Consider the following 55,538-nt stretch of genomic DNA (forward strand, 5'->3'; position numbering starts at 1 on the left):
AGCGCGTCATCATGCGCTGGCGGATCTCCCGGGTGTGCGGCGTCAGGTGCAGGTGCCGGACCAGGTCGTGGAGCGGGTCGCCGCAGATGGCCATCTCCCAGTCGATGAGCGCGAGTTGGCCGTCCTGGGGGGTCCTGACAAGGTTCCACGGGTTGAGGTCGCCGTGCAGCAGGACGGGCGTGCGGTGGGTGACACCGCGTCCGGCGAGGATCTCCCTGAGCCGGTGCGCGGTGGGCAGTCCCAGCACGGTGGCCAGCCGCTGCGACTCCTTGGGGAGCCCTTCGACGATGTCGACCAGGCGGTCGCTCAGCCAGCGGTAGAACCCGCCCGGTGCGAGCCGGGGTGCCAGGCCCTCGGCGTCGACGTCCGGGAGGGCGGCGAGCTGGTCGACCAGGTGGTCGGCTTCCGGCAGCCGCAGTCCGTCCACCGGGTGTTCGGGCCGCCGGTGCGCGGGCCCCTCGTAGGAGTGGATGGCGAAGTCGTCCGCCGGGGCGCTGGAGCCCAGCGCCAGGACCTTGGGGGCCCGGACGACCGGCGAGCCCTCCAGGGCGCGCAGGACGGCCGACTCCTCGTTGAAGCACTGTTCCCTGCGGTCGGCGGAGCGCAGGGTGCGCCGGACCACCGCGGTCGTGTCCGCGCTGCGCACATGGACGACCGTGTTGAGGTGGCCGGTGCCTTTGAACACCTGGTGGGCGGGGGCGGCGCCCTCCGCCCGCAGGGCCTCGGCCACCGCCTCCGCGGAAAAGGCCCGCGGGCCCCCCGGGCGGCTCCCCTCCCGCACCCACCGCACGGACAGCCACAGGGGGCTCTCCCGGCCGCTCCTGGCCAGCTGCCACCTGCGGAGGATCCGTGCGATCTCCGCCGGGTCCGGCACGCCACCCAGCCGCAGCGGTCCCTGTGCCGCGAGGAGCGCCCGCTGCACCGACTGTGCCGCGTCCGCGGGTGCTGTGGTCTCCCGCTCGTCGCCCAGCGACCGCGCGGCCCGCATCACGTCCGGGTAGACGGACCGGGCGCGCTCGAAATCGAGGTAGTGGCCCAGGTCCGCCGCCATCCCGTTGACCGCCTCCGGGCGGCGGCTGCGCACGGCGCGGAACCAGGCCTGCTGCACCTCGTCCAGCTGGTGCGCCGGGTAGCGCATCCGTACGAGGTGCGTGGCGAGGTCGTGCAGCGGGTCCCCGTAGCACGCGAGTTCCCAGTCCACGATGCTCAGCGGCGGCTCGCCCCGGTACGGGACGATCACGTTGTCGCGGTGCAGGTCGGTGTGCAGCAGGCTGAACGGGCGGCGCACCATCGGCGGCAACCGGTCCGCGAAGTCGGGCATCGCGTTCTCCGGAATGCCCAGCGCGGCGAAGAGTCCCCCGAACTCGGCCCAGTTGGGCCGGCGCACTTCGCGTTCGGTGAGCAGGGCGAGGTGGCGCAGGAACGCCCTGCTGTGGCCGTCGCGCGGCCAGTTGTCCGGCAGGACGGGGAGGCTCTCCCTGCGCACCTCCACCATCCGCGCCAGCAGCCCCGCCAGTGCCTCGATCAGCCGGGAGTCGACCGGCTTGCCGTTCTGGCAGATGCTGGAGAGCGGCACTCCCTCCGGATGGCTGAGGACGGCCGACCTGTCGCCCCTCGCCAGGCACTGCGGCACATCGGGCAGCACACCTCGCAGCGCGTCGAGGATCTGCGACTCGTCCTGCCAGGTACGCAGGACGACGGGAAGCGCCCCGGCCGCGCGCAGGCGCACCCGCACGGTGCTGCCCGGCGGCCGGTTCAGCAGGCCCGCCATGGGCCCGGTCAGCGGTACCTGGAAGTTCCCGTGGTGGAAGCCCGGGGTCGGCCGGCCCGTACGGACCGCGTCCGCGACGAAGGCGTCGTACACGTGCACCGGGCTCGGTTTCGGCGGGGCCGGCTTGGCTGCCACGCGCTTGGGCGCGGCAGACGTCGTTGTCCGGAGCACGACCACGGGGCGACTCTCCACAAACCGATCAGGGCGGACCACAGCGGTGTCCGAAGGGGGCCACCCTAGTTCTCCGACGCACCGGCCGGCATGCGACTGCCAAGGCCCGGGGAGGGATGTCCGTCAATGCGCTGAAAGCCGGAGCGTACGGGCGCGGACGCGTGCGCGAGCTTCCGACAGGCATACGGAAGACCCGACCGCCCTCCGCCCGCCCCGTGCACGGGGTCCGCGGCGGCCAGGACGCACCTCGCGTGAACGGCCTCGATCCCGCACCCCACCGTCCTGGGCCTCACGCCCCGCCGAGCACGCCCAGAACCCCCTCCAAGGACCCCACGACCGCTTCCGCCCCGGCCTGCCGCAGCCGGTCCGCACGTCCGGCGTCCCTGGCATAGCCGAGGAAGGAAACGCCGGCGTTCCGGGCGGCGAGCAGGTCGGACGGGGTGTCCCCGATCATCAGGGTCCCGGCGGGGTCGGCGTCCAGGGCGTCCAGGGCGCGGTTGAGGCAGTCGGGGTCCGGTTTGAGGAGGTCGAGATCGCGGGTGCGGCCGTAGATGTGGCGGTCGAACAGGGGGCGAGACCGCGTCTGGTCACGTAACGAGAGGCCGCCGCGGGCGAGTTGTTGGTGGTGATGGCGAGGGGGACGCCCCGGAACGACCACTCGCGTATCAGGTCGTCGACGTACGGGGTGGGGGACGCCGAGTCCACCGCCGTCAGCTCCTCCTCGGTGAGCGACCGTTCGAGCTCGTGGACAAGACCTGCGCCCGGGTGCGTGGATCCGGTCACCCGGAGCACCGCCTGCGGGTCCTGCCGTTCGTTCTCGTCCAGCGGTACGTCCAGGTCCCGCGCCGCCAGCCAGGCGATCAGCCGGTCCGCTATGTGGTGTGCCCGGTGCCCTGCGAAGAGGCCGCAGATCGGTCCGTCGAAGTCGAAGAGGACGCAGGTGGCGCCCGTGATCAGGCGTTCCGTCCGCGCGGCCACGGCGACGGCCTGCCCGAGGTCTGTGGTTTCTGGGGTCATGTGGAGAGTGTCAGGGGCGAACTGATGGTGTTCCAGAGCGCGTCGAACCAGTTTGCGGACTGTTCGACGAATGCCTCGTCGCGCGCCCCCGCCCGCCCCTCGAAGCCGAAGAGGACCGACTCGGTGCCCAGCGCGTCGTACATCTCCATGTTGGCCTCCTCGAACTCCTCCTCCCGCTTGGTGACCCGGTAGTACGCGAAGTGCGCCTCGACGCCGTTCAGGACGTACAGCTTCAGGGGCGGGGTGAAGGGGAGCGCCCGGAAGGCCACCGTGACGTCGATGCCGTGCGAACGGCGGAGGTTGAGGAGGTTGTGCTTGAGGACGTGCCCCTGGGCGTTGCGCTGCTCCAGCCAGCGCCGGTGGATCCGCCCCTCCTCGTCCTCCTCCACTCCCCTGGGGAAGGCCAGCTCGATGTTCCGGGCGGGCAGCAGGATGCGGGCGGTGACGGAACGGGGCGCGATGCGGTTCTCGTGGACCAGACGCAGGGGCTCGGCGAGTGCCAGCATCAGGGACTCCGCGGTGAGGCTCAGTGCGTCGATGCGCACGTGCTCGGCCGCGAACGCCTCCGTGATGCGCGGCCCCAGCGCGCTCACTGTCGGCTGGGGCAGCCCGGACGCCGCGTCGGCGCCCGCCGCCAGGGGGCTCGTTTCGGCCACCCGGGCGGGGGCGCCGCGGCCCGCGGGGGTGAGCAGGCCCTCGTCGTGGAGGATGCGCAGGGCCTGACGGATCGTGCCGCGTTCCACGCAGAACTCCTCGGCCAGCCGGGACTGCGTCGGCATGTGGTCACCGGCCTTCAGCTCGCCCTTGCGGATGCGTTCGCGCAGGGTGTCGGCGACTTCCCGGTGCGAGCGCTTTCTGGCGTTCCTCACGATGCTCTCCTGACTCACGCCACCACGCTACAACTGACAGCCACCCGAGGGGAGTTGTCGGCGGCTTGTTTGGGAGTTGTTTGAGGATCGCTGCCAAGTGGGGAGAACTTTGAATGAGTTGGCCGGTCCGCCGGCCAACGTGGTCGAGGCAGCGTCGCCTCCCGTCGAGCACCGCTGCCCCGAGGGAGGGACCCCATGCCTGCTCTGCTGCTGCTCTCCGCCGCCGTCGTCCTCGGCTTCGAGAAGTTCGTCGACTGGCACTACGGGGCCCCGGGCGCGATCGGCGTCCTGCTGATCTGCATCGGCGTCAAGGCCAGGAGCCCGGCCTGTGCCGGGGTCGGCGCGACCGTGCTCACCCTCCAGGTGATCGGGCCGGGCGTCACCTGACGGCACGGGCGCCTCACAGGCCGCCGGCCAGGGTCAGTTCCCGGCTGATCGTGTTCCAGATCGCGTCGAACCAGAGCTGCGACTGCTCCACGAACGACCCGTCCCGCCGGCCGCCCGCGTCCTGGTCGAAGGGGAAGAGCATCGACCGCGTGCCCAGCGTGTCGTACATCTCCAGCGGCTCGTGGTCGTCGAACTGCTCCTCCTGCCTGGTGATCATGTAGTACGCGAAGAGCGCTTCCGAGCCGTTGAGCAGGTACAGCTTGACGGGGGGCGTGAACGGCAGCGCCCGGAAGGTGATGTCCACGTCGATGCCGTGCGTACGGCGCAGGTTGCGGAGGTTGTGCCGCAGCACCTGCCCCTGGGCGTTGCGCTGCGAGAGCCAGCGGCTGTGCAGCCGCTCGTCGCTGCCGTCGGCCACCGGGGTGGGGAACGCCAGGTCGATGTCCCGGCTCGGCAGCAGAACCCGTACGGTCACCCGGTCCGGCCCGAGGCGGCCCTCGTGGATGAGCCGCAGCGGCTCCCCGAACGCCAGCGTCAGCGACACCGCCGTCAGGCACAGCGCGTCGATGCGCACGTGCGGGGACCTGAAGGCCTCCGTGACGCGCGACGCCAGCGCGACCATGGTCGGCTGCGGGGACGCGGCGGGCGGGGCGAGCGCGGCGGGCGCGTCGTCGGCGACCGTGGCGGGCGAACCCTTCGTCACGTTGACGAGCAGCCGTTCCTCCTGGAGGGTGCGCAGCGCCCGGCGGACCGTGCCGCGCTCCACCCCGAACTCCTCGGCCAGCCGGGCCTGTGTCGGCATCCGGTCGCCGGGGCGGAGCTGCCCGGCCCTGATTCGGGCCCGCAGCGCTTCGGCCACCTCACGGGGCGACCTTTTCGTGCCGTTCACGGCTGCGCCAGCAGTGCTCACAACCAGAACACTACAACTTCACGCCATCCAAAGGGAGTTGTCGGCAGAGCTGGTTAAAAGTTCTTGAGTCATGGGGACAACTTCAACAGAGTTGGTCACCAACTTCGCGTAGATGGTCGAACTCATCACCGACGGCTCCCAACTGGCACCGCGGCGGTTCGGCCGGCCCTCGAAGCGCGTTTGTTGGCGGCAGGCTCACCCCTCTCAGCTCAAGGAGTGATCCCCATGCCATTTCTCGCGCTCCTCGCCCTCGGCGCCTACTTCGTGGGCGAAATGATCGAAGGCCGCTTCGGACTCCTCGGCGTCGCCGCCGTCGGCTTCCTCTCCGTCGGGGTCAAGACGAAGAACACCGCCTGCCTCAGCATCGGAACCGTCGCCCTCGTCATCCTCGGCCAGTCCGCGATGCCATGACCAAAGGCCCGGCCGCCCCACGCCGCCCACGGGCCCACGACCCACGTCAGAAGACGTCCGGACACCAGGGACTGCGAGGCGCCAGGAACAGGGCGTCCACCCGGGCCGCCGCCCCGGTGTGCTCCTCGTGCACCTGACCCAGCGCCGCCAACCGCACCGCCGACCGGCCGCCCAGGTACAGCGCACCCAACTCCCTTACGTCGAGGGTCAGGTCGGCGGCATCGGAGGTGGGTACGCACTGTGCCGCACCCGTCGCGGACACCTCCAGCCGAAACCGTCCACCGGCCGGACCCAGCCGGTCCTCGACCTCCAGCACGACCGTCCCGGCCCTCTCGTACGTCCGCGCCTCCAGCGCCCGCACGACGTCCAGGACCCGCACCCACAGCCAGTCCGCCCACGTCACCGGCCGCGCCGCACGCGGGTCCGGCAGCAGGTCGGGCAGCAGGTCGTCCGGCGCGCGGTAGCCGGTGCGCACCTTCGCCACCCAGTCGATCGAGCACAGGTAGTGCCACAGGGCGCGCTCGGCCTCCGGGGTCGTCGCGATCAGGTCGTGCACCTGCACCGTGTTCAGCGGCTGCTTGGCGTCGCCCCACGTGTCGTCCGCCCGGTACTTGACCAGCCCCTCGAACTGCCCGCCGGCCGCCTCGGAGGCCCGGTAAACGGCGAAGAAGGCCGCCTTGTACGGGTCGTAGCTGTACTGGACCAGCCCGGTCTGCCGCTCCCACCAGCCCGCGCTCCGGTCCGTCGCACCCGGCTGCCCCGCCCGGAACCGCTCGTGCAGCTCCGGCCCGGCCTTCCGTACGTCCGCCGGGTCGACGAGGTCGATGCGACCGCCGCAGTCCGGCCCCGACCACCGCTTGCCGAGCCCGGTGCGGTGCACGTCGATCTCCCACTCGGCGGTCGAGGTCGCGTGCCCGAAGCCGTACCGCCCGTAGATCGGGTACTCGGCCGCGATCAGCGTCGCGACCGCCTCGCCGCGTTCCTTCGCCTCCGCGAGGTCCGCCCGGATCATCCGGCCGAGCAGCCCGCGCCGACGGTGCGTGGGCGACACGGTGACGCTGGTGACGGCGTTCGCCGTCACGAACCCCCCACCGGGGACGGTGAGTTGCTGTGCGAAGGAACGGTACGTCGCCACGCACCGCCCCGCGTCGAACGCGCCCTTCGTCCGGGCCAGGTCGGTCTGCGACCGGCGCAGCGCCACATCCGCGTCGGTGGCCTGCGCCGCCGTCAGGAAGCCGACCGCGTTGGCCCGCCCCCAGTCCTCGAACTCGGCCTCGGCGACCGGCCGTACCTCGATGTCCGTGCCGGTCCCGCTGCCGGCGTGGTCTCCCGCGTGAGCGCTCATGCGTCCACGCTAAACACGTCGCGCTCAGAATGTCGCGCGGATTTCGCCGACCCGCACCGGCCCGCCGAACAGCGGCGCCTCACCGATCCGCCTCACCAGCGCGCCCTCGATGCCGAGCATGCCCAGTGCCCTGGCCAGCACCGGTCCGAGCGCCCGCGCCGCCCCGTCGTCGATCTTGAAGGCGAGCGCCCGGCCGTCCGGCAGCGCCACCGCCTGCACCGCCTCCGCACCCATCTTCGACAGCGCGCCCGGCACCTCCCGCATCAGCCAGGTGTCCGGCCGCCGCGTCCCCGCCACGTACTCCGGGTGCGTCCGCATGGCGTCCGCGACCCGACGCTCCGGGCTGCCCTCCTCGGCGAGGACGAAGTACCGGAAGGCCCGCGCGAGGCCGGTCAGGCCGATCGCCATCAGCGGCGCCCCGCAGCCGTCCGTGCCGACCGCCGCGACCTTCTCCCCGCTGGCCCGCTCCACGCACTCCAGCGCCAGCCGCTGGAGCGGATGCGCCGGGTCCAGATAGCTGCCCGTGTCCCACCCGTTGACCTTGCAGGCCGCGATCATCGCCGTGTGCTTGCCGGAGCAGTTCATCGTGACCCGCTCGCGGACGTGACCGGCCGCCAGGTAGGCCTCGGCCTCGACCGGGTCCAGCGGCAGGTCGGGCGGCGTCTGCAGGTCGTCCTGCGCCAGTCCGTACTCGCTGAGCATCTTGCGTACGAGATCCAGGTGGAAGCCCTCGCCGGAGTGGCTCGCCGCGGCCAGTGCCAGGCGCTCGCCCGAGAGGTCCAGCCCGGCCCGCAGCAGGGCGGCTGCCTGCATCGGCTTGTTGCTGGAACGGGGGAAGACCGGCGAGGTCACGTCCCCGAGGGCCAGCTGCACGCTTCCGTCGGCCGCCAGCACGACCAGCGAGCCCCGATGGTGGCCCTCGACGAAGCCGGATCGGACGACTTCGGCGAGAACCGGGGGTATGGCGGTGGGGGCGGTGCTGGGGGTGGTCATCGTCGACTCGGCCTTCCGGACGCGGGGACCGGCCCCGCGAAACGCCCGGGATCACCGGTCGCGGCCTCGACGGAGCAGGTCAGTGGAGCAGATCGTCTACTTGTGCTTCACCTTCACGGTACCTGCGGGCGATCTCCGCGCTGCAATCGTCCGCGGTGCGCTGGAGCTGCTGACGCTGCCCGGACACCTGCTGCTCGTAGCCGATGAGCCGCCGCATTCCCGCGTGCAGCTCTTCGTCCGTCCGGGCGTCGAGGTCGGACAGTTCGACCTCCGCGAGCATGTCGGCCGCCAGCCTCCGGTACTGCTCGCTGCGCGGCGTCGACAGCGTCACGTGCCGGGCGGAGGACCGGTGGCTGGACGGGCTGTCCGCGAGGATCTCCGACAGCCGCTCCACCACCGGCGACTGCGGACCGCCCCGGCGGCCCAGCTCGGCGCGCAGGATGTCGATGCGGCCGTGCAGCAGCCGGCGTACGTAACTCAGGTCCGCCTCGTCGCGCTGCGCGTCCCTGCGCAGGGTCCGCAGCTCGGGCAGGCCCAGTGCGCCGAGGTCGGGCCGCGAGTGCGACGGGAGCACCGGCGGCACGCCCCGCGGGGTGCAGGGCGCGGGCGCCCGCACCGCGTCCCCCGACGGCCTCGGGTGTGCCAGCTGCATCGGTACGGGACCGGACCTTCGCCCGGCGCCAGAAGTGCTCATCTAATTCCGTCCCCTCGAACGGTGCGGCGCACCGCCTCGCCCCGCATCGTGCCACTCCTTCCCCTGCCGACGCAGGCACACTGCACCCGTATGGCCCTTGCGTACGGGACGCCGCCGGCGGGAGGCATGATGGTCGCCATGCGAGCTGTGGTGCAGAGAGTGGACGGCGCGAGCGTCGTCGTCGGCGGCGAGACGGTCGGCGAGATCGTGGGCGAGGGCCTGTGTGTCCTGGTCGGAGTGACACACGAGGACACTCCGGACAAGGCGGCGCAACTCGCGCGCAAGCTGTGGTCGGTGCGCATCCTGGACGGCGAGAAGTCCTGTTCCGACGTGAACGCCCCGCTCCTGGTGATCTCGCAATTCACCCTGTACGGGGACGCCCGGAAGGGCCGCCGCCCCACCTGGAACGCCGCTGCCCCCGGCGAGGTCGCCGAGCCCCTGGTGGACGAGGTCGTCGCGCAGCTGCGCGCCCTGGGCGCGACGGTACGGACGGGCAGCTTCGGCGCGGAGATGTGGGTCTCGCTGACGAACAACGGGCCCTTCACGGTCCTGCTGGACATCTGAGGGGTACGGGGGGCGGTCCCCCCGCGTACGACGGGCCCCGCGCGCCGCGCCGAGGGGCGGGCCCCGCAGTCCCCGCCCCGGCTCCGCCCCCTACGGCTCGACCACGACCTCCTGCGCCGCCGCCGTGTCCCCCGCCATCAGTTCGGCGTCCACCGCCACGTTCCGCTTGATCAGGGCCAGCGCGATGGGCCCCAGCTCGTGGTGGCGCACGGAGGTCGTCACGAAGCCGATCTGCCGGCCCTCGGGCCCGTCGGAGGCCAGCCGCACCGGCGTCCCCGTCGGTGGCAGCAGCACCTCGCTCCCGTCCAGGTGCAGGAACACGAGCCGGCGCGGCGGCTTCCCGAGGTTCTGCACGCGGGCGACGGTCTCCTGGCCCCGGTAGCACCCCTTCTGCAGGTGCACCGCGCTGCCGACCCAGCCCAGCTCGTGCGGGATGGTCCGGTGGTCGGTCTCGAACCCGAGCCGCGGCCGGTGCCCCTCGACGCGCAGCGCCTCGTACGCCAGCACGCCCGCGGCGGGCCCGTACCCGGCCGCGTACTCCTCCAGCCGGTCCCGGGCCAGGAACAGGTCCCGTCCGTGCGCGGTCTCCCGTACGACGACGTCCTCCGGCACCGGGGCGATGGATCCGGCGGGCAGCCACACCACGGCGAACTCCGGGGTCCGGTCCGCCACTTCGACCCGGTAGAAGAACTTCATGCTCTCCAGGTACGCGATCAGGTCCTGCTGCGTACCGGGCTCCACGTGGATCCAGGTGGTCTCCCCGTCGTCCACCAGGTACAGGGCGTGCTCCACGTGCCCGTTGGCGGTCAGCACCAGCGCTTCGGTGGCCCGGCCCGCGGGCAGCTCGACGACGTGCTGGGTGATCAGCAGGTGCAGCCAGCTCAGCCGGTCGGATCCGGTCACCGTGATGACGCCCCGGTGCGAGAGGTCGACGAAACCCGACCCGTCGGCCAGCGCGCGCTGCTCACGGAACAGATCGCCGTAGTGCGCGGCGACGCCTTCGTCACGGCCCTCGGCGGCGACGGCTCCGGGCAGGGAAAGGAGGGGGCTCTTCATAACAGCCCAGCCTACGACTCCGCGCCGGACTCCTTCTCGGCCGCGCAGCCCGCGCACCTGCCAAAGATCGCGAAGTGCTTCATATCGGTCTCGAACCCGAACTCGCCGCGCAGCTTCGCGATGAACTCCCCCGCGACCTCGACGTCCGCCTCGATGACGTTCGAGCAGTCCCGGCAGACCAGGTGGAGGTGGTGGTGCCGGGCCGCGAGGTGGTAGGTGGGCGCGCCGTGGCCGAGGTGCGCGTGGCTGACCAGCCCGAGCTCCTCCAGCAGCTCAAGGGTCCGGTAGACCGTGGAGATGTTGACCCCGGAGGCGGTCCTGCGCACTTCCCCGAGGATCTCGTCGGGCGTCGCGTGCTCCAGCGCGTCCACGGCTTCGAGGACGAGCTGCCGCTGCGGCGTCAGCCGGTAGCCGCGCTGCCGCAGGTCACTTTTCCAGTCGGTGCTCACCACGCCGCCCAGTGTAGGCAGCGCGGTGGGCATCCGTCCGTACTCGCGCCCGCCCGCCCGCTCAGCGGAAGAACGCGATCCCGTCGTCGGGCAGGTCCGGGAGGTTCTTGGCCATGGCCTCGACCTCTTCGGGGGTGACGGTCTTCTTGAGGTGCGCCGACATGTACGGACGCAGCTCGACCTCGGGGGTGGCCTTCTCGCCGACCCACATCAGGTCGCTCTTCACGTAGCCGTAGAGTCGCTTGCCGCCGGTGTACGGGCCGGAGGCGGCCGTGCGGGCCACCGCGTCCGTGACCAGGTCGATCTGCGGCTTCTGGTGGGCCAGCTCGCCGTACCAGATCTCGACGACGCCGGTGTCGCGGGTCATGACGACCTCGACCTTGCGGTCCTTGTCGATGCGCCAGAAGCCGGACTCGGTCTCCAGCGGCTTCACCTTGTTGCCCTCGGCGTCGAGGATCCAGGAGTGCGAGACGTACTCCAGGAAGTCACGGCCGTCGTGGCTGAAGGTGACTTCCTGGCCGAAGTTGGCCTTCTCCTCGCCGGGGAAGTCGGTGACACCCGCACCCGTCCACTTCCCGAGGAGGAAGACGAGGGGGACGAGGTCCGGGTGGAGGTCGGACGGGATCTCGATCATGAGTGGCTCAGGCGATCTGTGTGAGGGGTGGCGGCGGCCGGCTGCACGAGTGGCTAGCGCTGGCCCTGGTAGAGCTTCTTCACGGCCAGTGCGGTGAAGGCGAGGACGCCGACGCAGACCAGAACCAGCAGGGCGGAGAAGAATGCCTCAAGCACGAGGTGCTCCTTGCGATGAGCGAGGTGTGAGTTACGGGCCGGGCCCCAGCTTAGACGGCCGGGGCCCGGTGCTCTCTGTGAGGTGGGCCGGTGGGGGCGGGGCCGGGCCGGGGCGGGGCGCGCGGACACGACGGCGGGCGGGACGGGACGCGCGGGGGCGGGGCCGGGCGGGTCTAGGGTTCCACCCATGTCGAAGAAGCTCGTGATCAAGGTGACCGCCGGGGCCGACGCCCCGGAGCGGTGCTCGCAGGCGTTCACGGTGGCGGCGGTGGCCGTGGCCAGTGGGGTCGAGGTGTCGTTGTGGCTGACCGGGGAGGCGGCGTGGTTCGCGCTGCCGGGGAAGGCCGCGGAGTTCGAGCTGCCGCACGCGGCGCCGCTGCCGGACCTCATCGAGTCCGTCCAGGCGGGCGGCACCCTGACCCTGTGCACCCAGTGCGCGGTACGGCGCAACATCACCGAGGACGACGTGCTGGAGGGCGTACGGATCGCGGGGGCGCAGGTATTCGTCAGCGAGGTCATGGCGGACGACGTACGGGCGCTCGTGTACTGAGGCCGGTCCGGCCCACGGACGGGCACGAGGTCGGGGACGCGGACGGGGCAAGGCGGGCCGGGGACCCGACGGACGGGGCGTACCTGGCGCGGCGGCCCGCGGGAGCGCAAGGCAGGAGGGCCGCACCCTTCGTCACAGGTATGGCGTCCAACCCCCTGTGGGTGCGGCCCTCCGGCCGGTTCAGCGCGCGGTGCTCGCGTCACACCGCGATGGCGACCTCCGCGAGCCCGCCGGTCTGGGCAACCACCGTGCGGTCCGCCGTGCCGCCCGGGACCAGGGCGCGCAGCGTCCAGGTGCCCTCGGCGGCGTAGAAGCGGAACTGGCCGGTGGCCGAGGTGGGGACCTCGGCGGTGAACTCGCCGGTCGAGTCGAGGAGGCGGACGTAGCCCGTCACCGGCTCGCCGTTCCTGGTCACGCTGCCCTGGATGGTGGTCTCACCGGGCTTGATGGTCGAGGCGTCGGGGCCGCCGGCCTTCGCTCCACACATGTTCTGTCCTTAGGGGTTGAGGGGCCGGACTACTTGTTGGCGCCGAGCTCGATCGGAACGCCGACCAGGGAGCCGTACTCGGTCCACGAGCCGTCGTAGTTCTTGACGTTCTCGACGCCGAGCAGCTCGTGCAGGACGAACCAGGTCAGGGCCGAGCGCTCGCCGATGCGGCAGTACGCGATGGTGTCCTTGGCGAGGTCGACCTGCTCGGCCTCGTAGAGGGCCTTGAGCTCTTCGTCGGACTTGAACGTGCCGTCGTCGTTGGCGTTCTTCGACCACGGGATGTTGCGGGCGCTCGGCACGTGGCCGGGGCGCTGCGACTGCTCCTGCGGGAGGTGCGCGGGGGCGAGCAGCTTGCCGCTGAACTCGTCGGGCGAGCGGACGTCGACCAGGTTCTGGGTGTTGATCGCCTTGACGACGTCGTCGCGGTAGGCGCGGATCGACTCGTCCTGCGGCTGGGCCTTGTACGTGGTGGCCGGGCGGGAGGGGACCTCGGCGACCAGGTCGCGGGAGTCGAGCTCCCACTTCTTGCGGCCGCCGTCCAGGAGGCGCACGTCGCCGTGCCCGTACAGCTTGAAGTACCAGAAGGCGTAGGAGGCGAACCAGTTGTTGTTGCCGCCGTAGAGGACGACGGTGGTGTCGTTGCCGATGCCCTTCTCCGACAGGAGCTTCTCGAAGCCGGCCTGGTCGATGAAGTCGCGGCGGACCGGGTCCTGGAGGTCCTTGGTCCAGTCGATCCGGATGGCGTTGCGGATGTGGTTCTTCTCGTACGCGGAGGTGTCCTCGTCGACCTCGACGACGGCCACCTTCGGGTCGTCCAGGTGGGCCTCGACCCAGTCTGCGTCTACCAGTACGTCGCTGCGGCTCATGGTGTGGTTCTCCTCCGGGGCAGTTGCGGGGGGGTGTGCGCATGTGTCCGGGTACGACTGCGGGGCCGTACGTACGGCGGCACGAAGAGCGTGAGGGGGGCGGCAAGTCGCCCCAGGGAAGCGGGGGTTCGGGCGGTCGCGCCCAGCGGGTCCCGCTCAGACCGCGCGGCGACAGAGCATGGCGGCGACGCGGCACAGGTCTACTGCCCGCCGCTTCGTGAGGTCCGCCTGTCGCTGCTGCATGGGACCGATCGTAGGGAGGTACAGGCGGCCGTGTCACCGGCGTGTCGCATGTTGAGACGTGATCGTCCGAAGGGTGGGACGGAAGAAGGGGCCGGGATGTCCTTCCCGGCCCCTCGCCCCGCTCGTGCGGTTACCAGTCCTGCGGACTGGACCCTTCCGTCTCGCTATCCGGCCAGCTCCACGTTCGCGCCGGTGACGGCGACCTCCATGCCCGTCTCGACCGGGGTGATCTTGTCGAGCTTGAGGCCGTTCGGCAGGCCACCGATGGGGCGCTCGAAGTCGATCTTCTTGCGGATCATTCCTTCGAGGCCGGGGATGCCCTGTCCGGGCACGCTGTCGGCGCGCACCGCGACCACCCTGCCGCCGTCCTTGAGGCTGACGCTGGACAGGACGCTCTGCGTGATCTCGCGGCCGAGGACCGAGGCGGTGCCGGTGACCTTGACCTTGCCATTGCCGCCGTAGGCGAGCTTGACGTCCTTGTCGCCCGCGGCGCGCGTCAGGTCGTCGTACGAGATGACGGCGGTTCCGGCGGCACGGGTGGCGGTGGCGGAGGAGAAGTTGTTGGTGAGGATCACGTCGTACAGCTCGGCGTTGATCTTGCCGACCGTCAGGCTGCGGCCCTCGGCCTCCGTCTGCAGACCGTCCATGGTGACGTCGACCCGGTCGAGTTCCTTGGCGAGGACCTGGGTGAGGAAGGGGAAGCCCTTGATGTCGATCTGTGGTTCCGTCGAAAGCCCCTGGCTCGCACGGACCTTGGTGGCCACCTCGGACTCGGCGTAGTTCACCGCGAGGCGGTCCACGGCGACGAAGATGCCGCCGAGGACGACACCCAGGATCAGAAGGATGCGAAGTGCGCGCATTGTTGGTGTTTCCCCCACCCGCGTTCGTTGGCCCCCGTACTGACAGTGAGCCTAACCGGTGGGGTTCACACGTAACCCGTGATGCGCGAGTGACTCAGGCGAAGGCCCGGCCCAGCAGGTAGACGGCCGGGGCCGCCAGGGCCAGCGGCAGCGCGACGCCTGCCGTCATGTGCACGAAGCGCGACGGGTAGTCGTACGCGGCCACCCGCAGCCCGACCAGCGCGCACACGCCCGCCCCGAGGCCGATGACAGCCCCGCCGGAACCGAGCCCGTTGACCCCGCCGACCGCGATGCCGGCGCCGGCGGCGGCGAGCAGCGCGACGACGACCGAGGCGACGGTGGGCAGCGGCAGCGCACGGGCGAACACCGCGGCGGCCACCGCGACCCCGCCGACCGCCAGGGCCTTCGGGTCGGCGGCGAGGTGCCCGGAGGCGACGACGGTGAGGGCGGCGGTGGTGACGCCCGCGGTCAGCGCGTACATCCGCTCGTCGGCGGACATCCGGTTGCGCAGGTGCAGGACGAGGGTGAGCAGGACCCATACGCCGAGCGTGCCGAGGAGCGCGGTGGGCGCGTTCAGGGCGTCCACGGACAGGATCGCCGCGTCCGCGACCACGCCGCCGAGGAACGCGAGCGCGATGCCCTGCCGGGCGGGCCACATCCCGTTCAGCCGGAACCAGCCCGCCGCCATGACCGCCTGGAGCAGCACCACCGGCACGACCACCGCGAACTGTCCGAGGCCCGCGGCGACCGCCAGCAGTCCGCCGAGGACGGCGGTCAGCAGCGCGGGCTGCATCCCCGGGTCGATGATCGGCGACCGGCCCTCGGCGCGCGCCCGCTGGGCGTCCGTGATGCGCGCGTTGCCGCGGGTGGCGGGCGGGCTGTACCGGGGGCCGGGGGGCGTGTCGTACGAGGCGGAGGCGTGCTCCGGGGCGTGATCGGAGACGCGGGGGTGCGCGGCGGTGGGGGCGGAGCCGTAGGCGGGCTCCGGCTCCGGTGCGTGGGCGTTCGGGGGCACGGCCTGCATGGGGACCTCGGGCGGAAGCGGGTACGACCCGGAAGGGCCGGCGGGGCCCGGCGTCAGGGTGTGGGGCGGGGGGTTCTGGGGCGCGGAGTTCTCAGGCACCGGGTCGGGACCCCGGAAGTTCTGGGGCGGGAGGTAGGCGGTGTCGGCAGCGGCAGCCTGGTGGGACTGGTGTCCCTGTGGGGGCTGGTGGCTGTGCGGTGACCGGTGGGGCTGGTAGTGCTGGTGCGGCTCGCGGGACTGCGGGGACTGCTGGGCACGGTGGGATCCGGACCGGTCCGCTCCGGGGGTTCCGTGTTGTCCGTGTGCTCCATGGTTCTCAGGGGCTCCTCTGTGGGAACCGGAAGCGCCGGAGGCCTGGTGCGGCTCGTAGGACTGCGGGGCCTGGTGGAGCTGCGGGTTCCGGTAGGCCTGCGGGTCCTGGTGGGCCGGCTGGGGCTGCGGGGCTCGATGCGATCCAGAGGCTCCGGGGGCCTGGGGAGACTCGTATCCCTGCTGTGCCTGCTGTGCCTGCTGTGCCTGCTGTGCCTGCTGTGCCTGCTGTGCCTGCTGTGGATTCTGAGGCCGGAGCGACTGGTGGACCGGCTGGTACTGCGTGTCCCAGGTCAGACCGTGCCAGCTCTGCGTGGCGTACGGGTCCTGGGAGGCCTGCGCGTGGTCCTGGGCCTGCCCCTGGCCCGTCCCATGGCCGTCCTGTCCCGTCCCGGGAGCGGCCTGTCCCGTCCCGGGAGCGTCGTGGGAGACGGCGGGGTCGGGGAACTGCTGCTGCGGGTGGGCCTGTTCACCGTACGGGGGCTGCTCCCCGTACCCCTGCGACGGCTGCCGCCCGTACGGGTACTGCTGGTCGTCAGCGCTCATGGTCTTCGGTCACCCTCCTGCGAACGGCGGGAGCACCTCGACCGTGCCGCCCTCGGCCAGCCGTACCGTCCCGTGGTCACGAGTCCCGACGGGGTCGCCGTCGATCAGGAACGAGCACCGCTGGAGCACCCGCACCAGCTCCCCGGGGTGCTGGGCGCGGACCGCGTCCAGTGCCTCGGCGAGCGTCTCGGCCGAGTACGGCTCCTCGCCGGTACCGGCGGCGGCCTTGGCCGCAGCCCAAAAGCGGATGGTGCCCGCTGCCATGGCGGCGCTCCTTTCGTCCGGTCCGTCGCCCCCTGGCCCGGCGCGTCGTGTGCGTCCGGTCCTTCGCTGGCGTCCGGCCCGTTTTACGGCCTCGTCAGCTGTCCATGATGGGCCATCCGGCCGACCGCCCCGGTCGACCAGTGCCCGATGCGCGCGAGGAGACCGGCGTCCGCCGCGTTCTCCGCGTGCCCCATCCCGGCCTCGATCCACAGTTCCGCACCGGGTGCGGCAGCGGCGAGCGACCTCGGGTGGTCCAGGGGGAAGTACGGGTCCCGGTCGCCGTGCACCAGCAGCAGCGGGGCCGGTGCGACGTACGGAGCCGCCTCCACCGGCGAAAGGGGTACGGGGTCCCACGCCCGGTGGTGAATCCGGGTACGGAGTCCGGCCCTCCCCACCAGGCGCCCCGCGGGACGCGTCACCACCCAGTGGAGACGCCGCATCGGAGCGGTTCCGCGGTAGAACCACCGGGCCGGGGCACTGACCGCCACCACCGCGTCCGCCCCCGCCCCCGCACCGGCACCGGCGCCGGCACCCGCACGGGCGACGGCGCCCACGCTCCCGTCCGCGTCACGCCCGCCGTCCTCGTCCGCCGCTCCACCGGCTCCCGCGCCACCGCACGCTTCCGTGCGCCCCCTCTGCTCCGCCCCCGGCCACTCCCCGTACGAAGGTCCGTACAGCGCCCCGTGCCGGAGCACCACCGATCCACCCATCGAGAACCCCACGGTGACCACGGACGAGTGCCCCAACTCCCGTCCCCAGCGCACCGCTGCCGCCAGGTCGAGCACCTCCCGGTCACCGACCGTGGACCGCCCGCCGGACCGGCCGTGCCCCCGGAACGAGAACGTGATCACGGCTCCGTACTGCGAGAACACCCGTGCCGCCCGCCGTACGGCGGGCCGCTCCAGGGCGCCGGAGAATCCGTGCGCGACGACGAGAACGGGGCGGCCCGAAGGATCTTCACCGGGGGACGTTCCCGGCTCGTACAGCGCCTCGATCCGCACCGAATCGTCCGTACGGAGCGTGGTGCGCCGGGCCCCCGGAGTGACCAAGGAAACAGAAGCGGTGCCTGCCATGTGGGCTATTCTGCTCGGCGAAGGACTCGGGCAGCGTTGCCCCCGGGTCCTTTTGTGCTTTCCGGGCGACCTAAAAGGCTGGGAAAGAACAGGGCAAGAGAGCCGGAAACGAGGCAGGTCGGACCCCAGGGCGCGGGGGTCGTCCGCCTATAACCGGCCGAGGGCGACAAGCAGTACGAAGCAGTGCCGCAAACGCCCCCGGGCCTCCGGAAGGAGCCAGGGGGACCCCCTCCCGCAGGGACCGAGGAGGAACCGACGTTATGGGCGAGCGAACCGTGCATCCACCGCATACGACGAGTACGACGACCGGTACGACGCGTGCGAGTCGTACGACTCCTACGACGACTCGTACGACGACGACCATGAACATCCGAGCAGGTGAAGCGCGATGAGCTCTCTGCTGCTCCTCACCAATGCCCTCCAGCCGTCGACGGAGGTGCTGCCCGCTCTCGGCCTGCTGCTGCACACCGTGCGGGTGGCTCCCGCCGAGGGCCCCGCCCTGGTGGACACCCCGGGCGCCGACACGATCCTCATCGACGGCCGCCGCGACCTTCCGCAGGTCAGGTCGCTGTGCCAGCTGCTGCGTTCCACCGGGCCCGGCTGCCCGCTGATCCTCGTCGTCACGGAGGGCGGTCTTGCCGCCGTGACCGCGGACTGGGGCGTCGACGACGTGCTCCTGGACACGGCGGGCCCCGCCGAGGTCGAGGCGCGGCTGCGGCTCGCGATGGGCCGCCAGAACATGGTCGCCGACGACGTACCCACCGAGATCCGCAACGGCGACCTGTCGGTCGACGAGGCGACGTACAGCGCGAAGCTCAAGGGGCGGGTCCTGGACCTCACCTTCAAGGAGTTCGAGCTGCTGAAGTACCTGGCGCAGCACCCCGGCCGGGTCTTCACGCGGGCGCAGCTCCTCCAGGAGGTGTGGGGCTACGACTACTTCGGCGGTACGCGGACGGTCGACGTCCATGTACGGCGGCTGCGCGCGAAGCTCGGCGTCGAGAACGAGGCACTGATCGGGACGGTACGGAACGTGGGCTACCGCTTCGTGGTGCCGGAGAAGGTCGAGCAGGCCGCCGAGGAGGCGAAGGCGGCGGGAGCGTCGGCGCGGGAGGTCGAGAAGGCGCGGGCGCGGGCTTCCGCCTCGGTAGCCCGTACGGCCGAATCGCCCGTACGCGAGTAAGTCGGCGCAAGTCGGCTCGATCCATGGGACGACCGGCCTGTGACCTGGTCGATCCGCGTAGACTCCTGCGCGTGGCCAAGGTGACGCGGGACGATGTGGCGCGACTGGCGGGTACTTCTACCGCCGTCGTCAGTTACGTCATCAACAACGGACCCCGGCCGGTCGCCCCGGCCACGCGCGAGCGTGTCCTCGCCGCGATCAAGGAACTGGGCTACCGCCCGGACCGGGTCGCGCAGGCCATGGCGTCCCGGCGGACCGATCTCATAGGCATGATCGTCCCCGATGCCCGGCAGCCGTTCTTCGCGGAGATGACGCACGCCGTCGAGCAGGCCGCCGCCGAGCGCGGGAAAATGGTGCTCGTCGGCAACTCCGACTACCGCAACGAACGCGAGATCCACTACCTGCGGGCCTTCCTCGGCATGCGTGTGTCCGGGCTCATCCTGGTCAGCCAGGGCATGAGCGAGAGCGCGGCGGCGGAGATCGACGCGTGGGACGCACGGGTGGTGCTGCTCCACGAGCGTCCGGAGGCCATCGACGACGTCGCGGTCGTGACGGACGACGTGGGCGGCGCGCAGCTCGCGACGCGACACCTGCTGGAGCACGGGCACGAGTACGTGGTGTGCCTCGGCGGCGTCGAGTCCACCCCGTCCGTGGGCGACCCGGTGGCCGACCACATCGAGGGCTGGCGGCGGGCCATGCAGGAATCCGGGCGCTCGACGGAGGGCCGGCTGGTACAGGCGCCCTACGACAGGTACGCGGCGTACGAGGTGGCGCTCGGGCTGCTGGCCGGGCCCGACCGCCCGCCCGCGATCTTCTGCTCGACGGACGACCAGGCGATCGGGGTGCTGCGGGCGGCCCGTGAGCTGCGCATCGACGTGCCGGGGGAGCTGGCGGTGGCCGGCTTCGACAACGTCAAGGAGGCGGCACTGACGGACCCGCCGCTGACGACGATCTCCTCGGACCGGCCGGCGATGGCACGGGCGGCGGTGGACCTCGTCCTCGACGACGGACTGCGGGTGGCCGGGTCGCGACGGGAACGGGTCAAGCAGTTCCCCTCGGCGCTGATCATCCGCAGATCCTGCGGCTGCGGCTGACGCACGGCGAATCGTGGCCGCCGGGGCGGGGTTCTTCCGTGCGGGTGCGTGGGGCTCACCCGCACAGTTCCCCGCGCCCCTAACGGGGCACTCCCCCCGGCAGCCCCGGCAGCCCCCCTTGGGCGGCGGGGCCGCACGCCCTCCCCCCCGGTAGCCCGCTTGGGCGGCGGGGCCGCCCCCGGGGGCGGAACGGGCGGGCAAGGGGGCGGCCCCCCACCGGACGGTGCACCCCTCGCCCTACGCCCCGCCACGCCCGCGCACCCACACCCGCCCACGCACCGGCACCAGCACCGGCACCGGCACCGGCACACCCAACCCCGCCCCTTACACCGGGCATACAGGAATCTGCCGCCCTTCTTAACTCCCCCTCAGACAGTTCTCATGCAGCCCGCCCAAGCTCATGAACATGACGACGACACCCCCGCCCCCGCACCCCGAGTCCACCCCCACCGCCCCCTACGCCGGCTTCCCCCCGCCCCCGTCGCACGCCCCCACCGTGCACCGCCGTCGTGCCGGGCGGCCCGTCGCGCTGCTCGCGGCGGTGGCGCTCGTCGCCGCGACGGCCGGTGGCGGCGCCGCGTACCTGACCGAGCGGTACACCGGCGACGGCAGCGGCGCCAACAGCGCCGCCGCCCCCGGCAGCAACGTCTCGCAGTCCAGCATGGGCACCGTCTCCGGCATCGCCCAGGCCGTCGGCCCCGCCATCGTCGAGATCAGCGCGACCTCGTCCGCCGGCGCCTCCACCGGCTCCGGCGTGATCCTGACCGCCGACGGTGAGGTCATCACGAACAACCACGTCGTCGCGGGAGCCGACACCGTCAAGGTGAAGCTGTCCTCCGGCAAGACCTACACCGCGAAGGTCGTCGGCACCGACCCCGACAAGGACCTCGCCCTGCTCAAGCTCCAGGACGCGAGCAAGCTCCCCACCGCCAAGCTGGGCAGCAGCAAGGACGTCAAGGTCGGCGACCAGGTCGTCGCGATCGGCTCTCCCGAGGGCCTCTCCGGTACGGTCACCAGCGGCATCGTCTCCGCCCTCGACCGCGACGTGACGGTCTCCAAGGAGCAGGACAAGGGACGGTCCGGCAGCCGGCAGCAGGGCGGCGGCTGGCCCTTCGAGTTCGGCGGCGAGAGCTTCAACGGCGACACCGGCCAGTCCAAGACGACGTACAAGGCCATCCAGACCGACGCCTCCCTCAACCCCGGCAACTCCGGCGGCGCGCTGATCAACATGCGCGGCGAGATCATCGGCATCAACTCCGCCATGTACGCCCCGAGTTCCGGCAATGGCGGCGGCGCCGGCAGCGTCGGGCTCGGCTTCGCGATCCCCTCCGACACGGTGAAGGCCGACCTGGACAGCCTGCGCAAGGGCGGTACCGGCGACGACACCTCCGGCCAGGGGCAGGACAGCGACGGCAGCACCGACAGCCGCGACCCCTTCTCCGGCTTCGGCGTGTAAAGCTGGGATCGCCCCCGCCACCCCGACCGGAGACGGTTCCGGAGAAGACCAGGACACCAGGACCTCATGACCCCCGCGAGCTCCCCCACGCCCCCCGCCGAGGACCGTCCCGCCACCGAACGCATCCTCGTCGTCGACGACGAACCCGCGGTACGGGAAGCCCTCCAGCGCAGCCTCGCCTTCGAGGGGTACGCAACGGAGGTCGCCGCCGACGGCATCGAGGCCCTGGAGAAGACGTCCTCGTACGCACCCGACCTGATCGTCCTGGACATCCAGATGCCCCGCATGGACGGCCTGACCGCGGCCCGCCGCCTGCGCCACGGCGGTGACACGACGCCCATCCTGATGCTGACCGCGCGCGACACGGTCGGCGACCGGGTGTCCGGGCTCGACGCGGGCGCCGACGACTACCTCGTGAAGCCCTTCGAACTCGACGAACTCTTCGCCCGCGTCCGGGCGTTGCTCCGCCGCAGCTCGTACGCGGCGGCAGCGGGCCTGCCGCCCACCCCCGGCGACGTCCTGATCTTCGCGGACCTGCGCATGGACATGGTGACCCGTGAGGTCACCAGGGGCGGGCGTCAAGTGGACCTCACCCGAACCGAGTTCACCCTGCTGGAGATGTTCCTCTCGCACCCCCGTCAGGTCCTCACCAGGGAGCAGATCCTCAAGTCCGTCTGGGGCTTCGACTTCGAGCCGTCGTCCAACTCGCTGGACGTGTACGTGATGTACCTGCGCCGCAAGACGGAAGCGGGCGGCGAACCGCGCCTGGTGCACACCGTGCGGGGCGTCGGGTACGTCCTGCGGTCCGACCAGTGACCGGGCGGGCGGACGGGGCCGCCGCGAACGGGCCGGGGTCCGTACCGCCGGGTGGGCCACTGGGCCGGTTCCGGCGGTTGCCGTTGCGTTCACGGCTGGCGCTGCTGGTGACCACGGCGGTGGCCCTCGCCGTCGCCGCAGCGTCGGTGACGTGCTGGTTCGTGACGCGGGACACCCTGGTGAACTCGCTGGACACGGCGCTGAGCAGCAACCACCCCCAGGACAGCGACGTCGTCCGGCAGATCGACATCGACGCGGTCGCGGGCCAGGCGCGGTGCGTGCGCCAGATTCCCGGCCGCGACAACCCCGACCTGTTCGACCAGACCATCCAGATCGTCGCCAAGAACGGCACGAAGTGCGTCATCTGGGGGCGGCAGTCCGTCGACGTCCGCGCGGAGGACATCGCCGTCGCCGAGCGCCAGACCACCGACGCCTTCCACAACACGGTCGCCGCCAACGGCAAGAAGTACCGGGTCTACACGTACCCGCTGCGGGGCTACCCCCAGCTGTCGCTCGCCGTCTCCGTGGCCCGCCCCCTCGGCGAGGTGGACAGCACCCTTGACGACCTCGCCCTGATCCTCGCCTTCGTCGCCGGTATCGGTGTCCTCCTCGCGGGCGGCGCCGGCCTCTGGGTCGCCCGCAGCGGGCTGCGCCCCGTGGACCGGCTGACCGGCGCCGTCGAGCACGTGGCCCGCACCGAGGACCTGAGCCTGCGCATTCCCGTCGAGGGCGACGACGAGATCGCCCGGCTCTCCGCCTCCTTCAACGCCATGACCGCCGCACTCGCCTCCTCCCGCGACCTCCAGTCGCAGCTGATCGCCGACGCGGGCCACGAACTGCGCACCCCGCTCACCTCCCTCCGTACCAACATCGAGCTCCTCTCCCGCAGCGAGGACACCGGGCGCGCCCTCCCTCCCGCCGACCGCAAGGCCCTCCTCACCTCGGTCAAGGCACAAATGACGGAACTCGCCGCCCTCATCGGTGACTTGCAGGAACTGGCCAGGCCGGAGGCCGCTCCGGGACACTCCTCGCCCAAGGTCGTCGGCCTGCACGACCTCACCCGCACCGCGCTCGACCGCGCCCGCCTGCGCGGCCCCGAGCTCACCTTCACCACGTCGCTGGCGCCCTGGTACGTACGGGCCGAACCGGCCGCCCTGGAGCGCGCCCTCGTCAACGTCCTCGACAACGCGGTCAAGTTCAGCGCGCCGGGCGGCACCGTGGACGTCCGCCTCCATCTCGGGACGCTCACCGTCCGCGACCACGGACCCGGCATCCCGCCCGCCGATCTCCCCCACGTCTTCGAACGCTTCTGGCGCTCGCCCTCCGCCCGCGCCCTCCCCGGCTCCGGCCTCGGACTGTCGATCGTCGCCCGCACGGTCCGCGAGGCGGGAGGCGACGTCGCACTCCGTCCCCCGGAGGACGGAGGCCCCGGCACGGAAGCGGTGATCCGCCTGCCGGGCGCGCCGACACCTCCGCCGTCGGAGGTTCCGTGAGCTGAGGGGGCACGCGTCGGAGCCGCCCCTGCCGGGAACCGGCCGACGGCCCGGACGCACCGGTTCACCCGCCGCGCCGGTCTACCTGCCGCGCCCCCTACGACGCGAGCGGCGGCGGCCCGGGGTGGCACCCACGTCGGTCCCGCCCCGCCGCAGCCGCATCTCCCGTCGGATACGGGCGGCCTTGCCGCGTACGGCCCTCGGGGACGGCCCGCATGCGGGGTCCGAACAGCCGGGACGCCCGCACCCGCCGTGCTCCCCGGTCGCACACCGCACCGGCGCCGTGCTCCGGCAGGGCCGGCACAGCCCGCCCGGCAGCTCCTCGGGCCGCCCCGCCGCGCCGCAGCCGACGCACTCCGTCATGGCCACGCCGAGGGGAACGGGCGGGAGTTCGGGCGGCAGCTTGGAGAGCAGGCGCGACTGTACGAAGCCGAAGGGGTGGGTGATGCGCGCAGGCAGCAACAGCGTCAGCGCGTACACGAGTTGCGTCTCGCTCGCTCCGCGCCGGAACCACTCCCCCGCCGTCTCCGCCAGTGCGTAACACTCGCCCTCCGACAGCGCCAGCTGCGGCTCGCGCCGCCCGAGCCGGGCCAGCGCACGGAAGCCTCGCCCCTCGTGCCCGCCCCCACCCTGGGGCTCGCCCGGCTCGGGGTCCGCGTACCCGGACGAGGGCACGCTGTCGGTGAAGACGTCGTGCCACCAGGCAGCGGGCCTGGGCGTACGGCTGAAATAGGACTCGGTGACGTACCGGACGTTGCCCTGGTCGTCCATGAGGCCCGTGCGGCGGCGGCGCAAGTGGCCTGCTTCGGTGAGGCGGTTGAGGGCGGTGCCGATGGCGCACTGGCCGTAGTCGGCCATTTCGCGGGCGAGGGTCTTGATGCTGATGTCGGCACCCTCGGGGAGCCGGTCGATGTACTGGGCGATGGCCGCTTCACGCCTGGGCAGGTGTGCGAAATCGCCCTTGCAGCGCGGTTGTTGGTCGGGGGCCGCGCGCTTGCCGAAGCCGGGGGAGGCCATGGGGTGGGCGGGGGCATGGGGGGTACGACTAAGCTGGCCAACAGCCATGAGATCGGGCCTAACGATCGAAGTGGCGAGGCCTCTGCGTGGTGCTGCTAACACCCGCAGGGGCCGCTTCGTTGTGACGGACCGTACATGGTCGCCACGCACTGCCGCCACTCGGTCACGAAAAGTCACCCCCGGTGCTGAGGCGCTGAGTTGGCAGCGGCGCGACGTTCACGCGCGAGGATGCGTCCGCGCGAAGGGCGGGTGGGTGGGTAGGTTCCCACCGGCCTCTTCCGAGTAAAGACCGCTCGATTCTCAGACCTCGAAGCTCAAGCGCTCCATGCCTGTTCAAGTGCCTTTGGGTTGAGCGGACCTCGACGCTTCCGGGGTCGGGTGGAGGGTCGGCAGCAGCGCCCGGCAGGCCGGGCAGCGGCTCGTACCGTCCGTCCACAGGACGATCTTCTGGCACGTGGGGCACAGGATCGCAGAGCCCCCGTCCTCGGCGCTCAACTCTGTTCCGCCGTCCGGCTGTGCTCCAGCAGAGAGCGCTGATGCCTCCGCACGTCGGCCTCAAGGGCCAGGAGCAGATTGAGCCTCCGGGCCAGGTGGAGACAGTCCACGGCGCTCAGCCGGCCGAGGTCGAGCGGGACCCCCGGTTCGTCGAGGCACAGGGTGAGGTGTGGGAGGAGGGTGCCTGCCTTCACCATGGCGGCGAAGAGTTCGTTGAAGGCGATGGTGGCGGTCTGGTTCTGCCTCTCCACAGCGGTGTCGCGTGGGGGTGTGGTGGGGATTCGGGGCTCGATGTTCATGCCTCTGCTTCCAGCTCGCGCAGTGGAACTGCGTTGTTCTTCCTCCAGGTTGGCGACGTTTGGTTACGATCGGTAGGAGTTCGCTACCGGAGCGCAATCGAGGTACTGGGCATATGCCAAGGGCGCGAGAGCCAGACCCCAGCGAGAACATCGAGCAGTACATCGGCAACGTGGTCCAGGAAGCGCGGCTGGCCAGGGCACGGGCCAGGATCCCGGGCGAGGACTGGTCGCAGACGTTCCTCGCGAAACGGGTCTTCACCAGTCAGTCCCGGATTTCGGAGGTGGAGACGGGAGACGCGCCGCCGGACACGGAGCTGGCGCGGAAGCTGGAAGCCGTGCTGGAGCTGCGCCGTGATCAACTGGTGAATCTGGTCCGGATTCTGGAGCAGGCCACGTACGTGGGTTATGCGAAACCATTCCTGCGCAGACAGCAGGAAGCGGTGATGATCCATGCCTGCGGTCACATCGTCCCTGGCCTCCTCCAGACAGCGGACTACACGCGCGAGTTGATCCTGACGGCGAATGCAGGAAGCCTTGAACAGGTCGACCGCACGATTGAGCAGCGAAGGTCGCGCCAGGCGGTATGGGAACGTGAGGACCCACCGTGGATGTCTCTCATCCTTGCCGAATCAGCCCTGTACGGGGCCACCGAGCCACAGCTCGCTCGGCTCGTGGAGGCCCATGAATCCCCCAATATCAACTTGCGTGTGCTTCCGAGCCGAGCGGGACACATCGTGGGAACCATGTCGATCCTCACCCTCCCCAACGGCACCCGAGGCGCATACACCGAGGGCTTCAACACCGGCTCATACAGCGAGGAAGTGGCCCAGGTCCTTTGGTACCAAAAGGTCTATGATCGCCTCGCCGCCCGCGCGTTGGCGGTCGAGGAATCAGCAACGGCAATCCAAAAAGCCCTGAAGAGGTTCCATTGAGTAACGAGACCCTGAACTGGCGCAAGTCCTCCCACAGCGGTCCGGTCGCTGACGACTGCGTCGAGGTCGCCGACAACATCCCCGGCCTTACCCACCTCCGCGACACCAAGCTCGCCGACACCGGCCCCGTCATCAGCGTCACCGACCACGCCTGGAACACGTTCCTGTCCCTGCTCAAATAGCGCCGCGCTCGCCCGTGGGTGAATTCGTCGACGTGAAGATCACCTTCACGAACGACGGTAGCGATCGCCTCAACGTGTTGTTCGAGCCGGCCGGCATGGAGCACGACATTCCACCGGGCGACCACATCGTGGTGGACTGGCCGGTTCCCGAGAACGAAGCCCTTGAGGGGAGTATCGACCACACGCCGCCCGGCCTCGTCCTCATGCCGCCGTCCTACCTGCCGTTGCCGTCCTGGGACTCCGCAGGCAAGGAGCTCGACGTCTGAGGCGCGGCCCTCCCCGTGATCCACCCGTAGTCCGAAACGTCCCTGGCCCCCCGGGGTGGACGCGCAGCGAACCACGCTCTCCCGACCTGGCGACGACCCGGCCCGGAGCCGCAAGAAGAGCCGGACCGGCCGTTCGAGGCCCCCACACGTCAACGAGACGATGCGTCTTGCGGAAGGCATCGGCGTGCGTTAACGTCATCGTGACGAGACGATACGTCTCGCCTCGCGGTCGCCGTCCACGAAAGGGCTCCACTTGACCCCAGCAGCATGCGTCACCTCTCAGTCGCAGCTCGCCGCCCTCGACCTCACCAAGCGCTATGCCGACCAACTGGTTCTGGATCGCGCCTCCTTCACCGTCCGCCCCGGCGAGAAGGTCGGCGTCGTCGGCGAGAACGGGTCCGGCAAGTCCACCCTCCTCCGCCTCCTCGCCGGGGAGGAGCAGCCCGACAACGGCACCCTCACCGTCGTCGCTCCCGGCGGCACAGCTCACCTCTCACAGACCCTCGACCTGCCTGGTACCGCCACCGTCGGCGACGCGGTCGACCTCGCGCTGGCGGAGCTGCGGGACCTGCAGCGGCGTATCTCCCGCGCCGAGGCGCGGCTCACCGAAGGCGATCTCGACGAGTACGGTGCGCTGCTCACCGCCTACGAGGCGCGCGGCGGCGCCGATGCCGACCGGCTCGTCGACATCACCCTGCGCGAGCTGGGCGAAGTCGAGGCGCTGGAGCGGAACCGGCCGCTCGGCACGCTCTCCGGCGGACAGCGCTCCCGGCTCGCCCTGGCCGCCGCCCTGGCCTCCGGCGCGGAGCTGCTCCTGCTGGACGAGCCCACCAACGACCTTGACGACGTCGCGGTCCGCTGGCTGGAGGACCGGCTGCGGGCACACCCCGGAACCGTCGTCGCCGTGACGCACGACCGGGCGTTCCTGGAGCGGGTCACCTCGACCGTCCTGGAAGTGGACGGCGACACGCACACCGTGCACCGGTACGGGGACGGCTACGGGGGATTCCTCGTGTCGAAGGCCGCCGCACGAACACGGTGGGCCCGCGAACACGCGGAGTGGAAAGAGGAGTTGGCGAGGCACGCCGCTCTGGCCGAGTCGAACGGCGGGGCCATGGCGGCGATCCCCCGCAAACTCCCGCGCGGCTTCAGCGGCGCCGGGGCATTCCGCGCCCGCTCCCGTACGCACGGTGCGGCGGTCCGCGTCCGCAACGCCCGCGAACAGGTGCAACGGCTGACCGCGCACCCCGTACCGCCGCCGCCGGAACCGCTGCGGTTCACCGCGCGGATCACGTCGGAAGCGGCGGAGGCTGTGGAGCTGAGCGACGTACATGTGGCGGGGCGGCTGCACCTGCCCGGCACGGTGACGCTGGAGCCGGGGGCTCGACTGCTCCTCACCGGGCCGAACGGTGCGGGCAAGTCAACGCTGATGGACGTCCTGGCCGGGCGGATCGCGCCCGACACCGGGGACGTCGTCCGCCCCGCCCGTATCGGGCACCTTCGCCAGGACACCCCGCCCGGGGACAGCCGTACCGTCCGCAGCGCGCTGGGCGAGGAACGCGTACAGCTTCTGCTGGAACACGGGCTGCTGCGGGGCGCGGACGTGAACCGACGACTCGCCGCCCTCTCCGTCGGGCAGCGGCGCAAACTGGCTCGCCGGGCCCGTCGACCTGCTCCTCCTCGACGAGCCGACGAACCACTTCTCCCCCGCCCTGGTGGAGGAGCTGGAGGCGGCCCTCGCGACGTACCCCGGCACGTTGGTCGTCGCGTCGCACGACCGTCTGCTGCGGGAGCGGTTCGCGGGCGGCGAGCGGTTGGAGCTGGCCGGGTGAGCCCGGCCCACCACCCCGCACGCGTCAGGGGCGGCACCCGGGAGATCCCGGGCACCGCCCCTCGGTAACCGCTCAAATCCGCCGCCGTACCTCCGCCGCGAACTGCTCCGCACCGCCCTTCGCCAGCCGATCGAGCAGCCCGAGCAGGGTGTCCCGCAGGTAGTTCGGGTAGAGGACACAGGTGTCGAGAACGATGCGCTGCACGATGATCCCTGTGGTCAGTTGTCGTACAGCCCGGATTCCTCGGTCAGTTCAACAAGTCTGTCCAGGCCGCTGCGCCTCTCGGACCGACGTAGGTCCCGGTAGGCGAGCACATCGGAAAGCAGCACGCGACGGTGACGTCCGGGGCGACTGAACGGGAGCTTCCCCTCGTCGAGGATCTTCACGAAGGTTGGACGGCTGACCCCGAGGAGGTCCGCCGCCTCCTGAGTGGTCAGTGTCGTGTTCACGGGGGCGACGGTGACCGCCTTGCCCTCGGACAGCGCGCGGACGGCGGCGAGGAGGATTTCGTACACCTCGACGGGCAGGGTGTGCGCCGTACCGTCCGGGCCGCGCAACACCGCCGGCTCGGCCGCATGCGGCGTGCGGTCGAGAAACGCGCGCAGCTCCGCAATCTCCGCCCGGTGCTCGGGCATGAGTGTCCTGTCCTCTGCTGTGCTGTGCATGACGGCTCTCCCTTGTACAGGGTCTCAAGAGTACTCGGAAACGAAAGAAACGAAAGGACTCGCCATCCGGGCACCCGGGCAGAGGGCGGTGAACGGCGAAGGGGCGGCACCCGGGAGATCCCGGGCACCGCCCCTGACGCGTCGACGTGCCGACGTACTACTTCACGATCGTGATCCGGTCCGCCGCCGGCGGGGCGAGCGGGTTGGTGGGGCTGGAGTTCGCGGCCAGGTAGGCGTTGAAGACGTCCAGGTCGGAGGCCGCGTTGAGCTTGTTCTTGCCGAGGGCGAGGGCGGGGAAGTTGTCGCCGCCGCCGGCCAGGAACTCGTTCATGGCGACGCGGTAGGTCCTGACCGGGTCGATCGCCTCACCGTTGAGCCTGATGGTGGCGGCGTCGACGCGGTCCGCGCCGCTCTTGGTGAGGTCGAGGGTGTAGGTGAGGCCCCTGGAGATCTGGAGGATCTTCGGGGACTCCTCGTTCTTGCCGCTGACCTGCTGCTTCAGTGCGGCGATGAGGTCCGCGCCGGTCAGGTCGACGACATTCATGAGGTTGGTGAAGGGCTGGACGGTGAAGGCCTCGCCGTAGGTGACGACGCCGTCCCCTTCCGTGCCGGACGCCTTGTACACGAGGTCGGAGCGGATGCCGCCCGGGTTCATGAGGGCGAGCTGGGCGCCGCCCTTGTCGGCGGGGGCCAGGCCGGTGAGCTGGGCGTCCGCGATCAGGTTGCCGAGCGGCTTCTCGTACCCCGTGGCCCCGCGGCCGTTGATGTCGGCGGAGATGTAGCCCTGCGGCCGATTGGCGATGGGCGCGGCGAGGGTGTTCCAGCGGTTGATCAGCTGCGTCATGTCCGCGGCCTTGGGCTGGTCACGGGTGACGACGTAGTTCTTCGAGGTCGCCGACTTGGCCGTCGTACGGACGATGTCCTTGGTACGGCGGTCGTAGGTGAGCGTGGTGTCCGTGTACGCCTTGCCGAAGGACGACGCGGAGGTCACCAGGCGGGGCTTGCCGGACGGGTCCGGGACGGTGCAGACGTACGCCTGGTGGGTGTGACCGGTGACCATGGCGTCGACCTTCGGGCTGATGCCCTTGGCTATCTCGACGATCGGCCCGGAGATGCCGTCGCCGGCACCGGGGCTGTCGCAGTTGTAGTTGTACGAGGAGGAGGCCGGGGCGCCGCCCTCGTGGATGAGCGCGACGATGGACTTCACGCCCAGCCGGTCGAGCTCCTTGGCGTACTTGTTGACCGTCTCGATCTCGTCGTGGAATTTCAGTCCCTTGACGCCCGCGGCAGTGACGATGCCCGGGGTGTTCTCCAGGGTCACGCCGATGAAGCCGATCCTCACGCCGTCCTTCTTCCAGACGGTGTACGGCTTCAGGAGCGGCTTGCCGGTCTTCTCCTTGGTGACGTTGGCCGCCAGGTAGGGGAACTCGGCGCCCTTGAACTTCTTCGGCTTGCCCTTGGCGTCCTTTTCGAAGCAGCCCTCGGTGGGGTGGCAGCCGCCGTTCTGTATCCGCAGGAGTTCCGCGGCGCCCTCGTCGAACTCGTGGTTGCCGACGGACGACACGTCCAGCTTCATCTTGTTGAGCGCTTCGACGGTCGGCTCGTCGTGGAAGAGCCCCGAGAGCATGGGGCTGCCGCCGATCATGTCTCCCGCGGCGGCCGTGATCGAGTACTTGTTGCCCTTGCGCGCCTCGCGGAGGCTGGTTGCCAGGTACTCGGCGCCACCGGCCGGTATCGCCTTCACCGTGCCGTCGGGCTGCGTCTCGTTGACCATGCCGGCGGAACCGGCCGGGGGTTCCAGGTTGCCGTGCAGGTCGTTGAAGGAGAGGAGCTGCACGTCGACGGTACGGCCGTGGCCGGAACCTTGGCCGCCGCCCTTGCCGTTGCCGGTCGGGCCGTTGGCTGCGGCGGGCACGGCGGCGATGAGTGCGCCGGCGGTGGTCAACCCGGCGGCGGCGACCAGAAGGCGCCGTACCGCACGGTTCGGGCGAGGGTTCGCTGACATCTGTCCCCTTGTGAGTTCAGCGTGAGGGTGAGGGCTGCGTTCGGCAGCCTAAAGTCAACGCGCGTAGCGCGACAGGGGGTAAGGGGTTACGAGGTGGTTTCCGTCGGCGGTACGTCAGGGTTTGAACAACAGTCACCCGTTTGGCTGAAGGTGGACGAATATCACGCCTGCGGCATATGTGGGGGGCAAGGCTGTGTGCGTGAACGAGAAGATCGCGGCTGAGGCCGCCGCCGTTGTCCCCGCCCAGGCTTCCGGCCTGCCGCCGGGCTTCCACGAGATGGTCGACGACCTGAAGTCGATCGTGCGGGGTGCGCATGTGCGAGCGCAGCTCAAGGTGAACACCGAGATGATCCGGATGTACTGGGAGATCGGGCGCACGATCCTGGAGAAGCAGGGCGAGGAACGCTGGGGAACGAAGGTCATCGACCGCATCGCGACGGAACTGCGGACGGAGTTTCCGGGCCAGCGGGGGTTCAGTTCACGCAACGTCAGGTACATGCAGCAGTTCGCTCGAACATGGGTCGAACAAATTGGGCAACAGCTTGTTGCCCAATTGCCCTGGGGGCACATCATCGCCCTCAGGTGAGCCACTGCGAGACCCACGCCGAGCAGGAGTTCTACGCCCGCCGCGCCATCCAGTACGGCTGGTCCCGCAGTGTCCTGGACCTCCAGATCAAGCAACGCCTGCACGAGCGCGAGGGTGCCGCCCTCAACAACTTCACGCTCACCGTCCCGGACGACTCCGACGTCCTCCTGGAGATCACCCGGGACCCGTACCTCTTCGACTTCACCAGCCTCAACGGCAACACCTCCGAGCGCAGCCTTGAGGACGCGCTCGTGGCCCGGATGGTCCTCTTCCTCACCGAACTCGGCACCGGATTCGCCTTCGTCGGCCGCCAGTACCCGCTGCGCGTCGGAAACTCGGACTTCCGGCTGGACCTGCTCTTCTACCATGTGCGGCTGCACCGCTTCGTGATCATCGAGCTCAAGACCGGCCGGGCCGAGCCCGAGCACTACGGCAAGCTGAACTTCTACCTGGCCGTTGCCGACGATCTCGTACGGAACAAGGAACTGGACGGCCCCACCATCGGCCTGCTCGTCGCGGCCAACCGTGACGGCGAGGTGGCCCGGTACGCCTTGGAGCGGAGCGGCAGTCCGATGGCCGTCGCCACCTGGACCGGCCTGGACCGAGAGGCGCAGGAATCGCTCCCGGCCGCCGACGACCTGGCCCGCGTCGCGGACGACGTGCTCCGGGACTACGCGGCGAGCTGAGCACCCGAACCACGCCTCCGTCCGCCCCTCCGCCGTACCCTCGACTCCATGACCAGCGACGCATCCCTCCCCACTCCCACCCGCCGCCTCGCGACTCTCGACGCCCTCACCGAGGAGCAGGCCGCGCGAGTGCTCGCCCTCCTCGCCGACGCGGCCCGCTCCGACGGTGTGCAGGCGGTCTCCGAGCAGGGGCGGCTCCAGTTGCGCGGCGGCCGGCGGGAGGGTGTACGGCACTTCCTGCTCACCGCCCCGGACAGCGACCCCGGCTCGGGCGCCCTCCTCGGGTACGCCCAGCTCGAAGACACGGACCCCGTCGAAGCCCCGGCCGCCGAACTCGTCGTCCACCCCGAGCAGCGGAGCAAGGGGCACGGGCGGGCGCTCGGGGAGGCCCTCCTCGCCGCGTCCGGGCGGCGCCTGCGGGTCTGGGCGCACGGCGGGAAGCCGGCCGCGCGGCACCTCGCGCAGGTGCTGGCCCTGAAGATGTTCCGCGAACTGAGGCAACTGCGACGGCCGTTGAGCCCGCTGGACATCCCCGAGCCGACGTACCCGGCGGGCGTCACGGTCCGCACCTTCGTGCCCGGCCAGGACGACGCCGCGTGGCTGGCGGTGAACGCCGCCGCGTTCGCCCACCACCCCGAGCAGGGGTCGCTGACGCAGCGGGACCTGGACGACCGGATGGGCGAGGAGTGGTTCGACCCGAAGGGCTTCTTCCTCGCGGAGTCCGAGAAGGACGGGCGGATCGTCGGATTCCACTGGACCAAGGTGCACCGCGAGGAGCAGCTCGGCGAGGTGTACGTGGTCGGGATCGCGCCGGACGCCCAGGGCGGCGGACTGGGCAAGGCGCTGACCGCGACCGGGCTGCGGCACCTCGCGGCGGAGGGACTGCCGACGGCCTCGCTGTACGTGGACGCGGACAACGTCGCGGCGGTCACCGTGTACGAGCGGCTCGGGTTCACCACGTACGAAACGGACCTGATGTACCGAACCGAGTCGTAACGCCCGGTAGCCGGCCTTTGCCGCCCTGGCCGGATGGCTGGCGTTCGGGGCCCTGCGCAGACTCCACGGCTAGTGTGCTGGGGCCCGGCGCACCGCCTCCCCGGCCCGCTGCCGTCCCCGCGCGGCCCGCGCCGGCCCCGGATCGGCCCGCGCGGGCCCCGGATCGCACCGCGCCGGCCCCGGATCGCACCGCGCCGCCCCCGGATCGCACCGCGCCGGTCCCCGCACCCCCACATGACATGTCTCCGTAACCCACGATTCAGACACGCTTGCGATCCTCACTGAATGCGACCCCCCATCCCGTCCTCGCCCGACGCCCTCTATTTCGGCGCGCCCGCCGAGGGTCTCGCGCGGAAGAATGGGGGGATGAGCCAGCAGCCGCAGCCGTCGCGCAGTAATGGTGCCGATATCGACGCCGAGGTCCCCGTCCAGCACGCGCAGCCGTCGCCGCAGCCACCGCCGTCGTCCTCGAAACCGCAGCCGTCCGTCGGCTCGATCGCCGCCCACCGGCCGCACACCCGGGACACCGGCACCACCCCCGCCGGGCTGCGGGCGCTGAGCCCGGATCTCGACGCGGACGCCGACATGTACGAGGAGGCGGAGTACGGCGACGGCACCGCCCCGCCGCTGCCCCAGGGCCGCTTCCTGGACCGCGAACGCAGCTGGCTCGCGTTCAACGAGCGGGTCCTGGAACTGGCCGAGGACCCGTCCACCCCCCTCCTCGAACGGGCTAATTTCCTGGCGATTTTCGCCAGCAACCTGGACGAGTTCTTCATGGTCCGCGTCGCCGGGCTCAAGCGCCGCATCGCCACCGGGGTGGCCACGCGTTCCGCCTCCGGTCTCCAGCCCCGCGAGGTGCTGGACCAGATCTGGACCCGGTCCCGCGAGCTCATGGCCCGGCACGCCGCCTGCTTCCAGCAGGACATCGCGCCCGCGCTCGCCGACGAGAGCATCCACCTGATCCGCTGGCCGGACCTGACCGAGAAGGAGCAGGCCCGCCTCTTCACCCTGTTCCGCCAGCAGATCTTCCCCGTCCTGACCCCGCTGGCCGTCGACCCCGCGCACCCCTTCCCGTACATCTCCGGCCTGTCCCTGAACCTGGCCGTGGTCGTACGCAATCCGGTCAGCGGCCACCGGCACTTCGCCCGGGTGAAGGTCCCGCCGCTCCTCCACCGCTTCCTGGAGGCCTCGCCGCAGCGCTACGTCCCGCTCGAGGACGTCATCGCCGCGCACCTGGAGGAGCTGTTCCCGGGGATGGAGGTGCTGGCCCACCACATGTTCCGCGTCACCCGCAACGAGGACCTCGAAGTGGAGGAGGACGACGCCGAGAACCTCCTCAAGGCCCTGGAGAAGGAGCTGATGCGCCGCCGCTTCGGGCCGCCGGTGCGCCTGGAGGTCGAGGAATCCATCGACCCGTACGTACTGGACCTGCTGGTACGGGAGTTGAAGGTCTCCGACGCGGAGGTCTACCCGCTGCCCGGCCCGCTCGACCTCACGGGCCTCTTCGGTATCGCCGGTCTCGACCGCCCCGAGTTGAAGTACCCGCGCTTCATCGCCGGGACCCACCGCGACCTCGCCGAGGTCGAGTCCGCTTCCGCGCCCGACATCTTCGGCGCGCTGCGCGAGCGCGACGTCCTCCTGCACCACCCGTACGACTCGTTCTCGACCTCCGTACAGCTCTTCCTGGAGCAGGCGGCGGCCGACCCGGACGTACTGGCCATCAAGCAGACCCTGTACCGGACCTCGGGCGACTCCCCCATAGTGGACGCGCTGATCGACGCCGCCGAGTCCGGCAAGCAGGTCCTCGTCCTGGTCGAGATCAAGGCCCGCTTCGACGAACAGGCCAACATCAAGTGGGCGCGCAAGCTGGAGGAGGCGGGCTGCCACGTCGTGTACGGCCTGGTCGGCCTGAAGACCCACTGCAAGCTGTCGCTGGTCGTACGGCAGGAGGGCGACACCCTCCGCCGCTACAGCCACGTCGGCACCGGCAACTACCACCCCAAGACGGCCCGCCTGTACGAGGATCTCGGCCTGCTCACCACCGACCCCCAGGTCGGCGCCGACCTCTCGGACCTCTTCAACCGGCTGTCCGGCTACTCCCGCCGCGAGACCTACCGCCGCCTGCTCGTCGCCCCCAAGTCCCTTCGCGACGGCCTGATCTCCCGCATCAACAAGGAGGTCGTGCACCACCAGGCCGGCCGCCCCGCGTACGTCCGCATCAAGGTCAACTCGATGGTCGACGAAGCGATCATCGACGCGCTGTACCGCGCGTCGATGGCAGGCGTGCCGGTCGACGTGTGGGTACGGGGCATCTGCGCGGTCCGCCCCGGAGTCGCCGGCCTCTCCGAGAACATCCGGGTCCGCTCGATCCTCGGCCGCTTCCTCGAACACTCTCGGCTCTTCGCCTTCGGCAACGGCGGCGAACCCGAAGTCTGGTTCGGCAGCGCCGACATGATGCACCGCAACCTCGACCGCCGTATAGAGGCGCTGGTACGGGTGACCGACCCGGCGCACCGGGCGGCCCTCAGCCGACTCCTCGAAACCGGCATGTCGGACAACACCGCGTCCTGGCACCTCGGCCCGGACGGCAACTGGACCCGCCACTCCGCCGACGCGGACGGACACCCCTTGCGCCACGTACAGGAAATGCTGATCGACGCCCGGAGGCGCCGACGTGCCACACCGTGAGACCACCCCCAGCGGGATAGCCCACCACCCGCTCGACCGCCCCCAAGGCGACCTCCTCGCCCCTTATCTGCACGCGCAGGCAGCGGAGTTCCTGCGCGCCCTGCGCCGCCACGGGGAGTGCACCGAGGCGACCGACCCGGACGGATCCGCCCGCTCCGCACTCGACATCCGCCGCGCGGCCCGCCGCATCGGAGGCGCCCTGCACACCTTCCGCCCCCTCACCGACCGCTCCTGGGCGGACCCTCTGCGCGCCGAACTCGCCTGGCTCTCCGGGACGCTGGCCCGCGAACACGCCCATGCCGACCAGCTCTCCCGGCTGCTGGACGCACTGCAACGCCTCAACGCCCCGGCCCCGCTCCCCACGGCCCGCCCGCACAGGACGGCGCAGGCCCGGGAGCCACGGGACGTGTCCCCGGGCAACGGCACGGCGCCGGCGGCCTCGGGCGGGACCGCCTCCGGTGGCTCGCTGCCGGGCGGGGTGGCCCCCGGCCGGAGGGGCGCCGCCGGAGGGGCCCCCGGGCGAACCCCGCCCTCCGTTGCGGCCTCCGGCGGGACCCCGCCCGCTGGAACGGCTTCCGGCAGGACGACCCCCGCCGCTCCCGCCGCTGCGGCCCCCGCCGGAACGCCCACCGGCTCCCCCGCCCCCCGGCCCCCGTCCCGCGAGACCGCCCTCGGCATCGCCCGCGCCGGGGCACTCCTGGAGCGGCAGCTCACACTCGCCCGGACCCGCGCCCACTCGGCCGCCCTCCAGGCCCTCGGGTCCTCCCGGTTCCACGCGGTCGCGGACGCCGTGGCGGTGCTCGCCTCGGAGGCCCCGGTGACGCCGGGCGACCCGTACCCCTGCGCCGACCACGCCGCGCACCGGCTCGCGGAAGCGGTGACCGCGCTTCCGCTCGGACGGGCGGCCCGCCCGTACAACTCCGAAGCGGTGCACGAGGGCCAGGATTCCCCCTGGCACCACGTACGGCTCCTGCTGCGCCTGCACCGGTACGCCCAGGAGGTCATCGGCCGCGACACCACCACGCTGGAGGAGGCGAGCCGCATCCTGGACCAGCACCGCGACGCGGCGGAAGCAGCAGCCGCTGCCGCCTCCGCGGCCCGCACCGCCCGCATCGCGCCCGCCACGGCCTACGCGCTCGGCATCCTGCACTCCGAACAGCGCCACGAGGTCGAGGCGGCACGTTTCGCCTTTCAGCGGCAGTGGCGGCAGACGGGGGTGGGAGTGGGGACGGGCCGGGGATGAGCCGCACCGACCGCACCGGAACCGTGCTCGCGGCGGGCTGCGTCCTGTGGCGGCACGGCCCGGACGACGAGGGGCTCGAACTCTGTCTCGTCCACCGGCCGCGTTACGACGACTGGTCGTTTCCCAAGGGCAAGCTCAAGCGGGGCGAAGACCCCCTGGCGGGCGCGCTCCGCGAGGTCCTGGAGGAGACCGGCTTCCACTGCCTGCCGGGCCCACCGCTCCCCGCGGTCCGTTACGTGGCGGGCGGCCGTCCGAAGCTGGTCCGTTACTGGTCCGCGGAAGCCACCACGGGCGCCTTCACCCCCAACCACGAGGTCGACCGGCTGCTGTGGCTCCCCCCGGCCGCCGCCCGCAACCGCCTCACCCAGTACCGCGACGGAGAACTGGTGGCCGATCTGCTGAGGGTGGTCCAGCCCTTTTCCGGCCGACCCGACGCGTAAGGGCGCGCCCCGGGATTCCGTGCGGCATCCCGGGGTCCGGCCGTGCCGCCGCGTCCGCCCCGCCCGCGTCCAAACCTGTCCGCGCACCACCGCGACCCCGCGCGGCCCGGTCCCCGTCCCGCCCGGCCCACGCGCGGCCCCGCCTCCGCACGGCCTACGCGCGGACCTCGGGCCCTCGTGCAACCCTGCCCTCGTGCAGACCCCTCCGTCCCAGTGCCCACCCCTCGCGCACCGCGCCCTCGCGCCGCGCCCCTGCCCACCGCCCCCGTCCCGCTCCGAGCCGCACCTCGCCGCCCGCCACGGTTCACCTCACGTTCACTCGCCCCCGTAGGCCGCTTCACCTGTTCTGCCTAATTTCGTACTTACAAGGCGACCGGCCACCGGCCGGAAACCACCCCTTACTCGTACGACCCACTCCACGCACGCCGTCCGCCCACGGGGCCGGCGGCCCCCGGAAGGAACCAGAAAGTGATGAAGCTCCAGCGCAAGAACCGGCTCCGCGCCTCCGCAGTCGGCGCCCTCGCCGTCTCCGGCGCCCTGCTCCTCACGGCGTGCGGCTCGGACAACAACAGCGGCGGCACGGGCACCGGCAACTCGGCCGCAGCCGCCAAGAACGTCAAGTGCGAGGGCGCCAAGGGCAAGCTCCTCGCCGCCGGTTCCTCCGCGCAGAAGAACGCCATGGACCTCTGGGTCAAGAACTACATGGCCGCCTGCTCGGGCGTGGAGATCAACTACAAGTCCTCCTCCTCCGGCGAAGGCATCACCTCCTTCACCCAGGGCACCGTCGGCTTCGCCGGCTCCGACTCGGCCCTCAAGCCCAACGAGGTCGAGGAGTCGAAGAAGGTCTGCAAGACCGGCCAGGGCATCAACCTGCCGATGGTGGGCGGCCCGATCGCGATCGGTTACAACCTGCCGGGCGTCGACAACCTCGTCCTGGACGCCCCCGCCATCGCCAAGATCTTCAACAACCAGATCAAGAAGTGGAACGACCCGGCGATCGTCAAGCTGAACCCGGGCGCCAAGCTCCCGGACTCGGCGATCCAGTCGGTCCACCGCTCGGGCGACTCGGGCACCACGCAGAACTTCGGCAAGTACCTCGGCAAGGCCGCCGCCGCGGACTGGAAGTACGAGGCCGAGAAGAAGTGGCCCGCCCCCGGCGGCCAGGGCGCGACCGGCTCCTCCGGCGTCGCCGCCCAGGTGAAGCAGGTCGAGGGCTCGATCGGCTACTTCGAGCTCAGCTACGCCACCTCGCAGTCCATCCCCACGGTGAAGATCAACACGGGTGCCGCGGCCCCGGTCGCCGCCACCTCGGAGAACGCGTCCAAGGCCATCGCCGCCGCCAAGATCAAGGGCACCGGCAAGGACCTGGCGCTGAGCCTGGACTACGCGACGAAGGCCGAGGGCGCGTACCCGATGGTCCTGGTCACGTACGAGATCGTCTGCGACTCGGGCAACAACCCCGACTCGCTGGCCAACGTGAAGTCCTTCCTGGGGTACGCCGCCTCCGACGACGGCCAGAAGATCCTCTCCCAGCACGGCTACGCGCCGATCCCGACCGAGATCAACTCCAAGGTCCGCGAGATCATCGCCGGCCTGAAGTAGCCGACACCCTCAGCCTTCCCCCCGCCCCCGGTAGCTCCCCGTAGCCCCCGGGGGCGGAACGGGCGGGCGAGGGGGCGGCCCTCCACCGGACGCCCCCGCCCCTCCAGAACGCCCCGCCCACTCACGTAGACCCCCGCCGCACGTCCCACCCATCCGGTGCACCGCCGCCCGGGAGCCGCTCGCAGAGCGCCCCTCCCTCCCAGACCGGAAAGAACCGCCATGACCACAACCGTGATCCCCCCGGACTCCCCACCGAGCCCCCCGCCGCCGCCTCCCGCGAAGGCGACCCCCACCCGCCCGGGTGACAAGATCTTCCGCGGTCTGTCCCGCGGCTCCGGCATCCTGCTGCTCGTCGTGATGGCGTCCATCGCCGCCTTCCTGACGTTCCGCGCGGCGATCGCCATCTCGGGCAACGAGGGCAACTTCTTCACCACGTTCGACTGGGACCCCGCCGGAAACCCGCCGGTCTTCGGCATCGCCGTACTCCTCTACGGCACCGTCGTCAGCTCGGTCATCGCGATGGTCATCGCGGTCCCGGTGGCTGTCGGCATCGCGCTGTTCATCTCGCACTACGCACCGCGCAGGCTCGCCTCGCCCCTCGCGTACGTCGTGGACCTCCTCGCCGCGGTGCCGTCGATCATCTACGGCATCTGGGGCGCCCTGTTCCTCGTCCCGTACCTCGGTGGCCTGAACTCCTGGCTGGACAGCTACCTCGGCTGGACGCTGATCTTCGACAAGACGGAGATCGGCCCGGCCCGCAACCTCTTCACCGTCGGCATCCTGCTCGCGATCATGATCCTGCCGATCGTGACCAGCGTGAGCCGCGAGGTCTTCCTCCAGGTCCCGAAGATGAACGAGGAGGCGGCGCTCGCCCTGGGCGCCACCCGCTGGGAGGTCATCCGCCTCTCGGTGCTGCCGTTCGGCCGCTCCGGCGTGATCAGCGCGTCGATGCTGGGCCTGGGCCGCGCCCTCGGCGAGACGATGGCCGTCGCCACCGTCCTCTCCCCCAGCTTCCTGTTCTCCGGCCACCTGCTCGACGCGGGCGGCGGAACCTTCGCACAGAACATCGCGGCGAAGTTCGACGAGGCCAACGAGTTCGGGCGCGACGCGCTCATCGCCTCGGGTCTCGTCCTCTTCGTCCTCACTCTCCTCGTCAACGGTGCGGCGCGCCTGATCATCGCCCGCCGCAAGGAGTACTCGGGGGCCAACGCATGAGCCAGGCAACGATGACCAAGGACACCGCCCCCACCCCCGCACCCGTCGCCCCCAGTCTCGCCGGCAAGCGTCTGCCGCGCTGGTCGCCGATCGGTTTCGGCGCCCTCTCGCTCGCCCTGGCGGTCGGCGTGGGCCTGGCCGCCGACTGGCAGAGCAAGGTCCAGTGGGGCCTGATCGCCGCGATCCTCTTCGTCGTGCTGACGTTCATCGCCAGCTCGGCCGTCGAGGGCACCCGCCAGGCCAAGGACCGCGTCGCCACCAGCTTCGTCTGGGTCTGCTTCCTGCTCGCGATCATTCCACTGGCGTCCCTCCTGTGGGTCACGGTCAGCCGCGGCCTGAAGGTCCTCGACGGCTACTTCCTCACCCACTCGATGGCCGGTGTGCCCGGCTTCGAGGTCGGCGGCGGTGTCTACCACGCGCTGATCGGCACCCTGGAACAGGTCGGCCTCGCGACCCTGATCGCCGCCCCGGTCGGCCTGCTGACGGCCGTCTACCTGGTCGAGTACGGCAAGGGCACGCTCGCCAAGGCCGTCACCTTCTTCGTGGACGTGATGACCGGCATCCCGTCGATCGTCGCCGGTCTCTTCCTCCTGTCGATCATGCTGATGTTCAACCTCCAGCCCTCCGGCTTCATGGGCGCCCTCGCGCTCGCGATCCTGATGGTCCCGGTGGTCGTCCGCTCCACCGAGGAAATGCTGAAGCTGGTCCCCAACGAGCTGCGCGAGGCCTCCCTCGCCCTCGGCGTGCCGAAGTGGCGCACGATCCTCAAGGTGGTCCTGCCGACCGCCGTCGGCGGCATCACCACCGGCGTCATGCTGGCCATCGCCCGCATCGCCGGCGAGACCGCCCCGATCATGCTCCTCGTCTTCGGCAGTCAGCTGATCAACACGAACCCCTTCGACGGCGCCCAGTCCTCGCTCCCCTTCTACATTTGGGAGCAGTACCGGGTGGGCAGCGAGGCGAGTTACGACCGTGCCTGGGCGGCAGCCCTGGTCCTGATCGCCTTCGTCATGATCCTCAACCTGGTGGCGCGCGGCATCGCCCGCTGGAAGGCCCCCAAGACCGGTCGCTGACGCGGCCATCGAAAGCGAAGTGACCGTCATCATGGCAAAGCGAATCGACGTATCCGGCCTCTCGGCCTTCTACGGCACCCACAAGGCGATCGACGACATCTCGATGACCGTCGAGCCCCGCTCCGTCACGGCCTTCATCGGCCCGTCCGGCTGCGGAAAGTCGACCTTCCTGCGCACCCTGAACCGGATGCACGAGGTCACCCCCGGCGGCCGCGTCGAGGGCAAGGTCCTGCTGGACGACGAGAACCTGTACGACTCGCACGTCGACCCGGTGTCCGTACGCCGCACCGTCGGCATGGTCTTCCAGCGTCCGAACCCCTTCCCCACGATGTCGATCTACGACAACGTGGCGGCGGGCCTGCGCCTCAACGGCTCGTACAAGAAGAACGAACTCTCCGACGTCGTGGAGAAGTCCCTGCGCGGCGCCAACCTCTGGAACGAGGTCAAGGACCGCCTCAACAAGCCGGGCTCCGGCCTCTCCGGCGGCCAGCAGCAGCGTCTGTGCATCGCCCGCGCCATCGCGGTCGAGCCGCAGGTACTCCTCATGGACGAGCCGTGCTCGGCCCTCGACCCGATCTCCACCCTCGCCATCGAGGACCTGATCGGTGAGCTCAAGGAGCGCTTCACGATCGTCATCGTGACGCACAACATGCAGCAGGCCGCCCGCGTCTCGGACCGCACCGCCTTCTTCAACCTGGCGGCGGTCGGTCAGCCCGGCAAGCTCATCGAGATCGACGAGACCGAGCGGATCTTCGCCAACCCGTCCGTCCAGGCCACCGAGGACTACATCTCCGGCCGCTTCGGCTAGGCCCTCCCCGGGCGCCCCTCGCGCCCCCTCCGGGCCCCGACCGGGGCCCGCCCCGAACCCTCGCGGTGCTGCATGGCGGTGCCACCGCGAGACCACTTCGCCCCGCCGGGCGCAACCCCCCGGCGGGGCGAAGCCCTTCCCCGCCCGACATGCGCCCCTCCCGTGCCGCCGCCCCCACCCCCCGTAGCCCCCTTGGGCGGCGGGGCCGCCCCCGGGGGCGGAACGGGCGGGCAAGGGGGCGGCCCCGCCGGACGGCGCACCGCTCGCCCCTACGCCCCGCCACCCCACGTACGCCCACACACCCCGTACGCGCACCCCCTCGCACGCCCTCCACACCAGCCCCGTACGCACCCCACGCAAAAAGGACCCGCCCCAGGTCCCCCCAGGACGAGCCCTTCCGCTCAGGAAATGAAACCCTTACCCGAACACCAACTGCACGGCCCACAAACTGACCGCCGCCACCGCCGCCGCCGCCGGCATCGTGATGAACCAGCCCATCACGATGTTCTTCGCGACGCCCCAGCGGACCGCCCGCGACCCCTTCGTCGACCCGACGCCCATGATCGCCGAGGTGATCACGTGCGTCGTCGAGATCGGCGCGTGGAACATGAACGAAGCGGTGTACATGACGGACGCCGCCGTCGTCTCGGCCGCGAACCCCTGCGGCGGGTCCAGCTCGATGATCCGGCGCCCGAGCGTCCGCATGATCCGCCAGCCACCGGCGTAGGTGCCCAGCGACAGCGTCACCGCACAAGCGATCTTGACCCAGATCGGAATGGCGTCGTTCTGCCCCTCCACATCGGCGATCACGAGCGCCATCACGACGATGCCCATGGTCTTCTGCGCGTCCTGGAGCCCGTGCCCGAGCGCCATGCCGGCGGCCGAGACCGTCTGGGCGATACGGAAGCCCCGCTTGGCCTTGTGCGGGTTCGACTTCCGGAACATCCACATGATCGCGACCATCACCAGATAGCCGATGATCAGACCCACGAACGGCGACAGGAACATCGGGATGATGACCTTGGACAGTACGCCGCCCCAGATCACCTCGGTGCCGCCCGCCAGCGCGGCGCCCACCATGCCGCCGAACAACGCGTGGGACGACGAGGACGGCAGCCCGTAGTACCAGGTCACCATGTTCCAGACCACCGCGCCGACGAGCGCGGCGAACAGGATGGCCATGCCCTTCTGCCCGTGCGGGGTCTCGATGAGCCCCTCGCTCACGGTCTTCGCGACGCCCTGCCCGAGGAAGGCGCCCGCGAGGTTCATGACCGCGGCCATCGCCAGCGCCGCCCGCGGGGTGAGCGCGCGCGTGGAGACCGACGTCGCGATGGCGTTCGCGGAGTCGTGGAAGCCGTTGGTGTACGTAAAACCGAGCGCGACAGCAATGGTCACGATCAGCGCAAAGGTGTCCACGAAGCTCAGGACTCCTTGACGGCGATGGTCTCCACCGTGTTCGCCACGTGCTCAAAAGCGTCGGCAGCCTCTTCCAGCACGTCCACGATCTGCTTGAGCTTCAGGACCTCCATGGCGTCGTACTTGCCGTTGAAGAGCTGGGCGAGCAGCTTGCGGTGGATCTGGTCGGCCTGGTTCTCCAGCCGGTTGACCTCGATCCAGTACTCGGTGAGGTTGGACATCGTCCGCAGACCGGGCATGGCCGCGGCGGTCAGCTCGGCCGCCCGCGCCAGTACCTCGATCTGCTGCTCGACACCCTTCGGCAGCTCTTCCACCTGGTACAGGACGACCAGGTCGACTGCCTCCTCCATGAAGTCCATGATGTCGTCGAGCGACGACGCGAGGTTGTAGATGTCCTCGCGGTCGAACGGCGTAATGAAGGAGGAGTTGAGCTGGTGGAAGATCGCGTGAGTGGCGTCGTCGCCCGCGTGCTCCGCTGCCCGCATCCGCTCCGCGATCTCGGCCCGGGCGGACGAGTCCGCTCCCAGCAGTTCCATGAGGAGCTTGGAGCCCGTGACAATGTTGTCCGCGGATGCGGAGAACATGTCGTAGAAGCTCGTCTCCCGGGGGGTCAGACGAAAGCGCACGTGGGGTCCTCGGGGTGCATTGGATTCGGTCAGGCTGATGCTAGGCGCATCATCCGGCCACGGCTAACCGGCGTTGTTCAGTGTCGCCCATCGGGCACAGTGGCGGGCAGGGACCCCCGCAAGGTGCGCAAAAGCGCCGTAGAATATACCCACGAGGGGTATGACCCCCTTTCTCACCCCAACAGGAGGACGCGATGACGACCACCGAAGAGGCGGCCGACGTGACCACGACGGACGCGCCCTCCCCGGCCCCGGCCGTCACCCACGGCTACCACAAGCAGAAGGACGAACACCTCAAGCGCCTGCGTCGCATCGAGGGCCAGATCCGCGGCCTCCAGCGGCTCGTCGACGAGGACGTCTACTGCATCGACATACTCACCCAGGTCTCGGCGTCCACGAAGGCGCTCCAGTCCTTCGCGCTCCAGCTCCTGGAGGAACACCTGCGGCACTGCGTCGCGGACGCGGCGGTCAAGGGCGGCGCGGAGATCGACGAGAAGGTCGAAGAGGCCACCAAGGCCATCGCCAGACTCCTCCGCACCTGAGCCCCGCCTTCAGAGGCGCGGACCCGTGGGGCGCAGCCAACCCCCTCGGAGGCGCGGGAGGCGTCCAGCGCCCACGCATCCGCACCCGCACCTGATCACCCCCCGCGTCACTTCCCCACCCGCATGCCCCCGCCTATTCGAAGTCCTTCGCCGCCCCCAGCAACACCTCGTCGATCCGATCCGAACTGAGCCGCTCCCCGTCCGCCGACGACGCAGCGATCATCAACTCACCGCACAGTTCGATCTCGGCGAGGGCAACGCGGTCCTGGACGGCCGCACCACGCATCACAACCACCTGCATCACCTCTTCCCGACTCCGTCTGCCGCGGGCCGACTTCCTAGCGTAGGGAGAAGGACACACACCGCGCATGGCACGGACGGACCATTTCGCCCCCACCCGCGCTCGCCATGCGCCGGAGCACGCCGGGGCCACCGGGCAGGGGCCCGCTCCGACGCGCCCCTGCCCCTACTGCCGGATCTTGCCCGCGTAGATGTCCTTCGCGGGCGGCAGGACGACCCGCACCGGCTTGCCGAACGCCTCCAGCGACGTCGTCGACGCCACCGCCACGTCCTTCCCCCCGTTCACGAAGCTGAACTGGTGCCGCACCTTCCGCACCCGGCCCAGGTCGTCGAGGTACGCGTCGAACGGCACCGTCTTGCTGGAGAACCCCCTGGCCGCCGCCCCGAGCGCCCCGCGCAGCTGTGCCGGAGCCCTCCGGGCGGCGCCGCCCAGTTCGACGGTCCCCCGGAAGTGCCTCAGCCCGCCGCCGTCCTCCCCCACGTACGACACGTCCCGGGCGCCCCGCAGCAGCTCCACGGCCGCACCGGGATCCGTGGCCCCGCCCGTCACCAGGTTCCCGTCGGCCAGCTCCGCCGTCTCGATCCGCACCCACTTGTCGGCGGGCACACCCGCGCCGCGGTTCTTCATGTAGAGCGAGCCCGGTGCGAACACCTCCACCATCGGCCGGTGTTCCTGCTTCCCCGCGGGCCCCGTCGGCAGCAGCAGCACCAACTGCCCGGTCCGCCCGCGGAAGTCGTACGTGCCCTCGCCCCGGATGGTCACCCGGGTCCCACCGGCCGCCATCTCCATGCCGGTCCTCACGTTCCCGGCCGTCCCGGACCGCACCACCACGTCCGCCGCGCGCCGCACGACCTCTGCCGGATCCCCACCGGCCCGGTCCTCCGCGGCAGCCCCCTGCGCACCGGTGCACCCCGAGGCCGTCCCCGCCAACCCCACCACGGCCGTGAGCGCGACCGCCCCGCCTCTCACCCTGCTGTCCATCCCGCCCTGCCTCGCCTGCCTCGGGAGTACGAGTCTCCTGCTCGCCCCGCATAACGAGCCCGTACGCCGCTTCGTCACGCCCCCGAAGCCCGCGCCCCGCAACTCCCGGCGCTCCGCAGTACCTTGGCCCCGTGCCTCCGAACCACCCGTCGGCCCCGGCCGGCCCCGAGTCCCACCGCACCACCACCACAGAACGCGGCTCCTTCTGCTACGCCCACTGCACGTGCGGCTGGCGCGGACCCTCACGGCGCAGCCGCGACAAGGCCCGGACCGATGCGTCGACCCACCCACCCACCACCCCCGACCACCGCCCGTGAGCCCCTCGGACGCCGGGACCGCACACCCCTCCCCCCAGGAGCCGCCATGCTCTCCCCGCTGCCCCGCCGCACTCTCCTCAGCACCGCCGGCGCCGCGACCCTGGCCACCCTCGCCACCGCCTGTCAGGGCGCCGGGCCGCCCACCCCGCCCGGCGGAAGCTCCGCGGCACCGCGCACCGCCCGCGGCAACGCCGTCACTCCGTCCCCCGCCCCCAGCCCCCGTGCCCGCGACCTGTCCGCCCTCGCCCGTTCCCTCGAAGGCCCCCTGATCCGGCCGCAGGACCCCGCCTATCCCACGGCCCGCCAGCTCTACAACCCCCGCTTCGACGCCCACCGCCCCGCCGCCGTCGCCTACGTCGCCCACGAGGCCGACGTCCGCGAAGCCCTCGCGTACGCCCGCGCCACCCGTACCCCCGTCTCGATCCGCAACGGCGGCCACTCGTACACCGGCTGGTCCAGCGGCACGGACCGGCTGATCCTCGACGTCTCGAAGCTCGCCACCCTCACCACCGGCCCCGGCCACTCGGCCACCATCGGCGCCGGCGCCAAACTCATCGACGTCTACCGCGCCCTCGCCACCAAGGCCGCCCGCACGATCCCCGCAGGGTCGTGCCCCACGGTCGGCATCTCCGGCCTCGTCCTCGGCGGCGGGCACGGCGTCGTGTCCCGGGCGTACGGCCTGACCTGCGACAGCCTCACCGCCGCGACCCTGGTCACCGCCGACGGCACGACCCTCCGCTGCACCGGGACGGAGAACCCCGACCTCTTCTGGGCGCTGCGCGGCGCAGGCCACGGCCAGTTCGGCGTTGTCACCGAACTCCGTTTCCGTACCCACCCGGCCCCCGACACCGTCACCGGGTACCTCTCCTGGCCCTGGTCGAAGGCCTCCGCCGTCCTCGCCGCGTGGCAGGAGTGGGGCCCGGACCAGCCGGACGAGATCTGGTCGTCCGCGCACGCCTCCGTCGGGGCGGCGGGCGGCAGTCCGACCTTCTCGGTCGCCCTGTTCTCGCTGGGCTCCCGCGCCGACCTGGCGAACGCCGTGGACCGCCTCGCCGACAGGGCGGGCTCGGCCCCCCGGTCGGCCGGCTTCCGCCCGCGCGGCTACCTGGAGGGGATGCTCCAGTACGCGGGATGCGCCGACTTTTCCGAGGCGCAGTGCCGGCTGCCGGGCAGCACCCCGGGGCGCGACCCGCAGGGCGTCCTCAACCGGGAGACGTACGACTCCCGTTCGGACTTCTTCGCCCGTTCCCTCTCGCCCGCCGGGATCCGTACGCTCCTCACCGGCGTCGAGAACTTCACCCGTGTCACCGCCGCCCAGGGCGGCGGCGCGGCGACGGTCGCCCTGACCGCCCTCGGCGGCGCGGTCAACCGGGTGGCCCCCGATGCCACCGCCTTCGTCCACCGGAACATGCGGATGCTCGCCCAGTACACGGCCTCCTGGCGCCCGCAGACCCCCGGCGCCGCCCAGCAGAAGTGGCTGGCCGGCACCCACGCCTCGATGCGCCGTCACGCCAGCGGCTCCGCGTACCAGAACTATCCGGACGCGACGCTCCCCGACTGGCGCCGCGCCTACTACGGCAGCGCCGCCGGACGTCTCACCGCGCTCAAGGCGCGCTACGACCCGGCCCGGCTCTTCGAGTTTCCCCAGGCACTGTGAACGAGGCCGGCTACGCCGCGAGGTCGTTGAAGCGACCGTCGCCGTCCCGCCGCCGCGACTCCGCCGCCGCGCGCGCCCGACCCGCCAACTCGACGGCCCGTCGCTCCGCGTCGTGCTCCCGCGCCTGCCGCGACCGTACGAGCGAGCGCGTGGCGCCCCAACGGGAGAACGCGGCCACGACCGGGGCGAGAGCCATCATCGCGAGCGGTGCGAGCAGCAGTGTCACGGCTGTCCCTAGTGCGAACCCGCCGACCACGTCGGTCGGGTAGTGCACCCCCATGTACACGCGGCAGAAGCCCTCCGCCACGGCGAGGGCGATGCCCACCAGGCCCCACTTGCGGTCGGCCATGAACACCCCGACCGCGATGGCCATCGCGACCGTGGAGTGGTCGCTCACGAAGGAGAAGTCCGTCTTGCCCTGCACGAGGACTTCGAGGCCCTTGTGGTCGAGGAAGGGGCGCGGGCGTTCCACGAAACCGCGGATCGGGATGTTGATCAGCAGCGCGATGCCCGCGGCGAGGGGTGCCCAGACGATCGCGGCCGCCGACGCCGCCGAGTCCTCTGCGGTGCCCCGGCCGCGTCCGCGCCACCAGCACCACACGGCCACCAGCACGAGCGCGAGCATGATGCCGTACTCGCCGACGTACTCCATGACCCGGTCGACCCAGACCGGCGCATCGGCGGCGATCCCGTTGATGTCGTAGAGCAGGCTGACGTCGGGGTTCGACGACCCGTCAATTTCCGGCCCGGCCATCACCGGCCCAGTCATCAGCGGTCCAGCCATTACCGGTCCAGCCAGTCCAGCCATCTGCACGGCCCCTTGCCCTTGCTGTGTCGCAGTCGCTTCGCATCACCCGCCCGCACGCACGACGGTGTGCGCGTGGGCCCCTCACCCCCGTGACAGTTCTCTGTGTCCGTGTCGGTGCGGTTCCGTGTCTGTGCGGGTCAGCTGCCTGGTCGGTGCGACTGCCCCGTCCAGGGAACGCCTCGCGCCCGGCCCGGGTTCCACTCTCTACCGAAAGATCACCATGACGTTACCCAAGAGAGACCCATCGTCCCAGCTCAGGGCGGGCTCGTCACAGAGAGTTCCGGCCACATCCCACGTCCCGTCAGCTTCCGTACGGCATCGGTCAGGCTTCCTCAGGCCTGCGGAGGCTTGGTGGGGAGCGCTTTCGCGCCATCCTCCGTCACTCGGGTCGCGCCGAAGTAGTCAGGTGTGTCGATCTTGTCGAACCGGATGACGGCTCCGGTGAACGGCGCATTGATCATGTATCCGCCTCCCACGTAGATCCCCACGTGCCGGATCATGCGGGAATTGGTGAGGTCGTCCGAGAAGAAGACGAGGTCACCGGGCAACAGCTCGTCCCGCGACGGGTGCGGCCCGGCGTTGTACTGGTCGTTGGCGACGCGCGGCAGCTCGATGTCCACGGTCCGGTACGCCGCCTGGGTGAGCCCCGAGCAGTCGAACCGGCCGCCCTGCTCGGGGGTTCCGTTGCCGCCCCAGAGGTACGGGGTGCCCAGCTTCTTCTGCGCGTAGTAGATGGCGGCGGCGGCCTGCCGGGAGGGCGCCACCCGCCCGACGGGCTCGGCGAAGCTCTGCTCCAGGGAGCGGATGATCCTGACGTAGTTCTGCGTCTCCTTGTACGGAGGCACGCCCCCGTACTTGATGACGGCGTACGCGCCGGCGTTGTACGCCGCCAGCATGTTGTTCGTCGGGTCGCCGGGGGCCTTCTTCACGTACCCCGCGAGTTCGCAGTCGTACGAGGCGGCCGAGGGGATCGCGTCGGCCGGGTCCCACACGTCCCGGTCGCCGTCCCCGTCGCCGTCGATGCCGTGGGTGGCCCAGGTGCCCGGGATGAACTGGGCGATGCCCTGCGCCTTGGCGGGACTCACGACCTTGGGGTTGAAGCCGCTCTCCTGGTAGAGCTGGGCGGCCAGCAGCGCCGGGTTGATGGCGGGGCACAGGTTGCCCCACTTCTGGACGAGCGGCTGGTAGAGCGCGGGCACGGCACCCTTCGCCAGGCCGACGGCCCGCCCTCCGGCGCCGCCCTGCCCCGCGATGCCCGCCGCGGCCGAGAACGTACCGACCACGAGCAGCGCGACGAAGGCCAGGAACATCCCGGTCCCGATCCCGCCCACCACCCAGACTTTGCGCACCCCACAACCCTCCCCCATCCGGCGCGGGTTCACAGCCCTTTCGGGGTCGTGCCCTGGAAGTGTGTACGGAAACCCGTGCGGCACTCGGGTGCCACGGCGCCGCGGGCCCGGCACGCACAGGGGCCCGGGCACGGAAAAAGGGTGTCCGAGTCCGCATGTGCGTACCGACCTAGACACCCTTCGCGGCCGACTATACGTCGCGGTCAACTGCCCGCAAAGGGGGATTAGTTGGCCGGCCCGTATGCCACCCGGGACCACCCCCTCGACCCTGCGGGCGGCGGACGGCCCGCGCACCGCCGAAGCCGACCGGCATGACGGTCACTCAGAGTGGCTGCGCCGGACGGCGCTCCGACGGTCCCAGCCACCGCCCCGGGCCTGCGGACGCACCCAACAGAGCAAGGGTGTACAACGCCAGTCATTGCTCGAAGTCACCCTCCGTGATACACAGAGTGACGATACGGCTTTTCGCATACTTTCCGGTCCCCACCGCTCCGCTTCCGCAGGTCAGAGCACTGGTACCGGACTCCCGTGCGAAAGCCGAGCAAAGAGAGCCGCCAAGTCGACATACCGGGGCGGTTTCATCAGGGAAGATAGGGCGATGCCCTCTGCCGCCCGGCAGGGGCGCGAACTAACCGACAGGGGCGGTGACTTAATGATCCTGGCAGCCGAAAAGGGCGACATCACCACCATCATCGGCGGAATCGCGCCGAACTGGGGCCCGTTCGGGAACCTCGGCACCGAAGCGAAGATCATGATCGAGGTCGTGATGGCCGTGGCCATCCTGCTCTGCCTCGGCATCGCGATCTGGGGTGCGGCAAAGCAGAGGATCGGCGCGACGGCGCTGCGGGACACGTTCAGTGCCGAACAGGGCAAGGGGCTGATCGTCGCGGGGCTCACGGGCGTGTTCATCATCGGTTCGCTCGGGACCCTCTTCACCATCGTGTACGGAATGGCCGTCTAGCCACCTCCTCCCCGTCCTCACCGGGCGTGCCCGGCTCTCCCCCTGAGGTTGCGTTCTCTGATGACGAGTCACCACACGGCGCCCACGCGGGAAGCAGCCCCGCTAACGTCTAACTGCTACGCATGCGAATGCGAGTGCGACTACGACGCGGGACTGCGAAAGGCTGAGGGGGCGTACGCGGCATGAGCCTCGGTGAGGACGACGGCCGGAGGGGGACGGACGACCCCTACACGACGATGGGCGGCACCCGCCAGACGCGCACCCGGATGCCGGACGGCGACTCGTCACCGTTCCGCGGCAGGGGACCGCGGACGTCCCGCTCCATGATCACGGTGGTGGGGGTGGTGGTCCTGCTCGTCGCCGCCATCGCCTTCGCCAACCGTGGCCCGGCCAACGGCCCCGCGGACCAGGGCGGCACCCGGGGTGCACCCCCGGCAGCGGACTCGACGGCGGCTACCGGGGAGAAGCCGGTGAGTGGCAGGGGGGCTGCGGGGATTCCCTCGGGGTTCGCCCGGGACTCGCAGGGTGCGCAGAGCGCGGCCGCGAATTATGCAGTCTCATTGGGCTCCGAGGGAATGTTCGATGCCACAACACGAGGTGAGATCGTACGGTCCATCCACGTGCCTGAAGTGGTCGACAAGCTCCTGGGCTCATTGAACGAGGCGTACTCCTCCGGCTTCTTCAAGAACGTCGGCCTGGACGAGACCGGACGTCCGCCCTCCGGCCAGAGCTTCGTCTCGCGTACCGTCCCGGTCGGCACCAAGGTGCTCCAGCAGGATGCCGATACTGCCACCGTCGAGGTGTGGTGCACGGGCCTCGTCGGACTCGCGGGCAAGGAATCCACCAAACCGGTGACCGAGACCTGGTTCACCATCACCCAGAAGCTGAAGTGGGCGAACGACGACTGGAAGGTCGAGTCGTCGTCCCAAAAGGAAGGTCCAACGCCGGTCAATGGGGACAACCGCGCCTCGACCTCCGACGAGATCGCTGGAGCGGTTGAGGGATATGGAGGCTTCGTCTATGCCCGCTAACCAGCTCCCCCGCGCGCGTTCGCTTGCGGCGATCCTGGGCGCAGTCCAGGTCGCCGCGATCCTGTTCGCGTCGCGCGCCGTTGCGGCACCGACCCCGCCCCCGACCCCCGCACCCAGCAAGAGCGACGACCCGTGTGATCTCATCGTCGGGCTCGCCAAGGAGTACTGCGAACGCGGCAACGCCGCCCCCGGCACCTCCACCCCCCGAGCCCCCTCCCCCACCGACACCGACGCCTCCCTCGACCCCCTCACCTCCCTCGCCAAGGGCTGTGCCGACGCCGCCGCCTGGATCGTCGGCAAGCTCAGCGAGGCCGTGAAGTCGACGGCGAACGTGGACTTCACCAACCCCAAGTTCCTCCAGCAGTACGCCGTGGTCTTCGCGGCCTCCACGATCCTGACCCTCGTCCTGTGGCTGCTGGCCGTGGCGAAGCGGGCCATGCGCGGCGTCCCGCTGCCCACCGCCATTTCCGAGGCGATCGGTTTCCTCTGGCTGACCGTCCTCGCCTCCGCCTTCACCCCGCTGATCCTCTACACGATCGTCTCGGCCACCGACGGCGTCACCGCCGTCATCTCCGCCGCGTCCGGCGGGCAGACCGACGTCTTCTTCGGATCGTTCGCCGAGGCCCTCCAGAAGCGGGACCAGATCGGCGGCGGGCCGATCATGCTGATCGTCGTCGCCCTCGTCACGATCCTCGCCGCGGGCGTCCTGTGGCTGGAACTCGTCATCCGGGCCGCCCTCCTGTACGTCGGCGCGCTCCTGGGCACCGTCGTCTACGCGGGCCTGGTCGACAAGAACCTGTGGAACCACGTCCGCCGCTGGGCAGGCATCATGATCGCGGTCATCCTCGTCAAACCGGTCATCGTGATCGTCCTCGGCCTCGCCGGGGCGCTGTCCACCGGCGACGGGCCGAACGCGTTCTCCGCCGTGGTCTCCGGCCTCGCGATCATCCTCCTGGCCATCTTCGCCTCGGCGATGATCTACCGCTTCGTGCCCGGCTTCGGCGACGACATCGCCGCCGCCAGCGCCAGCCGCAAGCAGGTCACGGACGGGGCCCGCGCGTCCGCCGTCCTCTCCTCCCCGGCGAACCTCGTCTCCCAGGGCATCAAGACGCACAGCAGCCGAGGCGGCGGAGGTGGCGGAGGCAGCGCCCCCGCCCCCCGCCAGGCCGCCAACGCCAGCGGCGGAATCGCCGCCCACAGCAGCCGCGGCGGCGGTACGGGCGGCTCCTCGACCGGAAGCGGAAGCGGAGGGACCTCCGGAGGGACGTCCAGTACCGGACCCATTCCCTCCGCCGCCCCCTCCGCACGTAGCAACAGCACCCACAGCAACCGCGGTACCAGCAACACGGGCACCACCGGTGCCACCGGGGCCGGCCCCCACAGCCACCGCAAGAACACAGGAGGAGGTGGAGGGCGTTGACCACCCAGATCCACCCGCTCGCACCCCGCCGCACGTATCTCATCGGCCGGGCCCGGCCCAACGCGATCGTCGGCAAGAACCGCGAGACCGGCGAGATCGCCCTCATCATCGTGGGGGCCTTCCTCGGCATGATGTGCGGGCTCCTCGTCCCCTCCCTCTCCCTGCGCATCATGCTGCTCGTCGGCCTGCCGCTGCTCGCGCTGATGGCGGTGTACGTCCCCTACCGCCACCGCACGTTCTACAAGTGGTTCGAGATCAACCGGAGCTACAAGCGGAACCTCCGCAAGGGAACGACGTACCGTTCCAGCGCCATGGAGGCGGGCGTCAAGGCCGACGGCCGCGAGGTCGAGATCGGTCCGCCGCCCGGCATCGGCCGTATCAACTGGCTGGCCGCCCCCTTCGGCCCGGACGAGATCGCGGTGCTCCTGCACGCCGACCGGCGCACCGTCACCGCCGCCATCGAGATCGAGGGCCCCGGCGTCGGCCTGCGTGACAGCGAGGACCAGGAAGCCCTGGTGGACCGTTTCGGCACGCTCCTCAAGCACGTCGCGAACGGCGACGGGTTCGTCACCCGGTTGCAGATGCTGGCCCGTACGCTCCCCGCCGACCCCGACGCGCATGCCAAGGACGTCAGCCAGCGCGGCGACCGCACCGCCCCCGGCTGGCTCCAGGAGTCGTACGACCAGCTCCAGTCGATGGTGTCCACCTCCAGCGAGCAGCACCGCGCGTACCTGGTCGCCTGCATGCACTACACGCGCGAACTCGCCGCCGAGGGCGCGGCGATGGCCCGCGCCACCCGCCCCAAGGGCGCGAAGAAGCTCGACAAGGACTCGGGACTCGCCATCGTCATGGCGCGCGAGCTCACCGACATCTGCGCGCGCCTCGCCGAGGCCGACATCCGGGTGCGACAGCCCCTCGGCCAGGGCCGGCTGTCCTCCCTCGTCCACTCCATGTACGACCCGGACCACCCCATCGACCACATCCAGGCGATGACCAAGCGCAACGCCTGGCCGGCCGAGCTGGACGCGATGGAACCCACGTACCTCCAGGCCAAGACCCGCGAGTCGCTGACCCGCGAGCCCTGGTGCCACGCCACGGCGTGGGTGAAGGAATGGCCGATGACGCCCGTCGGCGTCAACTTCCTCGCGCCGCTCCTCGTCCACACCCCGGACGTGATCCGCACCGTCGCCGTCTGCATGGACCTCGAACCCACCGAGGTCGCCATCGAGCGGATGCTCACCGAGAAGACCAACGACGAGGCCGACGCCTCCCGTGCCGCCAAGATGAACCGCACCGTCGACCCCCGCGACATCGCCGCGCACGGCCGCCTCGACCAGCGCGGCGAAGACCTCGCGAGCGGCGCGGCGGGCGTCAACCTCGTCGGCTACATCACGGTGTCCTCCCGCAAC

Annotated in this window: 56 protein-coding genes and 2 pseudogenes (2 of these 58 cut by a window edge); 30 read left to right on the forward strand and 28 right to left on the reverse strand. The window is 70.9% G+C overall.

Annotated elements, in window-relative coordinates:
- The 3 genes and pseudogenes from HNQ79_RS10785 to HNQ79_RS10795 all read right to left on the reverse strand — a co-directional run.
- Positions 1-1,948 carry the 5' portion of an aminoglycoside phosphotransferase family protein gene (locus tag HNQ79_RS10785; protein ID WP_311772288.1) on the reverse strand. Its footprint begins 305 nt before the window's first position, so the window shows 1,948 of its 2,253 coding nt (coding positions 1-1,948); its start codon is at positions 1,946-1,948; its stop codon lies beyond the left edge, outside the window.
- A gap of 283 nt (positions 1,949-2,231) precedes the next feature.
- A pseudogene (locus HNQ79_RS10790) lies at positions 2,232-2,959 on the reverse strand (HAD family hydrolase).
- Positions 2,956-3,828 (reverse strand): GntR family transcriptional regulator, encoded by an 873-nt coding sequence (locus HNQ79_RS10795; RefSeq protein WP_185029452.1) that lies wholly within the window; start codon positions 3,826-3,828, stop codon positions 2,956-2,958. Before HNQ79_RS10795 ends, HNQ79_RS10790 begins: the two are co-directional and overlap by 4 nt.
- Positions 3,829-4,023: 195 nt before the next feature.
- On the opposite strand from HNQ79_RS10795, the gene HNQ79_RS10800 reads away from it, so the two are divergent.
- The gene (locus tag HNQ79_RS10800; RefSeq protein ID WP_185029454.1) at positions 4,024-4,215 is read left to right on the forward strand and encodes a hypothetical protein; all 192 of its coding nucleotides are present in this window, start codon (positions 4,024-4,026) and stop codon (positions 4,213-4,215) included.
- A 13-nt stretch (positions 4,216-4,228) separates the two neighbouring features.
- On the opposite strand, the gene HNQ79_RS10805 is transcribed toward HNQ79_RS10800, so the two are convergent.
- Positions 4,229-5,131, reverse strand: a complete 903-nt coding sequence (locus HNQ79_RS10805; RefSeq protein ID WP_221507614.1) for a winged helix-turn-helix domain-containing protein — start codon at positions 5,129-5,131, stop codon at positions 4,229-4,231.
- A 219-nt stretch (positions 5,132-5,350) separates the two neighbouring features.
- Between HNQ79_RS10805 and HNQ79_RS10810 the strand changes: the two genes are divergently transcribed.
- The gene (locus HNQ79_RS10810; protein ID WP_185029456.1) at positions 5,351-5,536 is read left to right on the forward strand and encodes a hypothetical protein; all 186 of its coding nucleotides are present in this window, start codon (positions 5,351-5,353) and stop codon (positions 5,534-5,536) included.
- A gap of 46 nt (positions 5,537-5,582) precedes the next feature.
- Here the strand turns inward: HNQ79_RS10810 and HNQ79_RS10815 are convergent, their stop codons facing one another.
- The 3 genes from HNQ79_RS10815 to HNQ79_RS10825 form a co-directional block, all read right to left on the reverse strand.
- Entirely contained in the window at positions 5,583-6,881 is a 1,299-nt protein-coding gene (locus HNQ79_RS10815; RefSeq protein WP_185029458.1) for a GNAT family N-acetyltransferase, read from the reverse strand.
- 24 nt (positions 6,882-6,905) lie between these two features.
- Positions 6,906-7,874, reverse strand: coding sequence for an asparaginase (locus HNQ79_RS10820; RefSeq protein ID WP_185029460.1), 969 nt, complete (start codon positions 7,872-7,874; stop codon positions 6,906-6,908).
- Positions 7,875-7,953: 79 nt separating this feature from the next.
- Positions 7,954-8,568 carry an RsiG family protein gene (locus tag HNQ79_RS10825; protein WP_185029462.1) on the reverse strand — a complete coding sequence of 205 codons (615 nt, stop codon included), beginning with the start codon at positions 8,566-8,568 and terminating at the stop codon, positions 7,954-7,956.
- Between the two features lie 138 nt (positions 8,569-8,706).
- Here HNQ79_RS10825 and dtd point away from each other — a divergent pair, with 138 nt between their 5' ends.
- A complete protein-coding gene (gene dtd / locus HNQ79_RS10830; protein WP_185029464.1) occupies positions 8,707-9,132 on the forward strand; it encodes a D-aminoacyl-tRNA deacylase in 426 nt (141 codons plus the stop codon).
- A gap of 90 nt (positions 9,133-9,222) precedes the next feature.
- Here the strand turns inward: dtd and ygfZ are convergent, their stop codons facing one another.
- The 3 genes from ygfZ to HNQ79_RS10845 are packed head-to-tail and all read right to left on the reverse strand — an operon-like array spanning position 9,223 to position 11,271.
- The gene (gene ygfZ, locus HNQ79_RS10835; protein ID WP_185029465.1) at positions 9,223-10,188 is read right to left on the reverse strand and encodes a CAF17-like 4Fe-4S cluster assembly/insertion protein YgfZ; all 966 of its coding nucleotides are present in this window, start codon (positions 10,186-10,188) and stop codon (positions 9,223-9,225) included.
- 11 nt (positions 10,189-10,199) lie between these two features.
- On the reverse strand, positions 10,200-10,640 hold the full coding sequence (locus tag HNQ79_RS10840; RefSeq protein ID WP_185029467.1) for a Fur family transcriptional regulator: 441 nt from the start codon (positions 10,638-10,640) through the stop codon (positions 10,200-10,202).
- Between the two features lie 58 nt (positions 10,641-10,698).
- The gene (locus tag HNQ79_RS10845; RefSeq protein ID WP_185029469.1) at positions 10,699-11,271 is read right to left on the reverse strand and encodes a heme-binding beta-barrel domain-containing protein; all 573 of its coding nucleotides are present in this window, start codon (positions 11,269-11,271) and stop codon (positions 10,699-10,701) included.
- Between the two features lie 342 nt (positions 11,272-11,613).
- On the opposite strand from HNQ79_RS10845, the gene HNQ79_RS10850 reads away from it, so the two are divergent.
- Entirely contained in the window at positions 11,614-11,976 is a 363-nt protein-coding gene (locus HNQ79_RS10850) for a DsrE family protein (RefSeq protein ID WP_185029471.1), read from the forward strand.
- Between the two features lie 199 nt (positions 11,977-12,175).
- Here HNQ79_RS10850 and HNQ79_RS10855 read toward each other — a convergent pair whose 3' ends face one another.
- The 7 genes from HNQ79_RS10855 to HNQ79_RS10880 form a co-directional block, all read right to left on the reverse strand.
- Positions 12,176-12,463 carry a DUF1416 domain-containing protein gene (locus tag HNQ79_RS10855; RefSeq protein ID WP_185029473.1) on the reverse strand — a complete coding sequence of 96 codons (288 nt, stop codon included), beginning with the start codon at positions 12,461-12,463 and terminating at the stop codon, positions 12,176-12,178.
- Positions 12,464-12,492: 29 nt separating this feature from the next.
- On the reverse strand, positions 12,493-13,332 hold the full coding sequence (locus HNQ79_RS10860) for a sulfurtransferase (RefSeq protein WP_185029475.1): 840 nt from the start codon (positions 13,330-13,332) through the stop codon (positions 12,493-12,495).
- Between the two features lie 156 nt (positions 13,333-13,488).
- Positions 13,489-13,575 carry a putative leader peptide gene (locus HNQ79_RS34760; RefSeq protein ID WP_362423585.1) on the reverse strand — a complete coding sequence of 29 codons (87 nt, stop codon included), beginning with the start codon at positions 13,573-13,575 and terminating at the stop codon, positions 13,489-13,491.
- Between the two features lie 164 nt (positions 13,576-13,739).
- The gene (locus HNQ79_RS10865) at positions 13,740-14,435 is read right to left on the reverse strand and encodes an LmeA family phospholipid-binding protein (protein ID WP_185029477.1); all 696 of its coding nucleotides are present in this window, start codon (positions 14,433-14,435) and stop codon (positions 13,740-13,742) included.
- A 94-nt stretch (positions 14,436-14,529) separates the two neighbouring features.
- Complete coding sequence (locus HNQ79_RS10870; RefSeq protein WP_185029479.1) at positions 14,530-16,314, reverse strand: hypothetical protein; 1,785 nt, start codon at positions 16,312-16,314, stop codon at positions 14,530-14,532.
- 9 nt (positions 16,315-16,323) lie between these two features.
- The gene (locus tag HNQ79_RS10875; RefSeq protein ID WP_185029481.1) at positions 16,324-16,578 is read right to left on the reverse strand and encodes a MoaD/ThiS family protein; all 255 of its coding nucleotides are present in this window, start codon (positions 16,576-16,578) and stop codon (positions 16,324-16,326) included.
- 83 nt (positions 16,579-16,661) lie between these two features.
- Entirely contained in the window at positions 16,662-17,651 is a 990-nt protein-coding gene (locus HNQ79_RS10880) for an alpha/beta fold hydrolase (RefSeq protein ID WP_185029483.1), read from the reverse strand.
- A 388-nt stretch (positions 17,652-18,039) separates the two neighbouring features.
- Here HNQ79_RS10880 and HNQ79_RS10885 point away from each other — a divergent pair, with 388 nt between their 5' ends.
- From HNQ79_RS10885 to HNQ79_RS10905, 5 genes are all read left to right on the forward strand, one after another.
- Positions 18,040-18,831, forward strand: coding sequence for a response regulator transcription factor (locus HNQ79_RS10885; RefSeq protein ID WP_185029485.1), 792 nt, complete (start codon positions 18,040-18,042; stop codon positions 18,829-18,831).
- A 71-nt stretch (positions 18,832-18,902) separates the two neighbouring features.
- Entirely contained in the window at positions 18,903-19,925 is a 1,023-nt protein-coding gene (locus HNQ79_RS10890) for a LacI family DNA-binding transcriptional regulator (protein WP_185029487.1), read from the forward strand.
- Positions 19,926-20,331: 406 nt separating this feature from the next.
- Entirely contained in the window at positions 20,332-21,381 is a 1,050-nt protein-coding gene (locus HNQ79_RS10895; protein ID WP_229923513.1) for a S1C family serine protease, read from the forward strand.
- 66 nt (positions 21,382-21,447) lie between these two features.
- Entirely contained in the window at positions 21,448-22,197 is a 750-nt protein-coding gene (locus HNQ79_RS10900) for a response regulator transcription factor (RefSeq protein WP_185029491.1), read from the forward strand.
- A gap of 77 nt (positions 22,198-22,274) precedes the next feature.
- Positions 22,275-23,690, forward strand: coding sequence for a HAMP domain-containing sensor histidine kinase (locus tag HNQ79_RS10905; RefSeq protein ID WP_373312557.1), 1,416 nt, complete (start codon positions 22,275-22,277; stop codon positions 23,688-23,690).
- Positions 23,691-23,771: 81 nt separating this feature from the next.
- Here the strand turns inward: HNQ79_RS10905 and HNQ79_RS10910 are convergent, their stop codons facing one another.
- Both HNQ79_RS10910 and HNQ79_RS10915 read right to left on the reverse strand, forming a co-directional pair.
- Positions 23,772-24,755 (reverse strand): hypothetical protein, encoded by a 984-nt coding sequence (locus HNQ79_RS10910; protein WP_185029492.1) that lies wholly within the window; start codon positions 24,753-24,755, stop codon positions 23,772-23,774.
- A gap of 443 nt (positions 24,756-25,198) precedes the next feature.
- Positions 25,199-25,501 (reverse strand): hypothetical protein, encoded by a 303-nt coding sequence (locus tag HNQ79_RS10915; protein WP_185029494.1) that lies wholly within the window; start codon positions 25,499-25,501, stop codon positions 25,199-25,201.
- 170 nt (positions 25,502-25,671) lie between these two features.
- Here HNQ79_RS10915 and HNQ79_RS10920 point away from each other — a divergent pair, with 170 nt between their 5' ends.
- The 4 genes and pseudogenes from HNQ79_RS10920 to HNQ79_RS10935 all read left to right on the forward strand — a co-directional run bounded on the left by HNQ79_RS10920 (position 25,672) and on the right by HNQ79_RS10935 (position 28,713).
- The gene (locus HNQ79_RS10920) at positions 25,672-26,433 is read left to right on the forward strand and encodes a helix-turn-helix domain-containing protein (RefSeq protein WP_185029496.1); all 762 of its coding nucleotides are present in this window, start codon (positions 25,672-25,674) and stop codon (positions 26,431-26,433) included.
- Positions 26,430-26,615 carry a DUF397 domain-containing protein gene (locus HNQ79_RS10925; RefSeq protein ID WP_185029498.1) on the forward strand — a complete coding sequence of 62 codons (186 nt, stop codon included), beginning with the start codon at positions 26,430-26,432 and terminating at the stop codon, positions 26,613-26,615. Before HNQ79_RS10920 ends, HNQ79_RS10925 begins: the two co-directional genes overlap by 4 nt.
- A gap of 32 nt (positions 26,616-26,647) precedes the next feature.
- Positions 26,648-26,881, forward strand: coding sequence for a hypothetical protein (locus HNQ79_RS10930; RefSeq protein ID WP_185029500.1), 234 nt, complete (start codon positions 26,648-26,650; stop codon positions 26,879-26,881).
- A gap of 253 nt (positions 26,882-27,134) precedes the next feature.
- A pseudogene (locus HNQ79_RS10935) lies at positions 27,135-28,713 on the forward strand (ABC-F family ATP-binding cassette domain-containing protein).
- A 72-nt stretch (positions 28,714-28,785) separates the two neighbouring features.
- On the opposite strand, the gene HNQ79_RS33660 reads toward HNQ79_RS10935, so the two are convergent.
- The 3 genes from HNQ79_RS33660 to HNQ79_RS10950 form a co-directional block, all read right to left on the reverse strand.
- Positions 28,786-28,917, reverse strand: a complete 132-nt coding sequence (locus HNQ79_RS33660; protein ID WP_260421563.1) for a hypothetical protein — start codon at positions 28,915-28,917, stop codon at positions 28,786-28,788.
- Positions 28,918-28,931: 14 nt separating this feature from the next.
- Complete coding sequence (locus HNQ79_RS10945) at positions 28,932-29,378, reverse strand: helix-turn-helix domain-containing protein (RefSeq protein WP_185029502.1); 447 nt, start codon at positions 29,376-29,378, stop codon at positions 28,932-28,934.
- A gap of 157 nt (positions 29,379-29,535) precedes the next feature.
- The gene (locus HNQ79_RS10950) at positions 29,536-31,383 is read right to left on the reverse strand and encodes a bifunctional metallophosphatase/5'-nucleotidase (RefSeq protein WP_185029504.1); all 1,848 of its coding nucleotides are present in this window, start codon (positions 31,381-31,383) and stop codon (positions 29,536-29,538) included.
- Between the two features lie 199 nt (positions 31,384-31,582).
- Between HNQ79_RS10950 and HNQ79_RS34490 the strand changes: the two genes are divergently transcribed.
- The 10 genes from HNQ79_RS34490 to pstB all read left to right on the forward strand — a co-directional run bounded on the left by HNQ79_RS34490 (position 31,583) and on the right by pstB (position 42,720).
- Complete coding sequence (locus tag HNQ79_RS34490; RefSeq protein WP_229923512.1) at positions 31,583-31,969, forward strand: DUF1016 N-terminal domain-containing protein; 387 nt, start codon at positions 31,583-31,585, stop codon at positions 31,967-31,969.
- Positions 31,966-32,655, forward strand: coding sequence for a PDDEXK nuclease domain-containing protein (locus tag HNQ79_RS10955; RefSeq protein ID WP_229923511.1), 690 nt, complete (start codon positions 31,966-31,968; stop codon positions 32,653-32,655). The genes HNQ79_RS34490 and HNQ79_RS10955 overlap by 4 nt, the downstream gene beginning before the upstream one ends.
- Positions 32,656-32,703: 48 nt before the next feature.
- Positions 32,704-33,651, forward strand: coding sequence for a mycothiol synthase (mshD, locus tag HNQ79_RS10960; protein WP_185029506.1), 948 nt, complete (start codon positions 32,704-32,706; stop codon positions 33,649-33,651).
- 366 nt (positions 33,652-34,017) lie between these two features.
- Positions 34,018-36,339, forward strand: coding sequence for an RNA degradosome polyphosphate kinase (locus HNQ79_RS10965; protein ID WP_373312574.1), 2,322 nt, complete (start codon positions 34,018-34,020; stop codon positions 36,337-36,339).
- Entirely contained in the window at positions 36,326-37,582 is a 1,257-nt protein-coding gene (locus HNQ79_RS10970) for a CHAD domain-containing protein (protein ID WP_373312556.1), read from the forward strand. Before HNQ79_RS10965 ends, HNQ79_RS10970 begins: the two co-directional genes overlap by 14 nt.
- Positions 37,579-38,022, forward strand: a complete 444-nt coding sequence (locus HNQ79_RS10975) for an NUDIX hydrolase (protein ID WP_185029508.1) — start codon at positions 37,579-37,581, stop codon at positions 38,020-38,022. The genes HNQ79_RS10970 and HNQ79_RS10975 overlap by 4 nt, the downstream gene beginning before the upstream one ends.
- A 471-nt stretch (positions 38,023-38,493) precedes the next feature.
- A complete protein-coding gene (gene pstS / locus HNQ79_RS10980) occupies positions 38,494-39,624 on the forward strand; it encodes a phosphate ABC transporter substrate-binding protein PstS (protein ID WP_185029510.1) in 1,131 nt (376 codons plus the stop codon).
- Positions 39,625-39,843: 219 nt separating this feature from the next.
- Positions 39,844-40,839 (forward strand): phosphate ABC transporter permease subunit PstC, encoded by a 996-nt coding sequence (gene pstC / locus HNQ79_RS10985; RefSeq protein WP_185029512.1) that lies wholly within the window; start codon positions 39,844-39,846, stop codon positions 40,837-40,839.
- Complete coding sequence (gene pstA / locus HNQ79_RS10990) at positions 40,836-41,912, forward strand: phosphate ABC transporter permease PstA (protein ID WP_185029514.1); 1,077 nt, start codon at positions 40,836-40,838, stop codon at positions 41,910-41,912. Before pstC ends, pstA begins: the two co-directional genes overlap by 4 nt.
- A gap of 31 nt (positions 41,913-41,943) precedes the next feature.
- Entirely contained in the window at positions 41,944-42,720 is a 777-nt protein-coding gene (gene pstB / locus HNQ79_RS10995; protein WP_185029516.1) for a phosphate ABC transporter ATP-binding protein PstB, read from the forward strand.
- A 417-nt stretch (positions 42,721-43,137) separates the two neighbouring features.
- Here the strand turns inward: pstB and HNQ79_RS11000 are convergent, their stop codons facing one another.
- The gene (locus HNQ79_RS11000; protein ID WP_185029518.1) at positions 43,138-44,136 is read right to left on the reverse strand and encodes an inorganic phosphate transporter; all 999 of its coding nucleotides are present in this window, start codon (positions 44,134-44,136) and stop codon (positions 43,138-43,140) included.
- Positions 44,137-44,141: 5 nt separating this feature from the next.
- Positions 44,142-44,762 carry a DUF47 domain-containing protein gene (locus HNQ79_RS11005; protein ID WP_185029520.1) on the reverse strand — a complete coding sequence of 207 codons (621 nt, stop codon included), beginning with the start codon at positions 44,760-44,762 and terminating at the stop codon, positions 44,142-44,144.
- 194 nt (positions 44,763-44,956) lie between these two features.
- Between HNQ79_RS11005 and HNQ79_RS11010 the strand changes: the two genes are divergently transcribed.
- Positions 44,957-45,304, forward strand: coding sequence for a metal-sensitive transcriptional regulator (locus HNQ79_RS11010; protein WP_185029521.1), 348 nt, complete (start codon positions 44,957-44,959; stop codon positions 45,302-45,304).
- Positions 45,305-45,437: 133 nt separating this feature from the next.
- On the opposite strand, the gene HNQ79_RS11015 is transcribed toward HNQ79_RS11010, so the two are convergent.
- Positions 45,438-45,599, reverse strand: coding sequence for a hypothetical protein (locus HNQ79_RS11015; protein WP_185029608.1), 162 nt, complete (start codon positions 45,597-45,599; stop codon positions 45,438-45,440).
- 171 nt (positions 45,600-45,770) lie between these two features.
- Positions 45,771-46,586, reverse strand: a complete 816-nt coding sequence (locus HNQ79_RS11020; protein WP_185029522.1) for an SCO4651 family lipoprotein — start codon at positions 46,584-46,586, stop codon at positions 45,771-45,773.
- Between the two features lie 131 nt (positions 46,587-46,717).
- On the opposite strand from HNQ79_RS11020, the gene HNQ79_RS11025 reads away from it, so the two are divergent.
- Both HNQ79_RS11025 and HNQ79_RS11030 read left to right on the forward strand, forming a co-directional pair.
- A complete protein-coding gene (locus HNQ79_RS11025; protein ID WP_185029523.1) occupies positions 46,718-46,903 on the forward strand; it encodes a hypothetical protein in 186 nt (61 codons plus the stop codon).
- 46 nt (positions 46,904-46,949) lie between these two features.
- Positions 46,950-48,560: an FAD-binding oxidoreductase gene (locus HNQ79_RS11030; RefSeq protein ID WP_229923510.1), complete on the forward strand. Its 1,611-nt coding sequence runs from the start codon at positions 46,950-46,952 to the stop codon at positions 48,558-48,560.
- 10 nt (positions 48,561-48,570) lie between these two features.
- On the opposite strand, the gene HNQ79_RS11035 is transcribed toward HNQ79_RS11030, so the two are convergent.
- Positions 48,571-49,314: a phosphatase PAP2 family protein gene (locus HNQ79_RS11035; RefSeq protein WP_185029603.1), complete on the reverse strand. Its 744-nt coding sequence runs from the start codon at positions 49,312-49,314 to the stop codon at positions 48,571-48,573.
- Between the two features lie 386 nt (positions 49,315-49,700).
- Complete coding sequence (locus HNQ79_RS11040) at positions 49,701-50,717, reverse strand: C40 family peptidase (RefSeq protein WP_308437339.1); 1,017 nt, start codon at positions 50,715-50,717, stop codon at positions 49,701-49,703.
- A gap of 652 nt (positions 50,718-51,369) precedes the next feature.
- Between HNQ79_RS11040 and HNQ79_RS11045 the strand changes: the two genes are divergently transcribed.
- The 4 genes from HNQ79_RS11045 to HNQ79_RS11060 all read left to right on the forward strand — a co-directional run.
- Positions 51,370-51,678, forward strand: coding sequence for a DUF8827 family protein (locus tag HNQ79_RS11045; protein WP_185029525.1), 309 nt, complete (start codon positions 51,370-51,372; stop codon positions 51,676-51,678).
- Positions 51,679-51,860: 182 nt separating this feature from the next.
- Entirely contained in the window at positions 51,861-52,709 is an 849-nt protein-coding gene (locus HNQ79_RS11050; RefSeq protein ID WP_185029526.1) for a hypothetical protein, read from the forward strand.
- Positions 52,699-54,129, forward strand: coding sequence for a hypothetical protein (locus HNQ79_RS11055; RefSeq protein WP_185029527.1), 1,431 nt, complete (start codon positions 52,699-52,701; stop codon positions 54,127-54,129). Before HNQ79_RS11050 ends, HNQ79_RS11055 begins: the two co-directional genes overlap by 11 nt.
- Positions 54,126-55,538: the 5' portion of an SCO6880 family protein gene (locus HNQ79_RS11060; RefSeq protein ID WP_185029528.1), read on the forward strand. 138 nt of this gene lie beyond the right edge of the window; only the first 1,413 of its 1,551 coding nucleotides appear in the window; it begins with the start codon at positions 54,126-54,128; its stop codon lies beyond the right edge, outside the window. The genes HNQ79_RS11055 and HNQ79_RS11060 overlap by 4 nt, the downstream gene beginning before the upstream one ends.

Source organism: Streptomyces candidus, assembly GCF_014207445.1.
GTDB classification, from domain to species: domain Bacteria; phylum Actinomycetota; class Actinomycetes; order Streptomycetales; family Streptomycetaceae; genus Streptomyces; species Streptomyces candidus.

What these genes read in the sequence shown, in the direction of transcription:
- HNQ79_RS10800 (WP_185029454.1), top strand. Translation starts at nt 4,024, where the DNA reads ATGCCTGCTCTGCTGCTGCTCTCCGCCGCCGTCGTCCTCGGCTTCGAG.
- HNQ79_RS10810 (WP_185029456.1), top strand. Translation starts at nt 5,351, where the DNA reads ATGCCATTTCTCGCGCTCCTCGCCCTCGGCGCCTACTTCGTGGGCGAA.
- HNQ79_RS10815 (WP_185029458.1), bottom strand. Translation starts at nt 6,881, where the DNA reads ATGAGCGCTCACGCGGGAGACCACGCCGGCAGCGGGACCGGCACGGAC.
- HNQ79_RS10820 (WP_185029460.1), bottom strand. Translation starts at nt 7,874, where the DNA reads ATGACCACCCCCAGCACCGCCCCCACCGCCATACCCCCGGTTCTCGCC.
- HNQ79_RS10825 (WP_185029462.1), bottom strand. Translation starts at nt 8,568, where the DNA reads ATGAGCACTTCTGGCGCCGGGCGAAGGTCCGGTCCCGTACCGATGCAG.
- dtd (WP_185029464.1), top strand. Translation starts at nt 8,707, where the DNA reads ATGCGAGCTGTGGTGCAGAGAGTGGACGGCGCGAGCGTCGTCGTCGGC.
- ygfZ (WP_185029465.1), bottom strand. Translation starts at nt 10,188, where the DNA reads ATGAAGAGCCCCCTCCTTTCCCTGCCCGGAGCCGTCGCCGCCGAGGGC.
- HNQ79_RS10845 (WP_185029469.1), bottom strand. Translation starts at nt 11,271, where the DNA reads ATGATCGAGATCCCGTCCGACCTCCACCCGGACCTCGTCCCCCTCGTC.
- HNQ79_RS10850 (WP_185029471.1), top strand. Translation starts at nt 11,614, where the DNA reads ATGTCGAAGAAGCTCGTGATCAAGGTGACCGCCGGGGCCGACGCCCCG.
- HNQ79_RS10855 (WP_185029473.1), bottom strand. Translation starts at nt 12,463, where the DNA reads ATGTGTGGAGCGAAGGCCGGCGGCCCCGACGCCTCGACCATCAAGCCC.
- HNQ79_RS10860 (WP_185029475.1), bottom strand. Translation starts at nt 13,332, where the DNA reads ATGAGCCGCAGCGACGTACTGGTAGACGCAGACTGGGTCGAGGCCCAC.
- HNQ79_RS34760 (WP_362423585.1), bottom strand. Translation starts at nt 13,575, where the DNA reads ATGCAGCAGCGACAGGCGGACCTCACGAAGCGGCGGGCAGTAGACCTG.
- HNQ79_RS10865 (WP_185029477.1), bottom strand. Translation starts at nt 14,435, where the DNA reads ATGCGCGCACTTCGCATCCTTCTGATCCTGGGTGTCGTCCTCGGCGGC.
- HNQ79_RS10870 (WP_185029479.1), bottom strand. Translation starts at nt 16,314, where the DNA reads ATGAGCGCTGACGACCAGCAGTACCCGTACGGGCGGCAGCCGTCGCAG.
- HNQ79_RS10875 (WP_185029481.1), bottom strand. Translation starts at nt 16,578, where the DNA reads ATGGCAGCGGGCACCATCCGCTTTTGGGCTGCGGCCAAGGCCGCCGCC.
- HNQ79_RS10880 (WP_185029483.1), bottom strand. Translation starts at nt 17,651, where the DNA reads ATGGCAGGCACCGCTTCTGTTTCCTTGGTCACTCCGGGGGCCCGGCGC.
- HNQ79_RS10885 (WP_185029485.1), top strand. Translation starts at nt 18,040, where the DNA reads ATGAGCTCTCTGCTGCTCCTCACCAATGCCCTCCAGCCGTCGACGGAG.
- HNQ79_RS10895 (WP_229923513.1), top strand. Translation starts at nt 20,332, where the DNA reads ATGACGACGACACCCCCGCCCCCGCACCCCGAGTCCACCCCCACCGCC.
- HNQ79_RS10900 (WP_185029491.1), top strand. Translation starts at nt 21,448, where the DNA reads ATGACCCCCGCGAGCTCCCCCACGCCCCCCGCCGAGGACCGTCCCGCC.
- HNQ79_RS10910 (WP_185029492.1), bottom strand. Translation starts at nt 24,755, where the DNA reads ATGGCTGTTGGCCAGCTTAGTCGTACCCCCCATGCCCCCGCCCACCCC.
- HNQ79_RS10915 (WP_185029494.1), bottom strand. Translation starts at nt 25,501, where the DNA reads ATGAACATCGAGCCCCGAATCCCCACCACACCCCCACGCGACACCGCT.
- HNQ79_RS10945 (WP_185029502.1), bottom strand. Translation starts at nt 29,378, where the DNA reads ATGCACAGCACAGCAGAGGACAGGACACTCATGCCCGAGCACCGGGCG.
- HNQ79_RS10950 (WP_185029504.1), bottom strand. Translation starts at nt 31,383, where the DNA reads ATGTCAGCGAACCCTCGCCCGAACCGTGCGGTACGGCGCCTTCTGGTC.
- mshD (WP_185029506.1), top strand. Translation starts at nt 32,704, where the DNA reads ATGACCAGCGACGCATCCCTCCCCACTCCCACCCGCCGCCTCGCGACT.
- HNQ79_RS10965 (WP_373312574.1), top strand. Translation starts at nt 34,018, where the DNA reads ATGAGCCAGCAGCCGCAGCCGTCGCGCAGTAATGGTGCCGATATCGAC.
- HNQ79_RS10975 (WP_185029508.1), top strand. Translation starts at nt 37,579, where the DNA reads ATGAGCCGCACCGACCGCACCGGAACCGTGCTCGCGGCGGGCTGCGTC.
- pstS (WP_185029510.1), top strand. Translation starts at nt 38,494, where the DNA reads ATGAAGCTCCAGCGCAAGAACCGGCTCCGCGCCTCCGCAGTCGGCGCC.
- pstC (WP_185029512.1), top strand. Translation starts at nt 39,844, where the DNA reads ATGACCACAACCGTGATCCCCCCGGACTCCCCACCGAGCCCCCCGCCG.
- pstA (WP_185029514.1), top strand. Translation starts at nt 40,836, where the DNA reads ATGAGCCAGGCAACGATGACCAAGGACACCGCCCCCACCCCCGCACCC.
- pstB (WP_185029516.1), top strand. Translation starts at nt 41,944, where the DNA reads ATGGCAAAGCGAATCGACGTATCCGGCCTCTCGGCCTTCTACGGCACC.
- HNQ79_RS11010 (WP_185029521.1), top strand. Translation starts at nt 44,957, where the DNA reads ATGACGACCACCGAAGAGGCGGCCGACGTGACCACGACGGACGCGCCC.
- HNQ79_RS11020 (WP_185029522.1), bottom strand. Translation starts at nt 46,586, where the DNA reads ATGGACAGCAGGGTGAGAGGCGGGGCGGTCGCGCTCACGGCCGTGGTG.
- HNQ79_RS11030 (WP_229923510.1), top strand. Translation starts at nt 46,950, where the DNA reads ATGCTCTCCCCGCTGCCCCGCCGCACTCTCCTCAGCACCGCCGGCGCC.
- HNQ79_RS11035 (WP_185029603.1), bottom strand. Translation starts at nt 49,314, where the DNA reads ATGGCCGGGCCGGAAATTGACGGGTCGTCGAACCCCGACGTCAGCCTG.
- HNQ79_RS11045 (WP_185029525.1), top strand. Translation starts at nt 51,370, where the DNA reads ATGATCCTGGCAGCCGAAAAGGGCGACATCACCACCATCATCGGCGGA.
- HNQ79_RS11050 (WP_185029526.1), top strand. Translation starts at nt 51,861, where the DNA reads ATGAGCCTCGGTGAGGACGACGGCCGGAGGGGGACGGACGACCCCTAC.
- HNQ79_RS11055 (WP_185029527.1), top strand. Translation starts at nt 52,699, where the DNA reads ATGCCCGCTAACCAGCTCCCCCGCGCGCGTTCGCTTGCGGCGATCCTG.